Source organism: Duganella guangzhouensis (assembly GCF_009674535.1).
GTDB classification, from domain to species: domain Bacteria; phylum Pseudomonadota; class Gammaproteobacteria; order Burkholderiales; family Burkholderiaceae_D; genus Rugamonas; species Rugamonas guangzhouensis.
The window spans coordinates 1-56,966 of sequence record NZ_WKJK01000011.1; the positions used below are offsets into that span (position 1 = coordinate 1).

The window sequence follows — 56,966 nt, forward strand, 5'->3', positions numbered from 1 at the left end:
TTTGAAGCAGCTCCATCTGGAACTGAAAGAACTCGGCTATGAAGGGTCATACGACCGCGTGGCGGCGTTTGCCAGGCAGTGGAAGGCGGGTCAATTGGAATGGGTCAATTCTGCGAGCAAACGAACAATTTATACCCGAGGGTTGAATACTGCCGTTTGCGATTGTTAAACACCTCGATGTACTCAAAGCTGGTTGCCTTCATTTCGGCCTGCGTCGCGTAACGCACTCCGTGGTAGCGCTCGTTCTTAAAACTGTTAAACCAGCTCTCGGTTGGCGAGTATCCCAGCAGTTTCCCTTGCGACTCATCGAACACGTCATGCCGAATTCTGTCAGCTTGGCTTGATACGCCCTGCTGGCTTACTGGCTGCCCCTGTCGGAGTGGTGCAGCACGCCAGGCGCCGGTCAGGTAACTTTGACGATGGCTAGCCAAACAACTCCTGCTTGACGCTGCCCGGCCTTGCGTTTATATTAATGACTCATAAGTAAGTTACTTTCACTACACCCATGCAAGCCCCTCAAGACACCAAGCCACGCTGGGAGCGGCGCAAGGATGCGCGGCCGCAGGAGTTGCTGGCGGCGGCGTTGGAACAATTCGTGGAGCGCGGCTACGCCGCCACCCGTCTGGAGGACGTGGCCAAACGCGCCGGCGTCTCCAAAGGTACCCTGTATTTGTATTTTGCTAACAAGGAAGAACTGTTCAAGGCGGTGGTGCGCGCCAATATCGTCGCGACCATCGGTGAGGCGGAGCAGGATGTGGCCAATTACGACGGCGACAGCGCCGAGTTGCTCGGCACGCTGCTGATGCGCTGGTGGACCGAGATCTGGGCCACGCCGCTGGGCGGCATCACCAAGCTGATACTGGCCGAGGGCCACAATTTCCCCGAGCTGGCGCAGTTCTACAACGAGGAGGTGGTGGCGCGCGGCAGCCTGCTGGTCACCCAGGTGCTGAAGCGCGGCATCGAGCGCGGCGAGTTCCGCCAGGTTGATCCGGTGGTGATGACGCGGGTGCTGATCGCGCCGGTGTTGATGCTGATGATGTGGACCCACTCCTACATGCCGACCTGCGACATGCCGGAAATCACCCCGCAAGACTTCATGGAGACCTTTATCTCCACCAGCCTGCGTGGCCTGAAAGCCAGCGCCGCATGAGATGCCGCTCCTGTTTTTCCGTCCAGCTTGCCATTTTGGTAGGTTCATCCCCCTTAAACTGCAGACTGTCGCAATTTCCCGCGATCCGGCCGTTGTATCGTTAATATGTGCCTCGACGCCAGTTCAACGATAAAATGACGGATTATTTCAATCCCGACCTGAGTCATAAGATGAATATCGAACAAGCCCGCTTCAACATGATCGAACAGCAAATCCGCCCTTGGGACGTCCTGGACACCGAGGTGCTGGCGCTGCTGCACGTGGTTAAACGTGAAAACTTCGTGCCGGCCGCGCACAAGGCGCTGGCCTTTGCCGACATCGAAATCCCGCTGCCGGGCGGCGAGGTCATGCTGGCACCGAAGATCGAAGCCCGTTTGCTGCAAGAGCTGGCGCTGAAAAAACACGAGTCGGCGCTGGAAATCGGCACCGGTTCGGGCTATATGGCCGCGCTGCTGGCGCACCGGGCGCGTCATGTGACGACGGTGGAAGTGGCGCCGGAACTGAAGACGCTGGCCGAGAAGAACCTGGCCGACAACGGCATCACCAATGTGACGGTGGAGCTGGGCAATGGCGCGCAGGGCTGGACCAACGGCGCGCCGTTCGATGTGATCGTGGTGTCCGGCTCGCTGCCGGTGCTGCCGGAAGCGCTGCTGCAGCAACTGAAAGTGGGTGGCCGTCTGGCGGTCATCATCGGCCACGCGCCGGCGATGAAGGCGCAGCTGATCACCCGTACCGGCGAAGCGGGCTACGACACCCGCACCCTGTTCGAAACCAACGTCAAGGCGCTGGCGTCGGCAGTGGAGCCGTCGAAGTTCCAGTTCTGAGACGAGGTAGACCATGCAGCAGATTACCGCGCTGGAGCTGGCCGACTGGCTGGCAGATGACGCGCGTCCGAGCCCGATGTTGCTGGACGTGCGTGAAAACTGGGAATTTGAAACCTGCCGTATTGACGGCTCGGTACAGATTCCAATGAATACCATACCGGCGCGCATCGATGATCTCGATGAGGATGCAGCAATCGTCTGCATCTGCCATCACGGCGCGCGCAGTATGCAGGTGGCCGCCTTCCTGGAGCGTAACGGCTTCGGCAAGATGATCAACCTGACCGGCGGCATTCACGCCTGGGCGCTGCAAGTCGATAGCACGATGGCCAAGTATTAACGGCCCGCGCGCTGGTCGGCCGGCGCGGCGTTGAGGTTTGTGTTTTTGATTTGTTCAACTTTTTTGATGACTCCAACGGAGATTGCAATGCAGAGACCCCTTATCGCCGTGCTGATCGCCAGCGCTGTTTTGACGCTCAACGCACAGGCGGCCGACTTGCTTCAGGTGTACCAGCAGGCACTGGCTAACGACGCGACTTACGCCAGCGCCCGCTCTTCGCTTGCCGCCGGTCAGGAACGCATCACTCAGGGGCGCTCTGTGCTGCTGCCTAGCATTTCGGCCAGCGGCAGCGATACCCGCAATACCGGCGACATCACCGCCGCCAACGTGCTGGGCATCCGCACCAAGAGCGATACCGAGTACAACTACAACACTTACACGGTGTCGCTGTCGCAGCCGCTGTTCAACTGGGGCGCGTGGCAGACCTACCAACAGAGCAAGCTGGTGCAGGCCACCGCCGAAGCCACTTTCTCCCAGGCGCAGCAGGATCTGATCGTGCGCGTGGCGCAAGCCTATTTCGACGTGCTGACCGCACAGGACGCGCTGACCGCGACCCAGGCGCAGAAGGTGGCCACCACCGAACAGCTGGCCTCGGCCAAGCGCAATTTCGAGGTCGGCACCCAGACCATCACCGATACCCACGAGGCGCAGGCGGCCTACGATCTGGTGGTGGCGCAGGAATACGCGGCCATCAATGACCTTGACAACAAGCGCACCGCGCTGCAGGTTGTGATCGGCCAGGTGCCGGGCGATCTGGCGCCGCTGCGCCCTGGCGTGACCATCGCGCCGCCGTCGCCGGCGGCGGTGGAGCCATGGGTCAGCTCGGCTGAGACACAGAATTATTCGGTGGTTGCCGCCGGCCTCAACGTGGAGATCGCCAAGCGCGAAATCGCCCGCAGCCGCGCCGATCACCTGCCAACCGCTAATCTGGTGGCCACCACCGGCCGCACCCGCCAGACCGGCGATGGCGGCAGCCTGGTCAACAACAATGCGATCGGCGTCAGCTGGAATATCCCGATCTTCAGCGGCTTTGCCATCACCAGCAAGGTGCGTGAAAACATCGCCCTGGAAGACAAGGCACGCAACGATCTGGAGGCGACCAAGCGCGCCGCCTCGCAAAGCGCGCGTTCGGCCTTCCTGGGCATGAACAGCGGTCTGGCGCAGGTCAAGGCGCTGGAGGCGGCGGAAGTGTCGAGCAAATCGTCGCTGGAATCGAACAAGCTGGGCTATCAAGTCGGCGTGCGGATTAACATCGACGTGCTGAATGCGCAAAAGCTGCTGTACTCGACCCAGAAAGATCTGTCCAAGGCGCGTTACGATACGCTGATGAACGGCCTGCGCCTGAAAGCCGCGGCCGGCTCGCTGAAGGAAGAGGATCTGGCGCCAGTCAATGCGCTGCTGACGCACTAATCATCCTTGCAAACGCCGGCTAGTCCGGCGTTTTTTACATTGGCATTATTAGTGAAAATTGCATGGTCATAGCAGTTTTCATGGGTTTATTGGTCTTCTGTTGCGGAGCATACTGGCTCCATCGATACCACCAACAGAAGGAGCAAGACCATGAAACAAGTAGCTATCATCACCGGCGCATCGCGTGGCATCGGTGCCGCCATCGCCCAACGTCTGGCCAGCGACGGCTTTGCCGTGGTGGTCAACTATGCCGGCAATGTGGCCGAGGCCGATAAGGTGGTGGCCGCCATAGTCGCCAACGGCGGCACGGCCATCGCGGTGCAGGGCGACGTCGCCAAGGCGGCCGATGTACGCAATCTGTTTGACCAGGCCATCGCCCAACTGGGTCGGGTGGACGTGCTGGTAAATAACGCCGGCATCATGCCGCCCAATCTGCCGCAACTGGCCGCCACCGATGACGACACCTTCGACCGCCTGGTCGCGGTCAACCTCAAGGGCAGCTTCAACACCATGCGCGAAGCGACGGCGCGGCTGGAGCAGGGCGGCCGCATCATCAATTTCTCGTCCAGCCTGGTGGGCACGCTGCTGCCTGGCTACTCGGCCTACGCGGCCACCAAGGCCGGGGTGGAAGCCATGACCAGCATCCTGGCCAAGGAACTGCGCGGCAAGAACATTACCGTCAACGCGGTCGCGCCCGGCCCTACCGCCACGGCGCTGTTCCTGGATGGGAAAACGCCCGAAGTCATCGAGCGTCTGGCCAAGATGGCGCCGCTGGAGCGGCTGGGCCAGCCGGAGGATATTGCCGGCGCCGTGTCCTTCCTGGCCGGCCCGGATGGCAGCTGGATTAACGGTCAGACACTGCGCGCCAACGGCGGCATGGTTTAAAGACCGGCGCCAGCGCCGTCAAAGCTGCGTTCGATCAGTTCAATTTTGTAGCCATCGGGATCGGTGACGAAGGCGATTACGGTGCTGCCGCCTTTGACCGGGCCCGGCTCGCGGGTGACGCTGCCGCCGTTGGCTTTGACGGCGGCGGCGGCGCTGTAGATGTCGGTCGCGGAAATCGCGATGTGACCGTAGGCGTTGCCCATGTCGTAGCTGGTGGTGCCGTAGTTGTAGGTCAGTTCCAGCTCGGCGTGGTCCGGATTGGAGCCGTAGCCGAGGAAGGCCAGCGTGTACTTGTATTCCGGATTGTCACTGGTGCGTAGCAGTTTCATGCCGAGGACATTGGTGTAGAAATCGATCGAGCGTTGCAGGTCGCCAACTCGCAGCATGGTGTGCAGTATGCGCATGGTAAATCCTTGTTTAAGATGAAGCAAAGCAGGGATTTTATCAGTGGCTGGCGGATTGTGCCGGTGCCGCCGCTGCCGCTGGCGCCACGCGCCAGATCACGTTGCCGACGTCGTCGGCCACCAGCAGCGCGCCGGCCTGGTCCACCGCCACGCCCACCGGCCGGCCGCGTGCCTTGCCATCCTGGTCGAGGAAGCCGGCCAGGAAATCCTGCGGCGGTCCGGACGGCTTGCCGCCGCTGAACGGAATGAACACCACCTTGTAGCCGCTGTGCGGCTTGCGGTTCCACGACCCATGCTGGCCGATGAACACGCCGCCCTGGTACTGGCGCGGGAACAGCGCGGCGTTATAAAAACTCAGGCCGAGCGAGGCGGTGTGCGCGCCCAGCGCGTAATCCGGCGCGATGGCCTTGGCCACCAGTTCCGGTTTCTGCGGCGAGACGCGGCTGTCGACGTGCTGGCCGAAGTAGCTGTACGGCCAGCCGTAGAAGCCGCCTTCCTTCACCGAGGTCATGTAGTCGGGCACGAGGTCATTGCCCAGTTCGTCGCGCTCGTTGACGGTGGTCCACAGCGTCTTGGTCTGTGGTTCCCAGTCCATGCCGTTGGCATTGCGCAAGCCGGTGGCGTATAGCCTGGATTTATTGGTGGCGATCTCCAGCTGCCAGATCGCGGCGCGGCCCTGTTCCGCGTCCATGCCGTTCTCGGCCACGTTGCTGTTGGAGCCGACCGTGGCGTACAGGTATTTGCCGTCCGGGCTGGCGACCAGGTTCTTGGTCCAGTGGTGGTTGATGGTGCCGGCCGGCAGGTCCATCACCTTGGTGCCGGCGACGCTGATGCTGGTGTCGCCTTGTTGGTAGGGGAAGCGCAGCACCGCATCGGTGTCGGCCACGTACAGATACTTGCCCACCAGCGCCATGCCGAACGGCGAGTTCAAGCCCTTGATGAAAACGCTGCGGCTTTGCGCGCCGCCTTTGCCGTCCAGTCCGCGCAACAGGGTGATGCGGTTGGCCGATTCGGTGGCGGCGCCGGCTTTCTTCTGCACCTGTTTCATCACCATGCCCTTGATGCCCTTGCCGTCGTCCGGCTTGGCCGGAGCGTTGGTTTCGGCCACCAGCACGTCGCCATTGGGCAGCACATACAGCCAGCGCGGATGGTCGAGCCCGCGCGCGTAGGCGCTGACGGCAAAGCCGGCCGCCGCGCTGGGCTGTTGCTGCGCGCCCCATGATGAGGCGGGCGCGATATTGACGGTGGGGATCAGCTTGCGCTCCGGTTCCGGCAACTGCGGGGTGGGGCCGAAGCCGACCGGATAGCTTTGCGCTGCGGCCCACAGCGGGGCCAGGCTCAACAGGAGGAGGGCGGGTGCTGATCGCATCGATGGCCTCCCGTCAGTCGCGCTTGATGTGCGGTTGCGGCGCGGCTTGCGCATCCGGGCGCGGTTTTTGCACGCCTCGCTGGTTGTGCAGGTCGGTGTCGACCAAGCCGCTGTCGATGTCGCGCGCGGCCTGTTCGATGATGCTGTGCTGCTTGTTGCCTTGGTTGTCGGGCGCTTCGTCGCGCTCGTGCGGCATGCGTTTGACGCCGTCGTTCTTCACCTTGGCGTCGGTGTTGACGTGCTGGTCTTTCATGGCTGCCTCCGTCGTGGCTTAGTTGTGACAGCTATCTTAACCAGTTGGTTTTACATCAGTCGCCAGATTGAATTTTGACAATATTGCCGGGAACTCGTTTATCATTTAGACCACTTTTGAAGGGATTTGACGCATGAGCACTGCCGCCGCGCCGGAAAACTGCGCCAACTGTGAAACGCCGCTGGGCGGCCATTACTGTTCCAACTGCGGCCAGGAGGCGGTGCTGCACCATGCCAGCACACGCGAGTTTTTGCACGAGTTCGTCGGCCATTATGTGGCGCTGGAGGGCAAGCTGTGGGGCTCGCTGGCGCGGCTGATGTTCCGCCCCGGCCTGCTGACCAATGAGTACATCCGAGGCCGTCGCGTGCGCTTCGTGCAGCCGCTGCGTTTGTATCTGTCGTTCAGCCTGCTGTTCTTCGCGCTGCTGAAGTTCGGCGGCCACAGTCCGCAGGTCGACGACGAGGACAAGGACGACAAGATCGCGCTGGTGGAGCAGACCGCCAAACAGGCCAAGGAATTGGGCAAGCTGGTGCCGAAGCCCGCGCCGGCCGATACCGCCGGCGAGGCGGCGGCGGAAGCGGCCATCGCCGACATGGAGCGGGACCAGAACGCGGCGGCGCGCGAAAGCATCAAGGCCGCCAAGGCCGCCGCGCGCGAGGTGGCCCAGCAAGCGGCCCGGCCGGCATCGGCCAAGCCGGACAGTGTGGCCGAACCGGGCGCCAAGGACGACGACAAGCACAAGATGGCGCGCGACGATGTCGACCAATGGTTGGCGGATCGCGGCTGGGAATCGCTGCGCCACAAGTGGAATGCGCTGCAGGACTTGCCGGCCGAGCAGCAGAAGGAAGCGCTGCAGGCTGGCTTCTACCACTACGCGCCGTACGCGATCTTTTGCCTGATGCCGTTCTTCGCGCTGTACCTGAAGGTGCTGTACCTCGGCTCCGGGCGCCGTTTTGGTGAGCATGTGCTGTTCGCGCTGCACACCAACGCTTTTGCGTTCCTGATGTTCAGCCTGATGCTGGTAATCCCGGTCGGCCTGGTCCGGTTCGCGCTGTGGTGCTGGCTGCTGGGCTATCTGCCGTGGGCGATGCGGCGCGTGTACCACAGCGGCCGCGCCGGCACCATCGCGCGCTGGGCGGTGCTGATGTTCTTTTACAGTATCTCGATCGGCATCGCGCTGGGCGTGGCCGGGGCGATCGGCGCGGCCACGGCCGGCCATTGAGGCTTGCGTTATATACTGTTTAAATGTACAGTAACGACGCTGGGGAAGATAGCCGAACAGGGCGATATGGGTTACCCTGCTGCGTGTTCTTCCCCCTAGCCCGAAGCCGAGAATTATATGACCGCCACGCACGCTGTTTTTCACACTATCGCACTGGTCGTGCGCCCGAATACCGACGGCATCGCCGAATCGGTCACCAGCGTGGTCGAATTCCTGCAAGGCGGCGGTTACGAGGTGGTGTTCGATGACTCCACCGCCGCCCATCTAGGCCTGCAGTTCGATGATGTGCGCGTGATGGACGCCGCCGGCATCGGCGCCGGCTGCGACGCCGCCATCGTCATGGGCGGTGATGGCACCATGCTGGGTATCGCGCGCCAGCTGGCGCCGTTCAATGTGCCGCTGATCGGCATCAACCAGGGCCGCCTCGGCTTCATGACCGATATTCCACTGGATGGCATGCTGGATGTGCTGTCGCGCATTCTGAGCGGCAGCTACAAGGCCGAGCGCCGCACGCTGCTGGAAGGGCGGGTGCTGCGCGGCGACGATGTGATTCACGTCGGCATGGCCGTCAACGACGTGGTGGTGATGCGCGGCAGCGGCGCCGGCATGGCCGAGCTGCGGGTCGATGTCGACGGCCAGTTCATGTACAACCAGCGTTCCGATGGCCTGATTATCTCGACCCCGACCGGGTCGACGGCTTACTCCTTGTCCGCCGGCGGGCCGCTGCTGCATCCATCGCTGGGCGGCATCGTGATGGTGCCGATCGCGCCGCACGCGCTGTCCAACCGGCCGATCGTGCTGCCCGAATCCAGCGAGATCGTGGTGGAGATCGTGCGCGGGCGCGACATCAGTGTCAACTTCGATATGCAAACCTTCGCCAGCCTGCAGTCGCAGGACCGGATCGTGATCCAGCGCTCGCCGCACGCGATCACCTTCCTGCATCCGGACGGCTGGAGCTATTACCACACCCTGCGGGAAAAACTGCACTGGAATGAGTATCCGTCCGGTGAGGGCAAACTCGCTTAACCACACTTACAGGTCTCCATGCTGCGTACCCTGTCCATTCGTGATTTCGTTATCGTCGATACGATAGAACTGGAATTCTCCGCCGGCTTTACGGTGTTCACCGGCGAGACCGGGGCCGGTAAATCGATTTTGATCGATGCGCTGACGCTGGCGCTGGGCGGCCGTGGCGACGCCAGCGTGGTGCGCGAGGGCGCGGCCAAGGCCGACATCACGGCGGACTTCGCGCTCAGCGCGCAGGCGCGCGCGTGGCTGGAGGCGAACGAATTCGCGGTGGAAGAGGATGGCGCGCTGCTGCGTCGGGTGATAGACAACGCCGGTCGCAGCAAGGCGTACATCAACGGCATCGCGGCCACGGCGTCGCAGTTGCGCGAGCTGGGCGACCTGCTGGTCGACATCCACGGCCAGCACGCGCACCAATCGCTGATGAAGACCGAGGCGCAGCGCGATCTGCTGGATAGCCAGGCCGGTGCCGTTGGCGAAGCGCGCGCGGTGGCCACGGCATACAAGGCGTGGCGCGCGCTGGCCAGGCAGCTGGAGGAATTCGAGACCAACGCGGCCAATGTGCTGTATGAGCGCGAGCGGCTGGAGTGGCAGGTCACCGAGCTGGAAAAGCTGGCGGTCAAGCCGGGCGAGTGGGCGGAGGTCAGCAATGAGCAGAGCCGTTTGTCGCACGCGGCCAGTCTGATGGAGGGCGCGCAGGAGGCGCTGGCCGTCATCTCGGAGGCGGAGGAACATCCGATCCTGTCGCAGCTGTCGTCGCTGAATCAGAAGCTGGGCAAGCTGGCCGATATCGACAGCGGCCTGCAGCCGATTGTGGATCTGATTGAGCCGGCGCGCATCCAGCTGCAGGAAGCGGTGTATGCGATCAACGATTATCTGGACCGCGTGGATCTGGACCCGGCGCGCCTGCGCACGGTGGAGGCGCGCATGGATGCGATTCATTCGGCGGCGCGCAAGTTCCGCGTGCCGGAGGAGCAGCTGCACGAGGAGCACAGCAAGCTGGCGACGCGGCTGTCGCAACTGGCCGATGCCAGCGATCTGGATGGCTTGCGCAAGCAGGAGGAAAAGCTGAAGGCGGCCTATCTGGTGGATGCACACCAGCTGTCGGCCACGCGCGCGCGCGCCGCGCAGCAGTTGGGGGCGGCGGTCACCAAGGCGATGCAGGAATTGAACATGACTGGCGGTCGCTTCGAGGTCGCGCTGCATGCGTGCGAGCCGGCGGCGTATGGTGTCGAGCAGGTGGAGTTCCTGGTGGCCGGTCATGCCGGCGTGGCGGCGCGTTCGCTGGCCAAGGTGGCGTCGGGCGGTGAGCTGGCGCGGATCTCGCTGGCGATTTCGGTGATCACGTCGAATGCGACCACGGTGCCGACGCTGATCTTCGATGAAGTGGATAGCGGCATCGGCGGCGGCGTGGCGGAAGTGGTGGGGCGCTTGCTGCGTCGTCTGGGCCAGGAGCGTCAGGTGCTGTGCGTGACGCACTTGCCGCAGGTGGCCAGTCAGGCCGGCCAACACTTCCAGGTGGCCAAGGGCACGCTGGACAACGGCAAGACCGCCTCGCGCATCGAGGTGCTGGATGCCAAATCGCGGGTGGAGGAAATCGCCCGCATGCTGGGCGGCCTGGAAATCACCGCCACCACCCGCAAGCACGCGCGCGAGCTGCTGGCCTCTTGATATAGCTCAGTTCAGCGCGAACAAAACGCGCTAGTATTGATCAATGCCCTTTACAAGGGAGGCGATCATGGAAACAGAGCAACGAATTGATAGGATGGAAGAAGTCGTTGCCGACACCAGGCAACGGCTGGTACGCATCGAGGTACAGCTGGCTGGCGTTGAAGCACGCATGTCGACCAAGGAAGATATCGCCATATTGCGCACGGAATTGGCACATATGGAGCTGAGGATGCTGAAGTGGTTTATCGGTACCGCCATTACGCTAACCGCTGCGGCAAGCACCATCGTTTTCGCGATAGCAAAGCTTATCCATTAAGATAGGGGCTTACGGTGCAACCTTAAGCCATTCATGACCTTCCAAACCGAACCTCCCCACAAACACGGCAGTGTCAGCCGCAGCGCCATCGTGCTGGTGAACCTGGGCACGCCCGATGAGCCGACCCGCTCCGCCGTACGCCGCTATCTGAAGCAATTCCTGTCCGACCCGCGCGTGGTCGAAATCCCGAAAGCGGTGTGGTGGTTCATCCTCAACCTGATTATCCTGCCGTTCCGCTCCGGCCAGTCGGCCAAGAAATATGCGTCGATCTGGACCCGCGACGGCTCGCCACTGCGCACCCACACCGCCGCGCAAGCGCTGTACCTGCGCGGCGCGCTGGGCGAACGCGGCCATCAGGATCTGACCGTCGCCATGGCCATGCGCTACGGCTCGCCATCGCTGCCGGAAGTGCTGAGCAAGCTGAAGGCCGATGGCGCCGAGCGCATCCTGTTGCTGCCGGCATATCCGCAATACTCCGGCACCACCACCGGCTCGATCTACGACGCCGTGTTCCAGCATTACGGCAGCGTGCGCAACATCCCCGAGCTGCGCTTCGTCCGCAACTATCACGACCACGACGGCTATATCCGCGCGCTGCAGCAGTCGGTGCTGGCGCACTGGGAGCAGAATGGCCGCCCGGAAAAGCTGGTGATGTCCTTCCACGGCGTGCCCAAGCGCACGCTGCTGCTGGGCGATCCGTATCACTGCGAATGCCTCAAAACCGCGCGCCTGCTGGCCGCAGCGCTCAAGCTGACGCCGGAACAGTACGTGGTCACCTTCCAGTCGCGCTTCGGCAAGGCCGAGTGGCTGCAGCCTTACACCGCGCCCACCGTGGCGCAGCTGGCCAAGGATGGCGTGCGCAAGCTGGATGTGATCTGTCCCGGCTTCATCAGCGACTGCCTGGAAACGCTGGAAGAAATCGCGATGGAAGTGCGGCACGACTTCGAAGCCAACGGCGGCAAGGAGTTCAGCTATATCCCTTGCCTGAACGAATCGCCGGCCTGGATCGCCGCGCTGGCGGAGATTGCCGAGCAGCACATCATCGGCTGGCCGACGCAGATGTCGCCGTCGCAGCGCGAGCAGCGCAAAAAAGACGCCGAAGCCGGCCGCGCCACCGCGCTTCAGCTCGGCGCAACCGACTGAAAAGCAACATTACCCGCCTCACCACACCGTCACCCGATAATCAGCACTTGCGGGTGACGAGTGCCAGCCTGTTAAAATAGCCGCCTGATGCAAATCTGATGTTATCAAGATGGCAGGCAAAAAAACCCTTGAAAACATAGGTTATTGCCCCATTTGCTGCCACAGCGGTAATAAAAGTAATGTCAAACAAATACGATCGTAGGAGTCTCTAGATGCAAGATCAGGAAAACCAAGCCGTACCACCTAATCCAGAGGCGGCAGAAGCCGCTGCGTCGGCCCCACCATCGACTCCGGAACAAGCTGCCGGCCTGCCATCGCTGGAAGAGCAGCTGGCCGCCACCGAAGCCAAGCTGGCCGAAATGCACGACGCCTTCATGCGCGCCAAAGCCGACGGTGAAAACATCCGTCGCCGCGCCCAGGAAGACGTGGCCAAGGCGCACAAGTTTGCGGTTGAAAACTTTGCCGAAGCCATGGTGCCGGTCAAGGACAGCCTGGAAATGGCGCTGAAAGTCGAGGCGCCAACCATCGAATCGCTGAAAGAAGGCGTCGAGATGACGCTGAAGCAGCTGTCGTCGGCCTTCGAACGCAACCGCCTGATCGCCATCGAACCGGCCCAGGGCGAGAAGCTGGACCCGAACAAGCACCAGGCCGTGGCCGTGGTGCCGGCTGACCAGGAAGCCAATACCGTTGTTGCCGTGCTGCAAAAAGGTTATATGATCGCGGATCGCCTGCTGCGTCCGGCCATCGTCACCGCGGCGCAAGCAAAGTAATTTTAAGCACTTGAAAACATAGCGCTTTTCCACATATAAGAACCATCTGAACTCTAGCAAATAAGGAATAAAATCATGGGTCGAATTATCGGTATCGATTTGGGAACCACCAACTCCTGCGTTTCCGTAATGGAAAACGGCCAGCCTAAGGTCATCGAAAACGCCGAAGGTGCGCGCACGACGCCATCCATCATTGCTTACCAAGAAGATGGTGAAATTCTGGTCGGCGCGCCGGCAAAACGCCAGGCCGTGACCAACCCGAAAAACACGCTGTTCGCTGTCAAGCGTCTGATCGGTCGCAAGTTTGACGAGAAAGAAGTGCAGAAAGACATCGGTCTGATGCCTTACTCGATCACCAAGGCCGACAACGGCGACGCCTGGATTGGCGTGCGCGACAAGAAACTGGCTCCTCCGCAAATCTCGGCGGAAGTGCTGCGCAAGATGAAGAAAACCGCTGAAGACTACCTGGGTGAAGAAGTCACCGAGGCCGTCATCACCGTGCCGGCTTACTTCAATGACTCGCAGCGTCAGGCCACCAAAGACGCCGGCCGTATCGCTGGTCTGGAAGTCAAGCGCATCATCAACGAACCTACCGCGGCCGCGCTGGCTTTCGGCCTGGACAAGTCGGAAAAGGGCGACCGCAAGATCGCCGTGTATGACTTGGGCGGCGGTACCTTCGACGTGTCGATCATTGAAATCGCCGACGTGGATGGCGAGAAGCAGTTCGAAGTGCTGTCGACCAACGGCGACACCTTCCTGGGCGGCGAAGACTTCGACCAGCGCATCATCGATTACATCATCGAAGAGTTCAAAAAGGTCAACGGCCTGGATCTGAAAAAAGATCCGATCGCACTGCAGCGTATCAAGGCATCGGCCGAGCGCGCGAAGATCGAACTGTCGTCGTCGCAGCAGACCGAAATCAACGAGCCGTACATTGCCATGGCGAACGGCGCGCCGGTCCACCTGACCCTGAAAATGACCCGCGCCAAGCTGGAATCGCTGGTGGAAGAGCTGATCATCGCCACCATCGAGCCATGCAAGACCGCGATCAAGGACGCTGGCGTCAAGGTTTCGGACATCGACGACATCATTCTGGTCGGCGGTATGACCCGTATGCCGAAGGTGCAGGAAAAAGTGAAAGAGTTCTTCGGCAAGGATCCACGTAAAGACGTGAACCCGGACGAAGCGGTTGCGGTGGGCGCGGCGATTCAAGGTTCGGTGCTGTCGGGCGAGCGCAAAGACTTGCTGCTGCTGGACGTCACCCCCCTGTCGCTGGGTATCGAAACCCTGGGCGGCGTGATGACCAAGATGATCCAGAAGAACACCACGATTCCGACCAAGTTCTCGCAAGTGTTCTCGACCGCCGATGACAACCAGCCTGCGGTGACCATCAAGGTCTACCAGGGCGAGCGTGAAATCGCGGCCGGCAACAAGAGCCTGGGCGAATTCAATCTGGAAGGCATCCCGCCAGCAGCACGCGGCACGCCACAGATCGAAGTGACCTTCGACATCGACGCCAACGGCATTCTGCACGTCGGCGCCAAGGACAAGGCCACCGGCAAAGAGAACAAGATCACGATCAAGGCCAACTCCGGTCTGACCGAGCAAGAAATCCAGAAGATGGTCAAGGATGCCGAGCTCAACGCGGAAGAGGACAAGAAAGTGAAGGAACTGGCTGAGTCGCGCAATCAAGCTGACGCGCTGGTGCACTCGACCCGCAAGTCGCTGACCGAATACGGCGACAAGCTGGAAGCTGGCGAGAAAGAGAAGATCGAAGCCGCGATCACCGACCTGGAAGGTTCGATCAAGGCGGGCGACAAGGCCGAGATCGACGCCAAGGTGGCAGCGCTGTCGACCGCTTCGCAGAAGCTGGGCGAGAAGATGTACGCTGACATGCAGGCGCAGCAGGCTGCCGGTGGTGCCGAAGGCGCCGCGCCGGGCGCGGAGCAGGCCAAGCCGCAGGACGACGTGGTTGACGCCGACTTCAAAGAAGTCAAAGACAGCAAGTAATCCGATCTCTCCGAGATCTACGCCGAGTCGTGTGGCCACGCCGCCGGCTCGGCTTTTTCGCATAAATCAGTACAGAATATAAGCAAGGTCCGAACATATGGCAAAGCGTGATTTCTACGAGATACTGGGTGTCTCCAAAAGCGCATCGGAAGACGAGATCAAGAAGGCTTATCGCAAGCTGGCGATGAAGTACCATCCGGACCGCAATCCGGACAGCAAGGACGCTGAAGAAAAATTCAAGGAAGTCAAAGAAGCCTACGAGATGCTGACCAACCCGGAAAAGCGCGAGGCGTATGACCGCTACGGTCACGCTGGCGTCGATCCGAACATGGGCGGCGGTGGCGGCTTTGGTGGCGCCGGCGGTTTTGGCGATGCGTTCGGCGACATCTTCGGTGACATCTTTGGCGGTGGCCGCGGTCGCGGCCAGGGGCCGCAGGTGTACCGTGGCGCCGACCTGCGCTACAACCTGGAAATCACGCTGGAACAGGCGGCGCACGGCTTCGACACCACCATCCGCGTGCCGTCGTGGGACAAGTGCGACACCTGCCACGGTACCGGCGCCAAGCCGGGCACTTCGCCGGTGACCTGCTCGACCTGCGCCGGCCACGGCCAGGTGCGCATGCAGCAGGGCTTCTTCAGCATCCAGCAGACCTGCCCGAAATGCCATGGCACCGGCAAGATCATCCCTGAGCCATGCGCCGCGTGCTCGGGCCAGGGCCGCATCAAGCGCAACAAAACGCTGGAAGTGAAGATCCCGGTCGGTATCGACAACGGCATGCGTATCCGCTCGTCCGGCAACGGCGAGCCGGGCACCAATGGCGGGCCGTCGGGCGACTTGTACGTGGAAATCCACATCAAGCCGCACCCGGTGTTCCAGCGCGAGGGCGACGACCTGCATTGCGAAATGCCGATCTCGTTCGCCAAGGCGGCGCTGGGTGGCGAAATCGAAGTGCCGACACTCTCTGGTAAAGTAGCGTTTACGATCCCCGAAGGCACCCAGTCGAGCAAGACCTTCCGCCTCAAGGGCAAGGGCATCAAAGGCGTGCGCTCCGGCTTCGCCGGCGACCTGTTCTGCCACGTCGCGGTCGAGACCCCGGTCAAGCTGACCGAGCGTCAGAAGGAACTGTTGCGTGAGTTCGAGAAGTCGACCACCGAAGGCGGTGCCAAGCACAGCCCGCAGACCAAAACCTGGCGCGACAAGGTGAAGGATTTTTTTGAGTAACGAGTTTGCGTCACTGCGGCGTCACGCCGCATAGGTAATATCAAGACCGCCGCGCTGCCTTTTCCGGGTAGACCGGCGGTCTCTTTATGTACGAGAGGAGCATCATGGAAAGCCTGAAAAACAGCACGTCCCCCCTGCGTCACCTGCTGGAGAACAACCGCCAATGGGCGGCCTCGGAAATCGCGCGCGATCCCGACTTCTTCAACCGCCTGGCCACCCAGGCGGCGCCGGAATACCTGTGGATCGGTTGCTCGGACAGCCGGGTGCCGGCGAATGAACTGCTGGGCCTGGCGCCTGGCGACGTGTTCGTTCATCGCAACATCGCCAACGTGGTGGTGCACTCCGACCTGAACTGTCTGTCGGTGCTGCAGTTTGCGATCGAGGTACTGAAGGTCAAGCACGTGATCATCGTCGGCCACTATGGTTGCAAGGGCGTGCACGCCGCCATGACCGGCGCCCGCGTCGGCCTGGTCGACAACTGGCTGCGCCACGTCTACGACGTGGGCCAGAAGCACGAGCGCTACATGGGCACGGTGGTCAACGAACAGAAACGCTCGGAGCGTCTGGTCGAGCTGAACGTGGTGGAGCAAGTGAACAACGTGGTGCAAACCACCATCGTGCGCGACGCCTGGGACCGTGGCCAGGACCTGACCGTGCACGGCTGGGTGTACGGCATCAACGACGGCAAGCTGCAAGACATGGGCATCGCCGTCAGCGCCCTCGACCAACTGGCCCCCGCCGTCGCCGCGCGCCTGGCGAAGTACGACGCCGCTTAAACGCTATTTCAGCATAACGATATCGGATAAGCTTCGTTTTCTAAATAAGGACGGCGGCATAGACTGTATGGCACGACTTTCTCAAGGTGTGTGCCATGGCTGCCGTTCTGCAGGATACTTTTCAGGTTGCGTTATTTGATGCGCCGCTCGGCGCGGAGATTATCGGGCTGGACCTGAACCGCCCGCTGCCGCCGCGCGAGTTCCAACGCATTCACAAGGCGCATCTGGATCACCATCTGCTGGTGTTCCGCGATCAGCGCATCACGCCGCAGCAGCAAATCGACTTCAGCCGCCGTTTCGGCCCGCTGCAGATCCATGTGCTGCGCAACTTCCAGCTGGCCGATCATCCCGAGGTGCTGGTGATTTCCAACATCATCGAGAACGGCAAGCCGATCGGCCTCGGCGACGCCGGCCATTTCTGGCATTCCGATCTATCGTACAAGGACAAGCCCAGCCTGGGCTCGCTGCTGCACGCGCAGGAGTTGCCGGCCGAAGGTGGCGATACCTTGTTCGCCAATATGCATCTGGCCTATGACACGCTGCCGGCCGCGTTGCGGCACGCGGTGCATGGCGCGCGCGCCGAGCACAGCTATCTGGCGCAATACGAGGAACTGCGTCGCCGCAGTCCGTTCCGTCCGGCGCTGACGCAGGCGCAGATCGATGAGGTCAAGCCGGTGCTGCATCCGGTGGTGCGCACCCATCCGGAGACCGGCCGCAAGGCGCTGTTCGTCAGCGAGCATTTCACTACCCGCATCGTCGGCCTGCCCGAGGATGAAAGCCGCGCGCTGCTGGACGAATTGTTCGCGCACAGCGTCCAGCCGGAGCATGTGTACCGCCATCGCTGGGCACCGCATGACCTGGTGTTCTGGGATAACCGTTCGCTGATGCATCTGGCCGGCGGCACGCCCGAACATCTGCGTCGCAAGTTGTACCGCACCACCATCGAAGGCGATGTGCCTTTCTGATTACCACCAAAGGATGCCCCATGTTCAAATTTACCGCCGCCGCTCTGGCGCTCAGCCTGGCCATTGCCGGCCCCGCACAGGCCGAGGGCCGCATCCGCATTGCCGAGCAATTCGGCGTGGTGTACCTGTTGCTGAACATCGCCCAGGACCAGCAGCTGATTGAAAAACAGGGCAAGAAGCTGGGCGTCGACATCGCGGTCGAGCGCGTGCAATTGTCCGGCGGCGCGGCGGTCAATGACGCGCTGCTGTCGGGCGCGGTGGATATCGCCGGCGCCGGCGTCGGTCCGCTGCTGACGATCTGGGACCGCACCGCCGGCCGCCAGAACGTCAAGGGCGTGGCCTCGCTGGGCAGCTTCCCGTATTACCTGGTCAGCACCAATCCCAAGGTGAAGAGCATTGCCGACATCACGGAAAAGGATCGCATTGCGCTGCCGGCGGTGACGGTGTCGGTGCAGTCGCGTATTCTGCAATACGCGGTGGCCAAGCAGTGGGGTGACAAGGAGTTCGCGCGGCTGGATAAATATACGCAGACCTTGCCGCATCCGGATGCGACGGCGGCGGTGATTGCCGGTGGCACCGAGATCAACGGCCACTTCGGCAATCCGCCATTCCAGGAGCAGGAGCTGGCCGGCAATCCGAATGCGCACATCGTGCTGAATTCCTACGATGTGCTGGGCGGCCCGAGTTCGGCCACGGTGCTGTATGCCACCGAGAAGTATCGCAACGAGAATCCCAAGACTTACCGCGCGTTTGTCGCCGCGTTGGCGGAGGCGGCGCAGTACGTCAGCAAGAATCCGGAAGCGGCGGCCGACACTTATCTGCGCGTCAGCAAGAACAAGGTGGACCGCGAGCTGCTGCTGAAGATTATCAAGAACCCGCAGGTACAGTTCAGCGTGGCGCCGCAGAATACCTTCGGCCTGGCGCAGTTCCTGTACCGCGTGGGCGCGATCAAGAAGCAGCCGGCCAGCTGGCGCGATTATTTCTTCGATGATCCTGTGATCGCATCGGGCAGCTGATGACTCTGCAAATTGTCCGACCTGGCAACGGCGTGGCGCCGTTGCTGCGCGCTGAGAATGTGAGCCTGGAATATGGCAGCACGCGCGCCACCCATGACGTCAGTTTCGATGTGTATCGCGGCGATCGCTTCGTGCTGCTTGGGCCTTCCGGCTGCGGCAAATCGTCGCTGCTGAAGGCGGTGGCGGGCTTCGTCCAGCCGCAGGCCGGTAGCATCCGCATCAACGGCGAGTCGGTGCGCGGACCGGGGCCGGACCGGATGGTGGTGTTCCAGGAATTCGATCAGCTGCCGCCGTGGAAGTCGGTGCTGGAGAATGTGATGTTTCCCTTGCTGATGACTAAACAGGTCAGCCGTCACGCGGCGGTTGAGCGGGCGATGCATTGGATCGTCAAGGTGGGACTGGGCGGCTTTGAGCATGCGCATCCGCACACGCTATCCGGTGGCATGAAGCAGCGGGTGGCGATTGCGCGCGCGTTGGCGATGCAGCCGCAGGTGTTGCTGATGGATGAACCGTTCGCGGCGCTGGATGCACTCACGCGCCGCAAGATGCAGGAAGAGCTGGGGCGCTTGTGGGAAGAGCTGCGCTTCACGCTGTTGTTTGTCACCCATTCGATTGAAGAGGCGCTGGTGGTGGGAAATCGGATTTTGCTGTTGTCGCCGCATCCGGGGCAGGTGAGGGCGGAGTTGAACAGCCATCAGTTCGATCTGGTGAGCGCCGGTAGCGCCGAGTTTCAGGCGGCCACGCAGCGCATCCACGGCTTGCTGTTTGGCGAACCCGTCGCACCGACGCAAGCCGGTGCCCATGCAGAGCGTGTTGAGCGGCGCATCATGGATACCCGCGTGCGCGGGAATGACACGCCATGAGTCTCGTGCTTGATCCGCCGATCCGGCAGGAATACGAATATAGCGTGACGCCGCCGGCGCCACAGCCTACCGCCGCCGCCCTGCCGCTGGTGCGGCGCGCCTGGTCGCAAGCATGGCTGCGCAAGACGCTGATCTTGCTGCTGCTGGCCGGTCTATGGGAAGCGCTGGCGCGCTGGCAAGCCAACGACTTGCTGCTGCCGACCTTTGTGCAGACCGCGCAAGCGTTTATCGAGGGCGTCGCCAGCGGCGAGTTGCTGGCGCGCATAGGCGCGTCGCTGACGATGCTGTTGCACGGTTACCTGGCCGGCATCATCGCCGCCTTTGTGCTGACCGCGCTGGCCGCGTCCACCCGCCTCGGCCGCGATCTGCTGGAAACCCTGACCGCCATGTTCAACCCGCTGCCGGCGATCGCGCTGCTGCCGCTGGCATTGCTGTGGTTCGGACTCGGCAAGGCCAGTCTGTTGTTCGTGATTGTGCACGCGGTGCTATGGCCGCTGGCGCTGGGCACCTACGCCGGTTTCCAGGCGGTGCCGGAGACGCTGCGCATGGCCGGCCGCAACTACGGCTTGAGCGGACTGCGTTTTGTCTGGCATCTGCTGATCCCGGCGGCGCTGCCGGCCATCCTGTCCGGACTGAAGATCGGCTGGGCGTTTGCCTGGCGCACGCTGATCGCGGCCGAGCTGGTGTTCGGCACCACCAATGGCCAGGGCGGCCTGGGCTGGTACATTTTTCAGAACCGCAACGAGCTGTACACCGACAAGGTATTCGCCGGCCTGGCCGCCGTTATCCTGATCGGTCTGCTGGTGGAAAACCTCGTGTTCCGTCCGCTGGAAAACGTTACTGTCAAACGTTGGGGTATGCAACGGCAGGTGGCGTAGGGGAATTTTTTCCCGTTGCGCAAGGCGTGGCAAAAACGCTGCGGGCTGGCAGGACTTGTCGGTTGTGCCGTAGAATCTGCAAATGCACATAAAAATTACTGGTTTGATTCTTGCTTGCAGCAGGTTCATGACCCACTCCCATGCGTAAGCCGGCCATGCCCAATTTGCGGATTGTCGTCGTCAACACCGTCATCCACGACGAGGATGACGAGTCGCTGCATGCACAGGCCGAGCGGGCGCGGGTGTTGCGCATCGGCTTGCTGGAGGCCGGCTATGACATCATCGCCTCGCTGCCGCCGGATATGTATCTGCCCGAGCGCATCGCCCAGCTGCAGCCGGACATGATCATCGTCGACGCCGAATCGGACGCGCGCGATGTGCTGGAACATGTGGTGATCGCCACCCGCGACGAGCGTCGCCCGATCGTCATGTTCACCGAAGACCAGGACCCGGACAGCATGCAGGCGGCGGTCAACGCCGGCGTGTCGGCTTATGTGGTGGCCGGCCTGCAGAGCGAGCGCATCAAGCCGGTGCTGCAGGTGGCGCTGGCGCAGTTCAAGCGCGAGCAGAAGCTGCTGGACGAGCTGTCCGACACCAAGAGCAAGCTGGCCGAGCGCAAGGTGATCGAACGCGCCAAGGGCTTGCTGATGCAGCGCCAGGGCTTTTCCGAGGATCAGGCCTACCAGAAGCTGCGCAGCATGGCGATGAGCAAGAACCTGAAGCTGTCCGAGGTGGCACAGCGTATTCTGGACGTCGAAGACCTGCTGGGCTGACCAGAACCGCACGCCAAAATGATGCACCGCGCAATCGCGGTGCATTTTTTTGCCCAATTTGCCTGCAGCCATCCCTCTTTCCCTCTGTAAACCATCTGGCACGGACATTGCATAGCTGTAGGCAAGCGCAATGTAGCGCGGCTGCGCTCCGCCAACGGCGGTGGAGCCCACCAGACAACGACGTCTACCGATCATGAATTCGTTTCGTGAGGGTAGGCGTTTTTTTTGGCTCATAGTTATCGACGACTACAAGAAGGGATACACCATGAAATACAAGAAGCTGGATACTAAGAGTGCATTGCCTCCCAAGACGGAAGAGGTTAACGTCACACGCAGAAAATTAATTCATGGTGCAGGTCTTGTAGTGGGAGGAGGTATGTTGGGTTTGGCAACGGGTGGGGTATGGGCAGCGGGTTCGGATAAGCCGGAGAAGGAAGAAATCAAGATCGGCTTCATCCCGCTGACCGATTGCGCCTCGGTGGTGATGGCCTCGGTGCTGGGCTTCGACAAGAAGTATGGCGTCAAATTCGTATTGAGCAAGGAAGCCTCGTGGGCTGGCGTGCGCGACAAGCTGTCCAATGGCGACCTGGACGCCGCGCACGTGCTGTACGGCCTGCTGTACGGCGTGCAGATGGGCATCGGCGGCCAGAAGAAGGACATGGCTGTGCTGATGAGCCTGAATAACAACGGCCAGGCCATCACGCTGTCGAAAAAAGTGGCCGACAAGGGCGGCGTCGATGGCGCCTCGCTGGCCAAGCTGATGCAGACCGACAAGCGCGAGTACACCTTCGCGCAAACCTTCCCGACCGGCACCCACGCCATGTGGCTGTACTACTGGCTGGCCGCCAACGGCATCAATCCGCTGAAGGATGCCAAGGTCATCACCGTGCCGCCGCCGCAGATGGTGGCCAATATGCGCGTCGGTAACATGGACGGCTTCTGCGTTGGTGAGCCGTGGGGCCACCGCGCCATCATGGACGGCGTCGGCATCACCGCCACCACCACCCAGGATATCTGGAAGGATCACCCGGAGAAGGTGCTGGGCTGCACGCTGGAATTCGCCAAGAAGTATCCGAATACCTGCCGCGCCATGATGGCCGCCATCCTGGAAGCCGGCAAATGGATCGATGCCTCGCTGGCCAACAAGAACAAGATGGCCGAGGTCATCGCCGACAAATCCTACGTCAACACCAGCAAGGATGCGATCGACCAGCGCATTATGGGCCGCTACCAGAACGGCCTGGGCAAGACCTGGGACGATCCGAATCACATGAAGTTCTACAACGATGGCGCGGTCAACTTCCCTTACCTGTCGGATGGCATGTGGTTCATGACCCAGCATCGCCGCTGGGGCTTGCTGAAGGACGATCCGGATTATCTGGCGGTGGCGACGTCGGTCAACCAGATCGAGCTGTACAAGGATGCGGCCACCATGACCAAGACGCCGGTGCCGAAGAGCCCGCTGCGTACGTCGAAATTGATGGATGGTTCCGTGTGGGACGGCAAGAACCCGAAAGCGTTCGCCGCCTCGTTCAAGATCAAAGCCTGATAACAGGAGAATCTCATGAACGCTATGCTCAAACCCGACAGCGCCGAGCCGGTGTCGGCAGGCACCGACTCGTCTGCCGCATCCGCCACCGCCACCGCCACCCGCCGTCCGCGCCGCCCGCTGGCCGCCAACGGCACCGCGCGTGCTCGCAAGCAGGTCTCGGCCCACGTCGTCAAATACGTCGCGCCGCTGATGGGCGCGGCCTTGCTGGTGCTGATCTGGCAGCTGATCACGATCAACAACAGCAACTTCCCAACCCCGGCCGCGACCTTCGCGGAAGCCGCCAAGCTGCTGGCCGATCCGTTCTACCGCAACAGCCCGAATGACCAAGGCATAGGCTGGAATCTGCTGGCGTCGCTGCAGCGGGTTGGCGTGGGCTTTGGCCTGGCCGCGCTGGTTGGCATTCCGCTCGGCTTCCTGATCGGCCGCGTGCAATTCATCAGCGCCATGTTCAGCCCCATCATCAGCCTGCTGAAGCCGGTGTCGCCGCTGGCCTGGCTGCCGATAGGCCTGCTGGTGTTCAAGTCGGCCAATCCGGCCGCGATCTGGTCGATCTTCATTTGCTCGATCTGGCCGATGATTATCAACACCGCGATCGGCGTGCAGCGCGTGCCGCAGGATTACATGAACGTGGCGCGGGTGCTGAATCTGTCGGAATGGAAGATTCTGACCAAGATCCTCCTGCCATCGGCGCTGCCGTTCGTGCTGACCGGTGTGCGGCTGTCGATCGGCACCGCGTGGCTGGTGATCGTCGCGGCCGAGATGCTGACCGGCGGCGTGGGCATCGGCTTCTGGGTGTGGGACGAATGGAATAACCTCAATGTACCGCACATCATTATCGCCATCGGCGCGATCGGTCTGGTGGGGCTGCTGCTGGAGCAGGCGCTGATGGCGCTGGCCCGTGCCTTCACCTACGAACAAGTATCCAACTAAGGAGCGGCGATCATGGACGAATCCAAATTCATCGACATCGAAGGCGTGGAGATGGTGTTCCACACCAAGAAGGGTGTATTCCACGCGCTGCGCGAGATCGACCTCAAAGTGGCCAAGGGCGAATTCATTACGCTGATCGGCCACTCGGGCTGCGGCAAGTCGACCTTGCTGAACCTGATCGCCGGCCTGCTGGAGCCGACCGACGGCGTGCTGCTGTGCGCCAACCGCGAGATCGCCGGGCCGTCGCCGGAGCGCTCGGTGGTGTTCCAGAACCACTCGCTGCTGCCATGGCTGACCTGCTACGAAAACATCTACCTCGGCGTCGAGAGCGTGTTTGGCAAGACTGAAAGCGCGGCCCGGCTGCGCGAGCGCACGCTGCACACGCTGGCGCTGGTGGGCCTGATGCATGCGGAGAACAAGCGGCCGCATGAAATCTCGGGCGGCATGAAGCAGCGCGTTGGCATCGCCCGCGCGCTGGCGATGGAACCGAAAGTGCTGCTGATGGACGAACCATTCGGCGCGCTGGACGCGCTGACCCGCGCCCATTTGCAGGACGAGCTGCTGAAGATCGTCGCCGCCACCAAATCGACGGTGGTGATGGTGACGCACGATGTGGACGAAGCGGTGCTGCTGTCTGACCGCATCGTCATGATGACCAACGGCCCGGCCGCCACCATCGGCGAAATCGTCGAGGTGCAGCTGGAGCGACCGCGCGACCGCGTGGCGCTGGCGTCGGATGCCAAGTACATGGAATACCGCACCGCGGTGCTGGAATTCCTGTACCGCAAACAGGCGCATCCCGCCAAGGCCGCATAACCAAAGGAGAGCCTACGATGCACATGCACGCGCCTATCCCACCCGCCGCCGGCCAGGCCAGCGGCAAGCCGTTGCCGGGAGAAGTCTTCGGAGCCCTGATCAATTTGTCCGGGCGCCGGCGCTTCACTTCGCAGCGACTGGTGTTATACGCCGTGCTGGCATCGCAGCAGCAAGACGGCGCGGCGGCGGTGGCGCAGGAAGCGTTGGCGCTGTTTCGCGGCGCGCACAAATCGCTGCTGACCGAGGCCGATGGCTTGCCGGGCGTGTTCTGCCCGGAGCTGGAACAGGCTTACCACGGCAAGCTGCAGGGGGACCGCAGCATCACCGCTTTTGCGGATCTGGCCGAGCGCACCTTGCGGGCGATTGCGCAGGCGTCGCGCGACAGTGCCGAGCTGCTGGCGGAACTGGTGCGCATCACCACGCCGACGCTGGCGATTCTGAACCAGATCACCTCCATTTATGAAGAGCAGGCCAAGCTGCATGCGCGGCTGATGAAGAAGCAGCTGCGCGGCGTGATCACGGATATTGAAACCATCAACCGCCAGGCGCGCATGGTGGCCTTCAATGCCCGCATCGTCGCCGCGCGGGCGGGGCAGGCCGGCAAGGAGTTTTCAGTGGTGGCCGGCGTGCTGTCGAATATCTCCGGCGAGATCGACGAAATGGTCAGCGCGGCGCTGGCGGCGGCGGGTTAGCCTTCATCCACTCGGCCAGGCTGGCGATGAAGTCCTGCAGGTGGTCTTTATCCGGCGCTTTCAGACCGTGGCTGGCGTTGGGGAATTCGACGAAGCGGAAGTTGCGCTGCGGGCGTTGGGTGAAGAAATCGCGCAGGGCGCGGCCGGCTTCAATCGCTTCGCTTTCATCCTTCTCGCCCATGGCGTTGATGATCGGGATATTAAGCTGGGCGTAAGTGGTCAGCGGATCGTAGAACAGGTGTGAGCTCCAGTAGCGGTACTTGTGGCCGAAGAAGTCCTTGTCCACATCATCGGGATGGGCCTTGATGTCGGCATAGGTTTGCAGGAAGTAGTCGCGCGAGAACGGCTTGGCGTAGGGCTCCACGCCGCGATCGGCAAAGATCAGTAACACCTGGCTTTGCGGCAGCCCGCCGGCGCCGATGGTCGCCAGCCAGCCGGCTTTCGGGCTGCGCAGCGCCACCAGCGGTGCCACCGCACCGCCCTCGGAAAAGCCCAGCACCGCCACGCTGCGCGGCCCACGCGCGCGCAGGTCCGGCTGGCTATCGAGGAAGGCCAGATTGTCGCTGACGCGGTTTTCCATCAGATCCGCCGCATCGTATTCAGTGGTGCAGGATTCGCCATCAGCACCTTTTTGCACGCCCGGCTTATCCAGATAATAAACGCTGAGCGGCGCCGGATAGCGCTCGAAATAGAACTGCATGCGGACGCTGTAATCCCTGCATCCCGAGCCATGCAGCAGCAGGATGGGCGTGCCCACCGCCTCGGTATCGTGCAAATGATAGTAGCGGCGCTGCTGGCCGTTGATGCCGACCGTGCCCTCATCGAGCAGTCGTGCGGCAAACACAGGGAACGTGAGAATGCTGGCGGCTATTGCCAATAAAAGGTGACGAAACATCAAATGGCTGCGATTTTATTGTAAGAATGAGTCTTCATGATCACGGAGGTATTGGCGTAGCAGTTGTGGGAATTTCTCTATAAGTGGGCAAAGCAGATCGTCAAATTTATTGAGCTCAGTTTCGGCATATGATGCCATGAACTCTTCGATGGTGAAGGAAGCCGGCACAGGGCGTCGCTTTGCCTCTTCCTCCGCGATGCGCATAATTTGTTCAAGCAGCTTCGCTGCTTCGGGGCTCCCCAATTCGTACAGGGCAGCGGGGACAAGAGATGCCATGCTGGCTGACGGATTCCAGAAGAACTGATTGACACCACCGTTCATCACCTCCATTCCGAAGATAAAAGACAGATAACACACTTGAAGGCCGCGTGGTAGTTCCTGCAAGGCTGCCTGTACGTCCTCCCTGGCTGCAAGATGGTGATCGACGTAGGTGCAGATGGCATATTCCAGATCATCACTGGGGAGTGATCGGAGTGCTTCGCGCGTAAGCGCGACTAGTTCAGTCCTCGGCTGTTGTTGAACCGCGTCCAGCCTGCGTAGCGTCTCCTGTGCCTCAGGCGGCAGCGAGGCGTACAGGCGCTCTCTATATTCCTTGAGCTCATCCTCGCTCATCGATTGAATTCTGGCGTTTGCTGCATTTAACTCTTCCAGCGTGAACGGTTTGGGCTCCATGGCTCGCTGCATCAAGTGGCACATGAGAGCAAGGATAGCAGCTTACCGATTCCTCAAGATGCACAATTTATCACCGCTTTAGCGCACCGATAGCGTGCGCGGTGCACCGCAACATCGCACTGCACCAACGCGTTATCCGTCTCAAAATAGTGTTCTCCCTCTGAGCATGCGGGTTGCAAGGCCTGGCACGGCTCTTGCAATACTGTGAACAAGAGGTCAACGGCGATCTCCCTGCAGTACACGAATTCACAGCTGGTCCAAGGACGGACTGGCAGGACAACGGCGTCCGCCCAACCCGGTCTTTGAGGCCCGGTTGCGCGGACGCCTTTTTGTTTTCTGAACGGGATAAAAAATGGCCAGCAAAGCTACCAGCATCAAGCTCTTCTCGATTTCAACGCCTCAGATGCGGGCGTTCCACTTGACCTGGATGGCGTTCTTCGTCTGCTTCTTCGCCTGGTTCGCCTGCGCGCCGCTGATGCCGGTGATTAAAGGCGAATTCGGTCTGACCCCGGGCCAGATCGCCAACATCAATATCGCCGCCGTCGCGGTCACCATCATCGTGCGCCTGATCGTCGGCCCGCTGTGCGACCACTTCGGCCCGCGCAAAGCCTATACCGGCTTGCTGCTGCTGGGCTCCATCCCGGTGATCGGCGTCGCTTTCGCGCAGAGCTACGAGAGCTTCCTGTTCTTCCGCCTCGCCATCGGCGCGGCCGGCGCCAGCTTCGTTATCACTCAGTACCACACCTCGGTGATGTTCGCGCCGAACGTGGTGGGCACCGCCAACGCCGCTGCCGCTGGCTGGGGCAATGCCGGTGGTGGTGTGGCGCAGGCGCTGATGCCACTGCTGATGACCGCCATGGTCATGCTGGGCGTCAGCGAGGGCTTCGGCTGGCGCGCCGCGCTGCTGGTGCCGGGCGTGCTGATGATCGTGATGGCCTTTGTCTACTACCGCTACACCCAGGACTGCCCGCAGGGGAACTTCAGCGATCTGCGTGCGGCCGGCATCGCGATTGAGGGGGGCAAGAAAGGTGGCTGGGACTCGTTCAAGCTGGCCGCCGCCAACTACCGCGTATGGCTGCTGTTCGTTACCTACGGCGCCTGCTTCGGTATCGAGATCTTCATCCACAACATCGCTGCCACCTACTACGTCGATCACTTCAAACTGACGCTGGCGCAGGCTGGCATGGCGGCTGGTTCCTTCGGTCTGCTGGCGCTGTTCGCCCGTGCGCTGGGCGGCTGGGTATCGGATAAATTCGCTGCCACCGGCAATCTGAATAACCGCGTCACGCTGCTGTTCGTGCTGATGCTGGGCGAGGGCGCCGGCCTGTTGATGTTTGCCCACGCCGGCAGCGCGGTGCTGGCGGTCGGCGCGATGCTGATCTTCGGCCTGTTCACCCACATGGCTTGCGGCGCGACCTACGCCGTGGTGCCTTTCGTCGACAAGCGCGCCCTGGGCGGCGTGGCCGGCATCATCGGCGCCGGCGGCAATGTGGGCGCGGTCGCCGCAGGTTTCCTGATGAAGGGTCTGGGCGATGTACAGCAAACGCTGAGCATACTCGGTGTACTGGTCGCCATCTCCGCGCTGTGCGCGCTGGCCGCCCGCTTCAGCGCCGATACCGTCAAACAATCCGCAATCGCCACCGCTTAATAGGACTCGCATCATGAAAATTATCGTTATCGGCCACGGCATGGTTGGCCACAAATTCCTGGAAAGCCTGGCCGCCAGCGGTACGCCTAACCTGCAGGTGACGGTGCTGTGCGAAGAGCCGCGTCCGGCCTACGATCGCGTCCACCTGTCCGAATTCTTCTCGGGTAAAAGCGCCGACGACCTGTCGCTGGTGAAGCCAGGCTTCTTCGAACAAAACGACAGCATGGTGCTGCGCCTGAACACCCGCGCCACCGCCATTGACACCAAGGCCAAGACCGTGGCCACCGCCGGAGGCGAAGTGCTCTCCTACGACAAACTGGTGATCGCCACCGGCTCGTTCCCGTTCGTGCCGCCGCTGCCGGGCAAGGAGCGCAAGGACTGCTTCGTCTACCGCACCATCGAAGATCTGGAAGCGATGCTGGAATGCGGCAACCGCGCCAAGACCGGCGTGGTGATCGGCGGCGGCCTGCTGGGCCTCGAATGCGCCAAAGCGCTGCGCGACATGAAGCTGGACACCCACGTGGTCGAGTTCTCGCCACGCCTGATGGCGGTGCAGGTGGACGATCACGGCGGCCGCGTGCTGCGTCGTAAAATCGAACAACTGGGCGTGACCGTCCATACCGGCAAAAACACCACCGCCATCGTCGACGGCACCGAAGCCACGCACCGCATGGAGTTCGCGGACGGCGGCCATCTGGAAGCCGACATGATCGTGTTCTCGGCCGGTATCCGCCCACGCGACATGCTGGCCAAGGAAGCCGGCCTGGCCATCGGCCCGCGCGGCGGCATTGAGATCAACAACAACTGCGTCACCTCCGATCCGGACGTCTACGCCATCGGCGAATGTGCGCTGTGGGGTGGCCTGATTTTCGGTCTGGTCGCACCAGGCTACGAAATGGCGCGCGTCGCCGCCAAGCACCTGCTGGGCGAAGCCGCCGAATTCGCCGGCGCCGACATGAGCACCAAGCTGAAACTGATGGGCGTGGACGTGGCCTCGATCGGTGACCCGCATGGCAAGGAAGAGGGTAGCCACTCCTACCAGTTCATCGACGAGCGCAAACAGATCTACAAAAAGATCGTGGTATCCAGCTGCGGCAAATACCTGCTGGGCGGCGTGATGGTAGGCGATGCCAGCGAATACGGCACGCTGCTGCAAATGATGCTGAACAAAATCGAGCTGCCGGAATCGCCGGAGTTCCTGATCCTGCCGCAATCGGACGGCGCGGCCAAGCCGGCGCTGGGTGTGGATGCACTGCCTGACAGCGCCCAGATCTGCTCCTGCAATAACATCTCCAAAGGCCAGCTGTGCGCCGCCGTGCAGAACGGCGCCACCACCGTCGGTGAACTGAAATCGTGCACCACCGCCGGCACCGCGTGCGGTGGCTGCGTTCCGCTGGTCACCCAGGTGATGAAGGCCGAGATGAAGAAGCAGGGCATGGAAGTTAACAACCATGTGTGCGAACACTTCGGCTACTCGCGTCAGGAGCTGTTCCACCTGATTAAAGTCGGCCAGATCAAGACCTTCAGCGATCTGCTGCACAAGCATGGCAAGGGTCTGGGCTGCGACGTCTGCAAACCGCTGGCCGCCAGCATCCTGGCCACCATCAACAACGAATTCGTGCTGAAGAAGGAACACGCCAGCCTGCAGGACACCAACGACTACTTCCTCGGTAACATTCAGAAGGATGGTACCTACTCGGTGGTGCCGCGCATGCCGGCCGGTGAAGTAACGCCTGATGGCCTGATCGCGGTCGGCATGGTGGCCAAGAAGTACGGCCTGTATACCAAGATCACCGGCGGCGCGCGCGTTGACATGTTTGGCGCCCGTGTTGAACAGCTGCCGCTGATCTGGGAAGAGCTGATCGCCGCCGGCTTCGAATCCGGCCACGCCTACGGCAAATCGCTGCGTACCGTGAAATCCTGCGTCGGTTCGACCTGGTGCCGTTATGGCGTCGATGATTCGATCGGCCTGGCGGTGGAACTGGAGAATCGCTACAAAGGTCTGCGCACGCCGCACAAGATCAAGTTCGGCGTTTCCGGCTGTACCCGCGAGTGCGCCGAAGCGCAGGGCAAGGACGTCGGCGTGATCGCCACCGAAAAAGGCTGGAACCTGTACGTGTGCGGCAACGGCGGCATGAAGCCACGTCACGCGGAACTGATCGCGACCGAACTGGATAAAGCCACGCTGATCCAGTACATCGACCGCTTCCTGATGTTCTACAGCCGCACCGGCGACCGTCTGCAACGCACCAGCACCTGGCGTGAAAACATGGAAGGCGGCCTGGATTACCTGAAGAGCGTCATCATCAACGACAAGCTGGGCATCGCCGCCGAGCTGGAAGCCGATATGGCGCACGTGGTCAGCACCTACGCTTGCGAGTGGAAGGAAGCGGTCGAGAATCCGGAAACCCGCAAACGCTTCCGTCACTTTGTCAACAGCGAGAAGGGCGACCAGAACGTGCTGTTCATGGAAGAACGCGGCCAGATCCGCCCGGCCACCATCGAAGAACGCAAACGCGTTATCCCTATCGCAGTCAAGGCAGCTTAAGGAGAAGACTATGCACCGTGATATTCAAACCGATAACTGGATCGCCGTCTGCAACCTGGACGACATCGTGCCGAACACCGGCGTGTGCGCGCTGCTGAACGATGCGCAGATCGCCGTGTTCCACGTTGACGATGGCGCCGCGCGCGTGTTCGCCATCGAGAACTACGATCCGAATTCGGAAGCTTCCGTGCTGTCGCGCGGCCTGGTGGGTTCGCTGGGCGAGCGCATTGTGGTCGCCTCGCCGATCTACAAGCAGCACTTCGATCTGCAGACCGGCGAATGCCTGGAAGCGCCGCAGCATTCGGTGGCCACCTATCCCGCCCGCATCGACGGTGGCAAAGTCTGGGTCGGCCTATGAAGCCCGCGCTGGTCGTGATCGGTAACGGCATGGCCGGCATGCGCACGGTCGAGGAGCTGTACAAGCTCGCGCCGGACATGTACGACATCACCGTGTTCGGCGCCGAGCCGCATGGTAACTACAACCGCATCCTGCTGTCGCCAGTGCTGGCGGGCGAGAAGAGCATGGAAGACATCATGCTCAACACGCGCGAATGGTATGTGCAGCACAAGATCACGCTGCACGCTGGCGACCCGGTGGTGCATATCGACCGCCGCAACCGCATCGTGCGCGCCAAGTCCGGCCTGGAAGTGAAGTACGACCGGCTGCTGATCGCCACCGGCTCCAAACCCTTCATCATTCCGGTGCCGGGCCACCAGCTGAACGGCGTGCTGGCTTTCCGCGACATTCAGGACGTGGAGCAGATGCTGGCCATGGCGCGCAATCACCGCAACGCGGTGGTCATCGGCGGCGGCCTGCTGGGTCTTGAAGCGGCCAACGGCCTGCAACGCCAGGGCATGAGCGTCACGGTGGTGCACGTGACCGACGCGCTGATGAACCAGCAGTTGGACAAGCCCGCCGCGCTGCTGCTGCAAAAGGCGCTGGAAGCCAAGGGGCTGAAGTTCATGATGGGCGCACAGACCGAAGAAATCATCGGTCCGGACCGCGTGACCGGCGTACGCTTCAAGGATGGCACCGTGATTCCGGCCGACCTGGTGGTGATGACCGCCGGTGTGCGGCCGAATATCGAACTGGCGAAAGCCGCCGGCCTGCATTGCGAACGTGCTATCGTGGTCGACGACACGCTGCAAACCTACGACCCGCGCGTCTACGCCGTGGGCGAATGCGTGCAGCACCGCAGCGCTACCTTTGGTCTGGTGGCGCCGATCTGGGATCAGGCCCGCGTCTGCGGCGCCCACCTGGCCGGCGCCGGCGTGCGTCGATACGTACAGCAAACCTCGCCGACCCGTCTGAAAGTGACCGGCGTCGATCTGTATTCGGTGGGAGACTTCATCGGCGGCGAAGGCAGTGAAGATCTGGTGCTGCGCGATGCGCGGCGCGGCGTCTACAAGCGATTGGTGATCAAGGACGGCCGCGTGACTGGCGCGGTGCTGTACGGCGACGTCAAGGACGGCCCGTGGTATTTCGGTTTGATCCAGAATCGTGCCGACATTACGCCAATCCGGCAAACCCTGTTATTTGGCGAGGCCCTGTCCAACCGGGCCGCCTGAAGGAATATCTTGAACCTGTCCACCGACCATCTGGCCATCCGTACCACTTGCGCATACTGCGGCGTAGGCTGCGGCGTGCAGGCCACGCCCAAGGACGATGGCGGTTTCGCCATCGCTGGAGACAAGCTGCATCCGGCGAATCTGGGCCGGTTGTGCGTCAAGGGTTCCGCCCTGGGCGAAACCGTTGGTCTCGAAGGCCGCCTGCTGTATCCGCAGGTGCGCGAGGCTGATGGCCTGCGCCGCGTGTCGTGGGATGAGGCGCTCGGCCAGGTCGCGGACAAGTGGAAGTCCATCATCGCCGAACATGGCCCGGACGCGGTGGCGCTGTACGTCTCCGGCCAACTGCTGACCGAGGACTACTACGTCGCCAATAAACTGATGAAGGGCTACGTCGGTAGCGCCAACATCGACACCAACTCGCGCCTGTGCATGTCGTCCGCCGTGGCGGGCTACAAGCGCGCCTTTGGCGAAGACCTGGTGCCGGTCTGCTACGATGATCTGGAACTGGCAGACATGATTGTGCTGGTCGGCTCCAACACCGCGTGGTGCCATCCGATTCTGTTCCAGCGCATCTTGAAAGCCAAGGAGGCGCGCCCGGAGATGAAGCTGGTGGTGATCGATCCGCGCCGCACCGCCACCTGCGAGCTGGCCGACCTGCACCTGCCGGTCAAAGCCGGTACCGACGTCTGGCTGTTCAACGGCTTGCTGAGCTATCTGTCGCGCATCGGCGCGGTCGATCCGCAATTCATCGAACAGCACACCAATGGTTTCGAGGCCGCGCTGGACGTGGCCCGTGCCGATTGCGCCGATCCGGCCGTGGTGGCCAAAATCTGCCGCATCGAACTGCCGCTGCTGCTGGAGTTCTACGAACTGTTTGCCGCCACCCGCAAGACCATCACCGCTTACTCGATGGGCGTGAACCAGTCTTCGGCCGGCACTGACAAAGCCAACGCCATCATCAACTGCCACCTGATCGGCGGTCGTCTCGGCAAGCCGGGCATGGGGCCGTTCTCGATCACCGGCCAGCCGAATGCGATGGGCGGCCGCGAAGTGGGCGGCCTGGCGAATATGCTGGCCGCGCACATGGATCTGGAACGCGCCGAGCACAGAGACGTGGTGCAAACGTTTTGGGACTCGCCAGTCATGGCCGACAAGGGCGGCCTGAAAGCGGTCGATCTGTTCCAGGCCATCGAAGCGGGCAAGGTCAAGTCGGTGTGGGTGATTGCCACCAATCCGGTGGTCAGCCTGCCGGATGCCGACCAGGCGCGGCGCGCGCTGGAAAAATGCGAGCTGGTGATTTCGTCCGACATCATGCAAGACACCGACACCACCGCCTACGCTGACGTGTTGCTGCCGGCGCTGGGCTGGGGCGAGAAGGACGGCACCGTCACCAACTCCGAGCGCCGCATCTCGCGCCAGCGCGCCTTCCTGGCGGCGCCGGGCGAGGCGCTGCCGGACTGGCAGATCCTGTCGCTGTTCGCGCAGCACATGGGCTATAGCGGTTTCGATTTCGACGGCCAGTACGACGTGTTCGACGAACATGCGCGCCTGAGCGGCTTCCGCAACGCCATCGGCGACGTGCCGCGCGCGTTCGACATGTCCGGCCTGGCCGGCCTCGATCAGCGCCAGTACAACGATCTGGAGCCGACTCAGTGGCCGGTACGCCGCACCGCTTCCGGCGAGCTGCAAGTGGAAGTGCGTCTGTTTAAAGACAATGTGTATGCGCACGCAGACGGCAAGGCGCGCTTCATCGCCACCGCGCCGCGCGCGCCGATGCACGCCGTCAGCGAAGACTATCCGCTGTCGCTCAACACCGGCCGCGTGCGCGATCAGTGGCACACCATGACCCGTACCGGCAAGTCGGCCACGCTGGCCGATCACATCGCCGAATCCTTCGTCGACATGCATCCACAAGACGCGCTGCTGAGCGGCGTACGCGAGGGCGAGCTGGCGCGCGTCACCTCGGAATGGGGCGCGATGGTGGCACGGGTGCAGCATGGCGGCGGCATCCCGCGCGGCAGCGTATTCATTCCGATTCACTGGAACGGCCAGACCGCGTCCGATGCTCGCGTTGGCGCGCTGGTGAATCCGGTGGTGGACCCGGTGTCGGGCGAGCCTGAATTCAAGCACACGCCGGTGCGCGTGGAGCAGTTCCGCGTCAACTGGCATGGTTTCATCCTGAGTCGAGATGCGCTGAACCTGGATAGCGTCGCTCACTGGACCCGCATTCAGGGCCGCGAGTTCGCTCGCTACGAACTGGCTGGCCGCAACACCGTCAAGGATTACAGCGCTTGGTCGCGTGAGCTGCTGGGCGTGAACGATCCGGATGCCGACTGGCTGGAGTACGAAGACAAGACCGCCGGCGTGTATCGCGCCGTGCACGTGGTGAATGACCGCATCGAACAATGTATCTTCATGTCGCCGCGCCAGGACATGCCGTCGCGCGCATGGTTGGCCAGTCTGTTCGTCAAAGAGCAGTTGAGTGAGATTGATCGTGTTGGCCTGCTGGTCGGCATGCCGGTGGAGAAGGGCGCGGACACCGGTCCTACCGTGTGCTCGTGCTTCGGTGTCGGCCGCAACACCATCTGCAACGCCATCATCGAGAAGGATCTGAAGACGGTGCCGGAAGTGACGGCCTGCCTCAAGGCCGGCGGCAACTGTGGTTCCTGCGTGCCGGAGATTAAAAAGATTCTGGTACAAACCCGCGTGGAGGCGGCCGAGGCGCAGTAAGCAAGGTTGCGATTATGGTAAGCTAGACTGGTCGATCGCAATTTAGAGCGCCTCATGTCTATCCGCGAAAACTTCTCCGATGCAGATATGGACCAGTGGCTCAACGATAACCGAGTCACTGAAATTGAATGCCTGGTGCCTGACCTGACCGGTGTCGCGCGCGGCAAAATTCTGCCGCGTGCCAAATTCACTCAGGAGCGCGGCATGCGCATTCCGGAAGCGGTGCTGGGCATGACCGTCACCGGCAATTACCCGACCGAGGACGCGGCCTATGACCGCGCCATCTCCAACACCGACCGCGACATGATCCTGCGCGCGGACCCCGGCAGCATCACCACCGTCCCCTGGGCCATCGACCCCACCGCGCAGGTGATTCACGACTGCTACTTCGCTGACGGCACGCTGGTCGATTTCGCGCCACGCTCGGTGCTGCGGCGTGTGCTCAAACTGTACGCGGACCGTGGCTGGACCCCGGTGGTGGGGCCGGAGCTGGAGTTCTACCTCACCGAAAAGAACATCGATCCCGACCTGCCATTGAAAGCGCCTGTGGGCCGCAGCGGCCGCGCCGAGACCACGCGCCAGGTCTACAGCATCGACGCCGTCAACGAATTCGATCCGCTGTTCGAAGACATTTACGACTACTGCGCGCTGATGAATCTGGACGTCGATACACTGATCCACGAAACCGGCGCCGGCCAGATGGGCCTCAACTTCCAGCACGGCGATGCGCTGGCGCTGGCCGATAATGTGTTCTACTTCAAGCGCACCTTGCGCGAAGCGGCGCTCAAGCACGATATGTACGCCACCTTCATGGCCAAGCCAATGGCGGGCGAGCCCGGATCGGCGATGCACGTGCACCAGAGCGTGAGCGATGCCGCCACTGGCCGCAATATCTTCAGCCAGGAAGACGGTTCGCCGTCGCCGGTGTTCCGCCATTACATCGGCGGCTTGCAGCGCTACACGCCGGCCGCGATGGCGATCCTGGCGCCGTATGTGAATTCCTACCGCCGCATCGTGCGCCACACGGCGGCGCCGATCAACGTCCAGTGGGGCATGGACAATCGCACCGTGGGATTCCGCATTCCGATCTCCGGCGTTGAACAGCGGCGCGTGGAAAACCGCATTATCGGCGCCGACGCCAATCCCTACCTGGCGATGGCGGTCACGCTGGCCTGCGGCTATCTCGGCATGGTGGACCAGTTGGAGCCGACGCCAATGTACAACGGCAGCGCCTACGACCATTTCTACGAACTGCCGCAAGGCTTGCCGCAGGCGCTGACGCTGCTGCGCCAGGAAGACCGTCTGCGCGAGGTACTGGGCGAGCGCTTCATCGACGTCTACACCGCCATCAAGGAGTTGGAGCACCAGGAGTTCATGACGGTGATCAGCCCCTGGGAACGGGAACACTTATTGCTCCACGTTTGAGCACTGCCTTTATAATCACCGGTTTGGCAAATATTATTTTACCTTTCTAATAACATGACCATAGAGCGAGTTGCTGAACCTTTCCTCCTGATCCGCAATCTGGTTAAGGAATTTGATGGTGTCCGTGCCGTCAATGACGTATCGGTTGCAATCAACAAGGGCGAAATCTTCGCACTGCTGGGCAGCTCGGGCTGCGGCAAGTCGACCCTGCTGCGCATGCTGGCCGGTTTTGAAACGCCGACCTCGGGCTCCATTACCCTGGCCGGCAAAGACATAGTGAACGTGCCGCCGTACCAGCGCCCGATCAACATGATGTTCCAGTCGTACGCGCTGTTCCCGCACCTGAGCGTGTGGGACAACATCGCCTTTGGCCTGCGCCGCGACGGCCTGCCGAAAGACGAAATCGCCGCGCGCGTCGAAAAGATGCTGGCGCTGGTGCAGCTGACCGACTACGCCAAACGCAAACCGCACCAGCTGTCCGGCGGCCAGCAGCAGCGCGTGGCGCTGGCGCGTTCGCTGGCCAAGCGTCCGCAGTTGCTGCTGCTGGACGAGCCGCTCGGCGCGCTGGATAAAAAGCTGCGCGAGCGCACCCAGATGGAACTGGTCTCCATCATCGAAGAAGTGGGCGTAACCTGCGTGATGGTCACCCACGATCAGGATGAGGCCATGAGCATGGCCACCCGCATCGCCGTGATGAGCGCCGGCCGCATTCTGCAGGTGGGCGCGCCGGACGAAATCTACGAAACGCCGAATTGCCGCTTCGTCGCGGACTTCATCGGCAGCGTCAACCTGTTCAACGGCGCGGTGGCGGTGGATGAGCCGGACCACGTCATCATCGATACGCCCGAGGGCAAGCACTACGTCACGCACGGCATTACCGGCACCATGGGCATGCAAGTGTCGGTGGCGGTGCGTCCGGAGAAGATTGCGGTGCAGGCCGAGGCGCCGACGCAGGAACAGCGCGCCAAGGCGGCCGAACATGGCTACAACTGCGTGCAGGGTGTCATCACCGGCATCTCCTACTTCGGCAACGAGACCAGCTACCACATCACGCTGGACAGCGGCATGGTGCTGAAAGCTTCGCGCACCAACGTGGCGCGTCATGACGATGCGGCGCTCAAGCGCGATCAGCGCGTGCACGCATGGTGGGATGGCGCCGACGTCGTCGTGCTGACCAGCTAAGGCGCGGTGGTCATGAACTCCCTGAAAAATCTGTTCAAGAACCCCGGCCGCGCGGTAGTCATCGGCGTGCCGTTCCTGTGGCTGGCGTTTGCCTTTCTGATCCCGTTCCTGATCGTGCTGCGCATCAGCTTCGTTGACCTGGACAGCGGTGATGGCGGCCCGTTCGGCACCCTGGTGACGCTGGTTGACGGCGTGCTGACGCTGAAGATCAAAGTCGCCAACTACCTGTACATCGCGCAGGACGAGCTGTATGCGATCACCTATCTGAACTCGCTCAAGTTCGCCGGCATCACTGCGGCGCTGTGTCTGATCATCGGCTACCCGTTCGCCTACTTCATGGCGCGCGCCAAGCCGGCGGCGCGGCCGGTGCTGCTGATGATGGTGATGATGCCGTTTTGGACCTCCTTCCTGCTGCGGATCTACGCGTGGAAGGGCATCCTGGCCAACAACGGTATCCTCAACAGCTTCCTGATCGACGTCGGCGTCATCACCGAGCCGCTGCATCTGATGAACACCCAGTTCTCGCTGTTGATCGGCATGGTCTACGCCTACCTGCCGTTCATGATCCTGCCGCTGTACGCCAACCTGGTGAAAATGGACGTGCGCTTCATCGAAGCGGCGGCCGACCTGGGCGCCACGCCGTGGCAGACCTTCTGGCGCGTGACGGTGCCGCTGTCGAAGTCCGGCATCATCGCCGGCACCATGCTGGTGTTCATTCCGGCGGTGGGCGAGTACGTCATCCCCGAGCTGCTGGGCGGCCCGGAGACACTGATGATCGGCCGCCAGCTGTGGGACGAATTCTTCACCAATAACGATTGGCCGCTGGCGTCCGCCGTGACGGTGGTGGTGATCCTGTTCATTCTTGTGCCGATGGCGATCTTCAATAAATACAAGGCAGACCAGGAGGCGCGCAAATGACCCAGTTCCTGCATCGTTGGTTCGGGCGTGGCTGGCTGTCGCTGGGCTACCTGTTCCTGTACATCCCCATCGTGGTGCTGGTGGTGTTCTCGTTTAACAGCTCGCGCCAGGACATGGTGTGGAGCGGCTTCTCGCTGCAGTGGTACGCGGCGCTGATGAACGACTCGGAGATCATCAGCGGCTTCGGCCTGTCGCTGCGCATCGCACTGCTGACGGCGTGCGGCTCGGTCATCCTCGGCACCTTCGCCGCGTTTGTGCTGGACCGCTACCAGCGCTTCAGCGGCCGCACGCTGTTCACCGGCATGGTCAGCGCGCCGCTGGTGATGCCGGAGGTGATTATCGGCTTGTCGCTGCTGCTGATGCTGGTGTCGGTGCAGAAGATGTTCGGCTTCCCGGAGCGCGGCCTGGTGACGATCTGGCTCGGCCATACGCTGCTGGGCATGGCCTATGCGACGGTGGTGGTGCAATCGCGTCTGCAGGAGATGAACAAGTCGCTGGAAGAGGCGGCGATGGATCTGGGCTGCCGTCCATTCCAGGTGTTCTTCCTGGTGACGCTGCCGAACATCAAACAGGCATTGGGTTCGGCGTGGCTGCTGACGTTTACGCTGTCGCTGGATGACGTGGTGCTGTCGGCCTTCCTGTCCGGCCCTGGCTCGTCGACCATGCCGATCGTGATCTTCTCGCGTGCCCGTCTGGGCCTCGACCCGCGCGTGAACGCGGTGGCGGCGTTGACCATCCTGGTAGTGTCGATTGGCGTGATCGCTTCCAGCATCTACATCGCCCGCGCCGAACGCCTGCGCTCCAAACAGCTGGCCGCTGCCGCCAAGGGCTAAACTGACTGCCTGACAACGCGAAAAATCGTCCCTGGCTTGGCGTCTTCAATCTCGATACGCCAGCCATGGGCGGCGGCGATCTCCTTGCAGATCGACATACCAAGTCCGGCTCCAACGGGCTGTCCGTCAGCCCGGCCGGGACCGCGCCAGAAGCGTTCAAACACGCGCGGAATATCTTCCGCAGCGATGCCGCAGCCGTAGTCCCGAACGCTGACGGCATTGCCATCCTCGATTTTCAGCTCGACCATGCTGTGTTCCGGTGAATGCTGGACCGCGTTCTCGATCAGATTTTTGAACAGCGTGAACATCGCGCCCTGATCACCAACCCATAGTGGGCTTTCGGTCAGCTCGAACGAATGGGAAAAATGGATGTGTACCTGGCGCCGTTCCGCCATGCGTAATAAGAACGCCGCCGCGTCAGCCAGCATGTGCCTGACATTGATCGGTTCTATGCGGTAGTTACGCAGTTCGCTGGCCTCGGCCAGATGCAGCAGTTGCTGTACCTGCCGCGTCATGACATCGATATCGGCCAGTAGTGTTGCGCGGTCCGCGATGCCCTCGACTTCAATTTGCCCGCGCATCAAAGCCAGAGGGGTTTTAAGCTCATGCGCCGCAGCCCCCAAAAACTCCTGCTGCTCGCGAAATCCCTGTTCCAACCGCGCCAACGCCAGATTGAATGAATCGATCAATGGCGAGAGTTCGCTGGGAACCGTTTTGGTGGACAGCCTGGCGGACAGATTGCGTGGATCGATGCGCGCCGCCTCGGCCGACAAAACCCGCAACGGCCGCAGTAAGCGAAACAGCGCGACCAGCATCAGTCCACCAACAACAGGCATCGAAATCAATATGATGCCGAAGATGTAGTTGGGCACAGGATGGGTCAGCGAAAGCCCCACGAACTGCAACGCGCGGTCACTGGCGGCCACCTGCAGATAATAGGCGCCATGCGATTGCAGGATAGGCACGGTGACTACTTCGATAGAGCGCTCACCGATTTGAAGCTGTAACGCAGCGTCGAACCGCAGCGGCACATGGGATGCTGGCAGGAGCCGCTGCACTGGGCTTTGCGGCGTTTTCGATGGCATCATGACCGGTGCACCGAAGCGATCGACGACACGAAATTCCACGTCGCCGGGCAATTGATCGTAAAGCCAGCGCACGTCTTTCGGCAATTTGATTTCTTGCGGTTTTCCTTGCGCGTCGAACTGCATACGCGCCGCGACCGAGGCGGCATTGTGCTTCATGCCGTTATAGGTAACGAGGTCAAACTGCCAATAAAAGACCATCGCCAGAATAAACACGAACAAGCCCGCCGTCAGCACCATCCCCGCAAGGAAGGTCAACATCAGGCGCATGCGCAGGCTGCGCAGGATGTCACTGATCCATAAGCGCATAGCCGAGTCCCCGCGAATTGACGATGCATAATCGGGAATCAATCGCTTCCAGTTTTTTCCGCAAGCGGTGCAGGGCGACATCCAACGCGTTCGGCGTGACCGCTTCCGCCAAGCCCCATGCCGCCAATTCCAGCGCAGTGCGCCGCACGGTTTTACCGCCGGAGCGGGTCAGGTGCAGCATGATTTGCATCTCCGCCATCGGCAAGGTCACGCGCTCGGTGGCGCACACCATGAAGCCTTCTTCGGGCAGCAAGGTGATGTCGCCATACGAAAGCACGGCCGGTGCCGAGATGGGCTGACGGCGCGACAGTGCGCGTACCCGGGCGACAAATTCGTCCATCTCGAAGGGTTTGGCGAGATAGTCGTCCGCGCCGGATTCCAGTCCATCGACACGGTCGTGCAGCGCATCGCGTGCGGTCAACATCATGCAGGGGATTGATGATTGCGCGGCACGCAGACGGCGCACAATTTCGAGACCGTCGCCGTCGGGCAGTCCACGGTCCACCACCAACACGTGATATTGACCGTCTCGCACCTCAGGCCACGCGGCTTGCAGGCTGGGGAAAATGTCAGCCGCCATCCCGCCACGCTCCAGCGCTTTTTGAATGAGTTGCGCGAGCTGTGGGTGATCTTCGATTAGTGCAATTCTGCTCACGATCTCAGGGGAATGGGTTACGAGAGTGGCTATCTTATGCCGGAATCACTTACGGAATACTTTCTGCCGCCAGAAAGTATTCCGTAAGAGTTCATGAATCAACATGTGGCTTGAGAACCCTTCCATCAACTTCAAGGACACACGTGAACAATACCGCAGCTTTCAGAACGCTGATCATGGCTGGCAGCCTGGCCATCGCAAGCGCTTCCCATGCGCAGGATAACGACCCGCACACCGTGGGCTGGAATGTCGTTGCTGGCGGCGGTCTGGCTGTTATGCCAACCTATGAGGGCAGTGATAAAAGCCGGACCATCCCAACGCCGTTTGTGCGGGCGGTCTACGATGACATGCTGTCGATCGGAGTGGATGGCGTGAACGCCTACTGGCGGCTGGACGGTTTCCGCGTCGGCGCGGGATTGACCTTTAACGGTGGTCGCAAGGACCATGAATCCAATGGCATCATCCAGTCAGGGGATGACCGCTTGCGCGGCATGGGCGATATTAGCGCGGCTCCCGGTTTCAAGATCTTTGTCGCCGACGATATTTATGGCGTCAATGTCAGCAGCGCCGTGACGAAATTCTCGGGCACCGATAACAAGGGAGTGGTTGCCAATATCGGCGCTGGCGTGCCGTTCAAGTTATCTCAGGATTTAACGGTAACGGCCCACGTGGACGCAACCTGGGCAAACCGCGATTACATGCAGACCTTCTTCGGCGTGACCGCCACCCAGTCGGCCAATTCCGGCTTCAGCCAATTCACGCCGAAATCCGGTCTGAAAGATGCGGAATTCGGTGTGAGGGCGGAATATCGCCTCGATCCGCACTGGTTCATCTCGGCCAACGTGGGAGTGAAAAGACTTGAAGGCGATGCGGCAAAGAGTCCGCTCATCGCCTCTAAATCTCAGGCGGTATTTATGTCGGTGCTGGGATATCGCTTCTAACTGGCAGCTAAGTGCCGCGTTCGATGGTGGGCGTTGGATGATCAATGGTGGATCGCTACTAGCGTTGGCGATTCTTGGCGTCATCGCCGCCAAAATCTACATCGCCCGCGCAAGATGTCTGCGATCCAAACATCTGGTCGTTGCTGCAAAGAGTTGATCGCTTTAACCGAGGTGGTAGCGTCAGACGAGATGTTTGGCTAGGCAGGCTTGCGGGCCACGCCAGACGCTCAGTTGAGTCAATCAGGAACATCTGAGCAATATACCTTGCGCTATCCTTCTTTGGATACAGCAAGCCGTGACATGTCAACGATGAAGATCGAGGCCATTGATGGGAAGTAGTATCTTGCGACCATTTACTTTTCCGAGCACTTGGTAGTATGTGGAATACCATCGATCAAGCGGAAAGAAAGACAAAGGCGCACCGGCCTGTGGATGTTTGCCTTCCGCCGCATCTTGAGCCGCCATCGCCGCAAGTAGCTGTTTCGGAAAAGCAGGCATCGCCTCTTCCTGCATGTGCGGATCACCGTTAGTGAATGAAATTAACGCTGGCCCCACAAGCTTTGGCCATTGTTTCCGCGCCCATTTTGGCCACCACCAAGGCTCGAGTTCGTCAATTAATGCTTCGCGAAGTTCATCTACCGCCCGGCGGTAGGTCTTTTCATCGTCTTTCGCGTGAAATGCGAGGCCGACAACTGCCGAGGTCGCATTTGCAATCAGCAAAGGCCCGACGATTCGTTCGATATCCGCTATTGTCTGTGGCGGACTGTCAGCGTCGGCCAGCTTCTTCTGGAACTCAAGCACTGCCTCATTACGTAAGTCGTCCAACTTAATCAGATTACGATACAGCTTCTGACTGTAAACGATCGAATTTAGTTTCGGTATGTGCCGACGTCGTTCCATCAAGAAACTGAGGGACGAAAAATCTATATACGTTTCCGCATAAGCCTGAAACGTGGCATGTACGAGCATGAACACAGGAGCAACTGCTCCTCTCGCTGGATTTGCCAAGTCGTAACGAAAGCTTTTCCGAAAACCCAAATAGTCATCAATCTGGTCGCGTAGCGTAAGTAATGCAAGGTTGCCGGCTGCTATTCGCTCCCTACGGAGTTTACGGGCATCGTTGTACCGCGCCACCACAAAGGCGAAAGTTGCACCGACAAAGGGGCCAATGATCAGTTTGGCCAAGTTCCAGTAATGGGTAGCGTCATCTGAAACTGGGGTACTTTGCAGCGCGTCCATTGGCTTCCTTTGTGAAATGCAACGCTGTGTTATCTATTCCCTGCTGTTCTTGTATCAAGAGAATTATTCAATTAGTCGATTTAGGGCTTGAGCCGGGGTTCGGGCCGATTATGTTTAGCACACGCGTCGAATATCGGCTTTATGTGCCCGTTTGTGGACGGTTTCTGCCATTCACTAAGCATAACATCTTGCCAGGATGGAATCATGCATCGATCGCTTTAGGGCAGGCGCCACCGCGTTGGCACGCGTCGGTGGTGTTGAAGTGTTCGCCGGAAGGCGTAATAGGGACCGGCTGCGGCTGCGGCTGCGGCTGGGGCGAAGCGCAGGGTTAAGCAATCTCGCTGCCCACATTTTTCATAGTGAGATAATGGCCCATTCGCCAGGGGGGGCCAAAATGGTTGATAAGTTTATGGAGTTTGTTCAGGAGCAGTCTTCGGCAGCGCAGGACGCTTCTAATTCCGAGCTATCTGTTGAGGCTGAGGTGACGCGCTGGTTGGATCACTTGAACACCTTGGGCAAGTTTGTCGATGATTCGCTCAAACCGTATGCCGAGTCCGGAATCAAGACGACCAAGCGGATGGTGAGGATCACTGAGGAGCCGACCGGAGAGTACGAGGTGCCGCAATTCGAGATCAGCGTTGGCAGTGCTCTCGTCCGACTGAAGCCAATCGGCACCTTTTTGATCGGTGCGTTTGGCCGGGTCGATATGGAAGGGCCGCGTGGAGTGTGTCGTTTCATTCTTGTGCCGAGCAAAGCGCAAACTCCTCTGTTCGCGTTCAACGCGCCAGACGCCGAGCAGATGGCGAAGGATAAGCCATGGGCTGATCTGGTGTGGAAAATCATGCCAGCTCCGCCGTCTCGTAGTTACATTGACCTCAGTTCAGAGGTATTTCGGGATTTCTTCATCAAGGTGGTTCGCGGTGTCTAGAGTCAGCTTTTCCGAGCTGGAGCAGTCATTGCCTGAGGTTGCGCGACACCATACCCTGGTGTCCACAGCGATCTACGATTTGTTCGCCCTGACACCTTCCGCGCAGTTGGCGCTACATCCAAGTTTGGCAGGTTACACAGGGCTGCCGGTGGAAGAGGTTCGTGCGATTGTGCTTGCTGAACACGATCATAATAGCGCCCTGTCTGTGTTGGCGTGCGTGGAAGCGGCACTGCGTACGGACTATTTAAAGCGCTGCTATACCAAACAAAAAGACGATATCGCTCGATCATTTCGGGACATCTACAAAAAAAGGGCTGAGCGCGCCAGATTGGACGACGATATTCTTGCCTGCTGGCGTGACTCTTCTAGCATCCCGAAGGTGTTGATTGGCGAGTTGATCGGCGCATTCAACTATCGACACTGGTTGGCGCACGGCCGATATTGGACTCAAAAATTTGGCAGATTATATGACTACCCGACGGTGTACACCATCGCTGACGCGTTCCTGGAAGCGATGAAGCAGCACGAGTAGGAAAGCTGCCGGGAAAGGACTATCGTCTACGATGGCGGCGCGTACTTTTTGCGCAGCGTCGCGTATTGGGCGATCAAGCCGGGCAGTAGCGGGTGGTTGGCTTGTTCTTCGCGTATGCGCCGCAGCAGTCCGGTGCATTCAGTGGCCAATTCGGCATCCCAGCCGCTGTCGTTCAGCAGGCGCAGAATGGCGGTGACGGCGACCGTCCGCAAGCCGTGATGGTCCGGATAGCGTCGCAGGGTTTTGCGCAGGACGTCGACGGCGTCGCCCTGGGCGCCGCCACGACTCAGTTCAGCCGCTTCGCGTACGGCGGCATCGACGGCGGCGTCGGGATTTTCTTCGTAGCGTTTGACGAAGTCGACCCGGTTGGCTTCGCGGCAGACCGCTTCCACCTGTGCCGCGCCGATGCCGCTGGACGGATCGGCGATCAGTTCATCCAACAGCACCACGGCTTGTTCGTCGAGTCCATTTTTCAGGCAGCTGTGGGCCAGGCCCAGTTTGATGTTGCTGGACATGCCGGTGCTCTCGGACAGCTTGGTCATGGCCTTGTCCAGCGCGGCGGCGGCACCGGCGGTATCGCCGTTCAGTTCCTTGACCATGGCGTTGGCATAGGCGTGGCAAACGTCGGTGGTGGGCGTGCTGCGCAACGAGCGCTCCAGATCGCGCGCGGTTGCGGCGGCGCCGGCGGCATCGCCTTTTTTAACCAGTGTGCGTACCAGGTTGACGTGGTCTGAAGCGTCGCGGAATTCGGAGTGGCGGGACTTGACCAGTACCTGTTTGTACGCGCGCTCGGCGGCGTCGACGTCGCCGGTGGCGAGCGCCACGTCGCCCAGGCTGCGCAGCCGCACCACCATGTGCGGCGAGATGGCGACGGCGTCTTCCAGCACCGTTTTGGCTTCCGCATCGCGTCCCGATCCGCGCAGGATGGCGGCCAGCAGGTCGTAGGCCGCCATCTGTTCGGGATTGTCCGCCACCAGTTGTTTGAGCAGCGCTTCCGCGTCGGCCAGCCGGCCCTGCTGCTGGATGCTGCGTGCCTGGCCCAATTGCGCCCAGCCTAGCGGTTTTTGTTTGAGGATGGCGGCGTATGCTTGCTCGGCTTCGCTGTGGCGTTCAAGGCTGGTCAGCACTTCGGCGCGCAGGCGGGCAAACTCCAGCGCGTAGCGCGGTTGACTTTGTACTAATTCCTGGCAAGTGGTGATGGCGTCGCTCGCGCGGCCCTGGCTGACCATCTGGTACACCGGCAGCAGCGCGGCGCGGCGCTGCAACGCGCGCGTGATGCGCTGGGAGATGACTTCGACGGTGAACGGTTTGAGCACGTAGTCGCTGGGCTGCAGCTCGGCGGCGCCGATCACTTTGTTGTACACGCCCTCGGAGGTCAGCATCATGAAGATGGCCCACTGCGGAATGATGCGGTGATGGCGCAGGTCTTCCAGCAACTGCTGGCCATCCTGGCCGGTCTGGTCGCCGCTGCCGCCGAGATCATACTCGCACAGGATGACGTCATACGAGCGCATGCTGAGCTGGCGGATCGCGGTGGCGGCATTGACCGCGTGATCGACCTTGCTGATGTTGATCTGCGTGAGCATGTTATGCACGCTGGAGCGCATGCTTTGATTGGGGTCGACAATCAATACCGACAGGTGACTGTAGTCTGACATGGGGATCTTCTTTGGTCAGGAGAATGCGCTGTCAATTATGAGCCCGCCCCCCGAGAACTGCAAATCCCGATTGGACTGGTCGTTTTGCTAATCCTTGTCTTTATCCCACGCCGCGCTGGCGATGAAGATGGCGGCGCCGCACCACAGCACGGCCGGCAGCGCGTTGACGCCTGCGGTCTGCATCAAGACGCCGGTCACCAGCGGGCCGCCGGCGCTGGTGATGCCCCAGCTGGCGTTGACCACCGCGCTGGCGGCGACCAGCGATTGACCTTCGAAGCGTTCGCCGCACGCCACCAGCGACAGCATGTAGATGGCGCCGGCCACCGCGCCCAGCACCAGCAGCAGCGTCCACCACAACCACGGCGTGGCGGCCGCGAAAGGCAGCAGCGGCAGCAGCACGCACACCGCGATGCCGCAGCCGACGTGCACGCGGCGGCGTCCCACATGATCGGCCAGCCAGCCGAAGGCGAATTGCAGCGCGGTGTCGCCCACCAGCACCACGGTGGCCGACAGCACCGCCAGTTCGGTTGCGATGCCGTGCCGCATGGCGTACAGCGGCAGCAGACTTAAGGCGACGGTGTCGAACATGGCGAAGAAGGCGGCACCGATGGCGATCATCCACATGCGCGGCAGGATGCGCTGCCACGGCACATGTGGCTCATCTTCGTGACCGTGCGTGCCGCCGGCGATCAGCAGCATGCCGGGCAGCGCGAGCAGGAATAGCGCGCCGCAGGCGGCAAACGGCAGAGTGACTTTGCCGGCCAATGCGGCCACCAGCGCGGGACCAATCAGTTGGAACAGGGTGAAGGCGGTGGTGTAGATGGCCACCACGCGGCCGCGCGAATTTTGCGGCGCCAGGTTGTTGACCCATGCTTCACCGATGGTGAACAGCACGCCCATCGACGCGCCGAACACGAGTCGCAGCGCGCCCCAGGCCAGCAGACTGTCGGTGCATTCCATCAGCGCGGTGGACACGGCGGCCGCCAGGATCGCGCCTATCATGCAGCCGCGCGGACCGTGGCCGGCCACCCAGCGCGAGACGAAGGGCGCGGCGGCCAGGATGCCGACCGCGCTGATGGCGGTGATCACGCCGATCACGCCCGAGCCTACGCCGCGCTGGTCCAGCGTCAGCGCGGTGAGCGGGATGGTGGCGCCCAGTCCGAGGCCGACCACGCCGATGCTGGCGACCAGTGCGATGAAATCGCGCCATGGCATGTTCTTCATGCGCGTACTCCGGCGGCGATGATGGCGCCCAGCAGACGGCCGTAGTCGGTGATCTGTTCGGGCGTGCAGTAGGCGTAGCCGACCAGCAGGCCGCGTCGTCGCGGCGCCTCCATGTAGTAGGTGGACAGCGCCTTGACCGAGATCTGCGCCTCGGCCGCGCGCTGTGCCAACGCCACGTCGTCCACGTGGTCCGGTAGTTCGATCACCAGATGCAGGCCGGATTCCTCACGCGAGATGGAGACGCCGGCCGGCAGCTGCTGCGCCAGCATGCGGCGTAGCAGTTCGCGCCGCGCGCCGTAGGTCTGACGGATTTTGCGGACGTGGGTGGTGAAGTGGCCGAGTGTGATGAAGTCGGCCAGCGTGGCCTGCACGGTCAGCTGGCCGGGCCGCTGCAAGTCATACAGCGCGCTGCGGAAGGCGGCAATCAGCGCCGGCGGCACCACCAGGTAGCCGACCTTGATGCCGGGGTAGAGCACTTTGGAGAAGGTTCCCATGTAGAGCACGCGGTCGTCGTCATCGAGACCCTGCAGCGCGGCCAGGGGCCGGCCGGTGTAGCGGAATTCGCTGTCATAGTCGTCTTCCAGTATCCACGCATCCTTGCGCACGGCGGCGCCAAGCAGTTCGCGGCGACGGGCCAGGCTCATGACGGCGCCGGTCGGGTACTGGTGCGATGGCGTGACGTAGATCAGGCGTGGCTTGGTGGCCAGGTCGGCTTCGTCCAGCGCAATGCCGTCGGCGTCGACGGTGATGGGGCGCAGTTTCAGTTCGCGCGCCTGGAACACGCGACGCGCGCCCCAGTAGCACGGGTCTTCGACCCACGCGGTGTCGCCGGCGTCGGCCAGCAGTTGCGCGCACAGGTCGAGCGATTGCTGGGTGCCGGCGGTGATCATCACCTGTTCCACTTCCACTTTCACCGAGCGCGAGATGCGCAGGTATTCGGTGATGGCGCGCCGCAGCGGCAGATGGCCGCCGGACTGGCCATAGTCCAGCAAATCGTGACGCGCTTCGCGCCACACGCGGTTCTGCAGCCGCTGCCACAGTTTGAACGGGAAGGACGAAAAATCCGGCTCGCCCGGCGCAAACGGCTGGATCTCGAACTGCGGCCCGGCCGCATAGGCGGTCAGCTCCTGGCCACGTCGCGACAGGCGGGCGTGGCGTGGTGCGCTGCGTGTCTGTGGCGCGGCGCCAACACCACGCATCGAGGCGCGGTGCGCCTGCAGATCAGCCACGTAGGTACCGCTGCCGCGCGCACTGACCACATAACCCTCCGCCGCCAACTGTTCGAAAGCGGCGATGACGGTATTGCGTGCCATGCCCAGATCCCGCGCCAGATCACGGCTGGAAGGCAGTTTGCTGCCCGCGCCCAGGCGTTGCTGGTGGATCGCGGCCTTGGCGGCTTCGTACAGTCTGCGCTGCTGGGAGAGGCGGGAATGGAAGCCGGTCTGCGCCAGCGCGTGCGCCAGCAGGTCGGAAGTGGGGGACATCGGGAAAGTGGTTCTAACAATAATCGATAAGTGGCACTCACCATGATACCAAAATCGGCATATCATTTAATTAAATCAAGTAGATGAAAGCTTCTATGCGTAGCCCCATCGTATTGGTCCCCGCGTGCGTCAACCAGATCGGCGCACATCCGTATCACACCGCGCAGCTCAAGTACGTGGCCGCCGTGGCGGACGGCGCGCGCTGCACGCCGCTGATCGTCCCCGCCTTGGGCGCGACCACCGACATTGAAACGCTGCTGGCGCTGGCCGACGGCGTGATGCTGACCGGTTCTCCCTCCAACGTTCACGCCAGCCTGTATGGCGAAGCGCTGCTCGATCCATCGCTGCCGCTGGACGCGGCGCGCGACGCCACCACGCTGCCGCTGATACGCGCCGCCATCCAGCGCGGCATTCCGCTGCTGGCGATCTGCCGCGGTTTCCAGGAAGTGAATGTGGCGCTGGGCGGCACACTGCATCAGGCGGTGCATGCGGTGGACGGCATGAACGATCACCGCGAGCGCAAGGACGATGCGCTGGACCAGCAATACGCGCCCTCGCATCGCGTGCTGCTGGACCCTGGGGGACGTTTGGCCGATGTGCTGGATGACGCCACCGAAATCATGGTCAATTCGCTGCACGGCCAGGGCATCAAGCAATTGGCGCCCGGCTTGGTGGCGGAGGCGCATGCCGATGACGGTCTGGTGGAAGCCTACCGTGTCGCGGACGCCAGCGGATTCACGCTGGCGTTACAGTGGCATCCGGAGTGGCGCTTCGCCGAGAACCCGGATTCGGTCAAGATATTCAGCGCTTTCGGCGCCGCCTGCCGCGCTTACATGATCACCCGATAACAACAACGAGAGCAAAAAATGGCAATTCGCGAGAGCTTTACCTATACCGATATGGATCTGTGGCTGAACGAGAAGCGCGTCACGGAAATTGAATGCCTGGTGCCCGACCTGACCGGCGTGGCACGCGGGAAGATCCTCCCGCGCGGCAAATTCACGCAGGAGCGCGGCATGCGCATTCCGGAAGCGGTGCTGGGCATGACCGTGACCGGCAACTACCCAACCGAGGACGCGGGCTACGACCGCGCCATCTCCAGCACCGACCGCGACATGGTACTGAAGGCCGATCCCACCACCATCACCATGGTGCCATGGGCCACCGATCCCACCGCGCAGGTGATCCACGACTGCTACTTCGCAGACGGCCGGCTGGTCGATTTCGCGCCGCGTTCTGTGCTGCGCCGCGTGCTCAAGCTGTACGCAGACCGTGGCTGGAAGCCAGTGGTGGCGCCGGAACTGGAGTTCTACCTGACCGCCAAGAACAGCGATCCGGACCTACCATTGAAACCGCCAATCGGCCGCAGCGGCCGCGCCGAAACCAGCCGCCAGGTCTACAGCATCGACGCGGTGAACGAGTTCGACCCGCTGTTCGAGGACATCTACGATTATTGCGACATGATGAACCTGGACGTCGACACGCTGATTCACGAAATCGGCGCCGGCCAGATGGAGATCAACTTCCTGCATGGCGAGCCGCTGGGCCTTGCCGACAAAGTGTTCTTCTTCAAGCGCACCTTGCGCGAAGCGGCGCTCAAGCACGATATGTACGCCACCTTCATGGCCAAGCCGATGGCGGGCGAGCCAGGATCGGCGATGCATGTGCACCAGAGCGTGGTGGACATCAAGACCGGCAAGAACATCTTCAGCTCGGACGATGGTTCGGCCTCGCCGCTGTTCAAGAACTACATCGGCGGCCTGCAGCGCTACATGCCTTCGGCCATGGCCATCGTGGCGCCGTATGTGAACTCGTACCGCCGCATCGTGCGCCACACGGCGGCGCCAATCAATATCCAGTGGGGCATGGACAATCGCACCGTGGGCTTCCGCGTGCCGGAATCCGGCGTGCAGGATCGTCGCGTTGAAAACCGCATCATCGGCGCGGACGCCAATCCCTATCTGGCGCTGGCGGTCACGCTGGCCTGCGGTTATCTCGGCATGGTCGATCAGGAAGATCCGACGCCGATGACCACCGACAGCGCCTACGATCACAAGATCGAACTGCCGCAAGGCCTGCCGCAGGCATTGCAGCTGTTGCGCGGCGAAGACCGTTTGCGCACCGTGCTGGGCGACCGCTTCATCGACGTCTACGCCGCCATCAAGGATCTGGAGCATCAGGAATTCATGACCGTCATCAGCCCGTGGGAGCGCGAGCACCTGCTGCTGCACGTTTAAGCGAGAGGCCATATGAGCAACTACGATACCAATGCGATTCAGAAGCTGGACAACGCGCACTACATGCATCCGTTCACCGACCACAAGGCGCTGGGCGAGAAGGGCGCGCGCGTGATGGTGCGCGGCGATGGGATTTATCTGTGGGACTCGGAAGGCAAGAAGATCATCGACGGCATGTCCGGCCTGTGGTGTGTGAACGTCGGCTACGGCCGCACCAGCATTTCGGAGGCGGTGTACCAGCAGATGGAGACGCTGCCGTTCTATAACAGCTTCTTCAACACCACCAATGTGCCGGCGGTGCAGCTGGCGGCGAAGCTGGTGCAGATCTCGCCGCCGCAGTTCAATCATGTGTACTTCACCGGTTCCGGCTCCGAGGGCAACGACACCAATGTGCGCATGGTGCGCCGCTATTGGGATGTGCTGGGGCAGCCGGAGCGCCAGGTCATCATCAGCCGCCACAACGCTTACCATGGCAGCACCATGGCCGGCGCGTCGCTGGGCGGCATGAAGGATATGCATGCGCAGGGTGGCTTGCCGATTCCGGGCGTGGTGCATATCGAGCAGCCGAACTATCTGGAGTCCGGGCGCGGCCTGACGGAGGAAGCGTTCGGCATCGAGGCCGCGTCGTGGCTGGAGCAGAAAATACTGGAGGTGGGGCCGGACAAGGTGGCGGCCTTCATCGGTGAGCCGATACAGGGCGCGGGCGGCGTGATTATTCCACCTTCCACCTACTGGCCGGAGATACAGCGCATCTGCGACAAGTACGGCATTCTGCTGATTGCCGATGAGGTGATCTGCGGCTTTGGCCGCGTGGGACGCTGGTTTGCGTCGGAACTGTTCGACATTCGGCCGGACCTGATTACCTTCGCCAAGGGCGTCACTTCCGGCTACGTGCCGCTGGGCGGCGTGCTGGTGGGCGACCGCGTGGCCAAGGTACTGATCGAGCAGGGCGGCGAGTTCAATCACGGCTTCACGTATTCCGGCCACCCGGTGGCGTGTGCGGCGGCGCTGGAAAACATTCGCATCATCGAGGATGAAAAGCTGGTCGAACGCGTGGCCAATGAAACCGGGCCGTATTTGAAAAAGCGCTTTGCTGAATTGGCCGAGCATCCACTGGTGGGCTATGCCAACAGCTGCGGCTTTGTCGCCGGGCTGAATCTGGTGCGCAGCAAGGGTGCCACCGTGCACGATAACGTGGCGTTCGATCCATCGCTGGCCGTCGGCATGGTGTGCCGTGGCCATATGTTCAACAATGGCATGATCATGCGCGCCGTGGGCGACCGCATGATTATCGCGCCGCCGCTGGTCCTCACCACGGCGCAGATCGACGAGATGCTGGCGCTGATACGCCACTGCCTCGACCTGACCTACGCCGATGTGAAGGAACGTGGCTGGCTGTAAGGAGACTTCTATGACGACATGGCATGACAAGGCCGCCGCCGTGCAGGCGGACGGCCGCGCTTTCATCAACGGTGAACGGGTGTGGGCGAAATCGGAACAGCAGTTTGAAAATCTGTCACCCATCGATGGCCGCAAGCTGGGCATGGTGGCGCGCTGCGACGGCGCGGACGTGGACATCGCGGTGGCTGCCGCGCGCGCCGCCTTCGAGGACCGCCGCTGGGCCGGTAAATCGCCGGCGCAGCGCAAGCGCGTGCTGGTGCGCTTCGCGGAGCTGATGCAGAAGTACGGCGCCGAGCTGGCGTTGCTGGAAACGCTGGACATGGGCAAGCCGATCAAATACAGCCAGACGGTGGACGTGGGCGGCGCCGCCAATTGCATCCGCTGGTATGGCGAGGCGATCGACAAGGTCTACGACGAAATCGCGCCCACGCCGGACAGCAACCTGGCGCTGATCACGCGTGAGCCGGTCGGCGTGGTGGCGGCGGTGGTGCCGTGGAATTATCCGATGCTGATGGCATCGTGGAAGATCGCACCGGCGCTGGCGGCGGGGAACAGCGTGGTGCTCAAACCGTCCGAGAAATCGCCGCTGACGGCGCTGCGGATGGCGGAGATCGCGCTGGAAGCGGGCCTGCCGCCGGGTGTGTTCAATGTGCTGCCGGGTTACGGTGCCGAAGCCGGTTCCGCGCTGGCGCTGCACATGGATGTCGACTGCATCGGCTTTACCGGCTCCACGCGGGTGGGCAAGCAGATCATGCAGATGGCTGGTCAATCGAACCTCAAACGCGCGTGGACTGAGTTGGGCGGCAAGTCGGCCAATATCGTCTGTGCGGATTGTCCGAATCTGGATGCGGCGGTGGAAGCGGCCATCGGTTCGATCTTTTTCAACCAGGGCGAGAGCTGCAATGCGCCTTCGCGCCTGTTCGTTGAGGAGTCCATCAAGGAGCGCTTCCTGGAAAAGGCATTGGCCCTGGTGCCGTCCTATCAGCCGGCCGATCCGCTCGACGAAAACACCGTGATGGGCGCGATTGTCGATGCCACGCAGCTCAATACTGTGATGGGCTATATCGAGGCCGGACGCACCGGCGGCGCGCGGCTGCTGGCCGGCGGCAAACAGGCACGCACCGAGACTGGCGGTTACTACGTCGAGCCGACGCTGTTCGATCAGGTGGACAGCAGCATGACCATCGCGCGCGAGGAGATCTTCGGCCCGGTACTGTCGGTGCTCAGCTTTACCGACGTACAGGACGCCGTGCGGCAGGCCAACGCCACGCCCTATGGCCTGCACGCCGCCGTGTGGACTTCGGACCTCAGCAAGGCGATTCAAACTTCGCGCGCGCTGCGGGCCGGCACGGTCCACGTCAATCAATACGATGGCGACGACATCACCGTGCCGTTCGGCGGTTACAAACAATCCGGCAATGGCCGCGACAAGTCGCTGCACGCTTTCGATAAATACACCGAATTGAAGACCACATGGATACAGATAGGCTAGACGCGTTGCGCGCGCAAGGCGTGCGTTACGTCTTCGCGCAGTTCACCGATATTCACGGCGCGGCCAAGGGCAAGCTGGTGCCGCTGGCGCAGCTGGCGGATGTGGTATCGCCGGGCGCCGGCTTTTCCGGGCCGTCGATCTGGGGCACCGGCCTGCCGCGCAATGGCCCGCGTTCCGAATACTACGGTCGCGCAGATCTGACCACGCTGCACGCCATGCCTTGGCTGCCGGGCTATGCGCGCGTGGTGTTGGACGGGTACGTGGCAGGCGAGCCTTTCGATGCCTGTCCGCGCCAGGTGCTGCGCAAGCAGGTGGCGCGGCTAGCGGCCAAAGGCTGGTTGCTCAACGCTGGACTGGAACCGGAATTCTTCCTGCTGCAGCAGGGCGCCGGCGGCTACGACGCTGAAGCCACCGACACGCTGGAGAAGCCATCCTACGACACCAAGAGTCTGCTGCGCCGTCGCAGCTTCCTCGACAAGCTGACCACATCGCTGAACGAATGTGGTCTGGGCGTTTACCAGATCGACCATGAGGATGCGACCGGCCAGTTTGAAGTGAACTATCACTACGCCGATGCGCTGCGCGCGGCGGACAACTTCATGCTGTTCAAAATGGCCGCGCATCACATCGCGGAAGAGGAGGGCATGCTGTTCTCCATGATGCCCAAGCCGTTTGCCGAACGGCCGGGTAGTGGTCTGCATTTTCATCTGTCGCTGGCGGATGATGATGGCCACGCGCCGCTGGCGCTTGGCCCGGCCGATAGCGCGGAGCAGGGCGGCCGCGCGCTCGGCCTGTCGCCGCTGGGCTACCACTTCCTCGGCGGCCTGCTGCATCACGCACCGGCGCTGACGGCGCTGTGCGCGCCAACCGTCAACTCGTACAAGCGGTTGATGTGCGGCGAGTCGCTGTCCGGCACCAGCTGGGCACCGGCCTTCATCGGCTATGGCGACAACAACCGCACGGTGGCGGCGCGCGTGGTGCACGGCCGCGTCGAGTGGCGCATTCCGGACAGCGCCGCCAATCCTTATCTGGCGCTGGCCGGGGTGATCGCGGCGGGACTGGATGGCATCGAACGTCAGCTCGATCCGGGCGAGCCGGTGAACCAGGACGTGTACGAGATGAGCGCCGCGCAGCGCAACGATCTGGGCTTGCGGCTGCTGCCGCAAAACCTGGGCGAAGCGGTGGCCGCGCTGAGGGTAGACAGCGTGCTGACGGCGTCGCTGGGCGCCACCATCGTCCACGAATTCTGCGCGCTGAAGCAGGCCGAATGGTTGGAGTATAGTCAGCATGTCAGCGCCTGGGAAACCGCGCGCTACCTGCAGCGTTTCTGAACCGGAGAGTCACGATGAGCCAGGCCATGAAAGACTTTCTGCGCGAGCGCAATATCCACGAGGTGGAGTGCGTAATCGCTGACATGACTGGCATCGCGCGCGGAAAAATCCTGCCCAAGGATCTGTTCCTCAACGAGGGGCAGATGCGGCTGCCCAAGAGTGTGCTGCTGAACACCGTCAACGGCGAGCAGCCCAACAACATACCGTATGTAGGCGCGACCGATCCGGACATGATCTGCGTGCCGGATCTGGCCACGTTGCGCCAGGTGCCATGGGCGGCGGAGAACGTGGCGCTGGTGATCCACGATTGCCAGAATTTCGACGGCACGCCGGTCGGGCTGTCGCCGCGCGCGGTGCTGCGCAAGGTGCTGCAGCTGTACGAACAGCGCGGCTGGCAACCGGTGGTGGCGCCAGAGATGGAGTTTTATCTGGTCGCCCGCAGCAGCAATCCGCACGAGCCGCTGGCGCCGCCGTTGGGACGCAGCGGCAAGCCGGAGTCTGGACGGCAGTCGTATTCGATCGACGCGGTCAATGATTTCGATCCGTTCTTCCTGGAGCTGTCCACCTTCTGCAAGCAGCACGATCTGGGCGTGGAGACCTTGATCCACGAAGCCGGTGCGGGCCAGATGGAAATCAATTTCACGCACGGCGAGGCACTGGAGCTGGCCGACCGCGTGTTCCTGTTCAAGCGCGCCGTGCGCGAGACGGCGCTGCGGCACGGGATCTTCGCCACCTTCATGGCCAAGCCGATGGAGAC

General features: G+C 61.8%; 52 protein-coding genes and 1 pseudogene (1 of these 53 running past the window's edge). 41 read left to right on the forward strand and 12 right to left on the reverse strand.

Features of this window, described 5'->3' with window-relative positions:
* Positions 1-104: 104 nt before the first annotated feature.
* Positions 105-403: pseudogene (locus tag GJ699_RS20290) on the reverse strand (IS3 family transposase); the annotation flags it as partial.
* Between the two features lie 102 nt (positions 404-505).
* On the opposite strand from GJ699_RS20290, the gene GJ699_RS20295 reads away from it, so the two are divergent.
* The 5 genes from GJ699_RS20295 to GJ699_RS20315 all read left to right on the forward strand — a co-directional run bounded on the left by GJ699_RS20295 (position 506) and on the right by GJ699_RS20315 (position 4,606).
* Complete coding sequence (locus GJ699_RS20295) at positions 506-1,150, forward strand: TetR/AcrR family transcriptional regulator (RefSeq protein WP_154379646.1); 645 nt, start codon at positions 506-508, stop codon at positions 1,148-1,150.
* A gap of 170 nt (positions 1,151-1,320) precedes the next feature.
* A complete protein-coding gene (locus GJ699_RS20300; protein ID WP_154379648.1) occupies positions 1,321-1,974 on the forward strand; it encodes a protein-L-isoaspartate O-methyltransferase family protein in 654 nt (217 codons plus the stop codon).
* 13 nt (positions 1,975-1,987) lie between these two features.
* Entirely contained in the window at positions 1,988-2,311 is a 324-nt protein-coding gene (locus tag GJ699_RS20305) for a rhodanese-like domain-containing protein (protein ID WP_154379650.1), read from the forward strand.
* Between the two features lie 87 nt (positions 2,312-2,398).
* Positions 2,399-3,721, forward strand: a complete 1,323-nt coding sequence (locus GJ699_RS20310; protein ID WP_154379651.1) for a TolC family outer membrane protein — start codon at positions 2,399-2,401, stop codon at positions 3,719-3,721.
* Positions 3,722-3,871: 150 nt separating this feature from the next.
* Positions 3,872-4,606: an SDR family oxidoreductase gene (locus tag GJ699_RS20315; protein ID WP_154379653.1), complete on the forward strand. Its 735-nt coding sequence runs from the start codon at positions 3,872-3,874 to the stop codon at positions 4,604-4,606.
* On the opposite strand, the gene gloA is transcribed toward GJ699_RS20315, so the two are convergent.
* Genes gloA through GJ699_RS20330 form a run of 3 tightly spaced genes read right to left on the reverse strand, consistent with a single transcriptional unit; the run spans position 4,603 to position 6,632 of the window.
* Positions 4,603-5,010, reverse strand: coding sequence for a lactoylglutathione lyase (gloA, locus tag GJ699_RS20320; protein WP_154379655.1), 408 nt, complete (start codon positions 5,008-5,010; stop codon positions 4,603-4,605). The two genes, GJ699_RS20315 and gloA, sit on opposite strands and share 4 nt — an antisense overlap.
* A gap of 40 nt (positions 5,011-5,050) precedes the next feature.
* Positions 5,051-6,379, reverse strand: coding sequence for a PQQ-dependent sugar dehydrogenase (locus tag GJ699_RS20325; RefSeq protein WP_154379657.1), 1,329 nt, complete (start codon positions 6,377-6,379; stop codon positions 5,051-5,053).
* A gap of 13 nt (positions 6,380-6,392) precedes the next feature.
* The gene (locus GJ699_RS20330) at positions 6,393-6,632 is read right to left on the reverse strand and encodes a hypothetical protein (RefSeq protein WP_154379659.1); all 240 of its coding nucleotides are present in this window, start codon (positions 6,630-6,632) and stop codon (positions 6,393-6,395) included.
* Positions 6,633-6,765: 133 nt separating this feature from the next.
* Here GJ699_RS20330 and GJ699_RS20335 point away from each other — a divergent pair, with 133 nt between their 5' ends.
* The 18 genes from GJ699_RS20335 to GJ699_RS20420 all read left to right on the forward strand — a co-directional run bounded on the left by GJ699_RS20335 (position 6,766) and on the right by GJ699_RS20420 (position 25,273).
* Positions 6,766-7,854, forward strand: coding sequence for a DUF3667 domain-containing protein (locus GJ699_RS20335; protein ID WP_154379661.1), 1,089 nt, complete (start codon positions 6,766-6,768; stop codon positions 7,852-7,854).
* A 117-nt stretch (positions 7,855-7,971) separates the two neighbouring features.
* Entirely contained in the window at positions 7,972-8,880 is a 909-nt protein-coding gene (locus GJ699_RS20340) for an NAD kinase (RefSeq protein ID WP_154379663.1), read from the forward strand.
* Between the two features lie 18 nt (positions 8,881-8,898).
* Positions 8,899-10,551 (forward strand): DNA repair protein RecN, encoded by a 1,653-nt coding sequence (recN, locus tag GJ699_RS20345; RefSeq protein WP_154379665.1) that lies wholly within the window; start codon positions 8,899-8,901, stop codon positions 10,549-10,551.
* Between the two features lie 67 nt (positions 10,552-10,618).
* Positions 10,619-10,867 carry a hypothetical protein gene (locus tag GJ699_RS20350; protein ID WP_229262200.1) on the forward strand — a complete coding sequence of 83 codons (249 nt, stop codon included), beginning with the start codon at positions 10,619-10,621 and terminating at the stop codon, positions 10,865-10,867.
* A gap of 33 nt (positions 10,868-10,900) precedes the next feature.
* Complete coding sequence (gene hemH / locus GJ699_RS20355; RefSeq protein WP_154379667.1) at positions 10,901-12,010, forward strand: ferrochelatase; 1,110 nt, start codon at positions 10,901-10,903, stop codon at positions 12,008-12,010.
* Positions 12,011-12,222: 212 nt separating this feature from the next.
* Entirely contained in the window at positions 12,223-12,780 is a 558-nt protein-coding gene (gene grpE / locus GJ699_RS20360; protein ID WP_154379669.1) for a nucleotide exchange factor GrpE, read from the forward strand.
* 75 nt (positions 12,781-12,855) lie between these two features.
* The gene (gene dnaK, locus GJ699_RS20365; protein WP_154379671.1) at positions 12,856-14,790 is read left to right on the forward strand and encodes a molecular chaperone DnaK; all 1,935 of its coding nucleotides are present in this window, start codon (positions 12,856-12,858) and stop codon (positions 14,788-14,790) included.
* Between the two features lie 97 nt (positions 14,791-14,887).
* Positions 14,888-16,012 (forward strand): molecular chaperone DnaJ, encoded by a 1,125-nt coding sequence (dnaJ, locus tag GJ699_RS20370; protein ID WP_154379673.1) that lies wholly within the window; start codon positions 14,888-14,890, stop codon positions 16,010-16,012.
* A gap of 104 nt (positions 16,013-16,116) precedes the next feature.
* Positions 16,117-16,788: a carbonate dehydratase gene (gene can / locus GJ699_RS20375; protein WP_154379675.1), complete on the forward strand. Its 672-nt coding sequence runs from the start codon at positions 16,117-16,119 to the stop codon at positions 16,786-16,788.
* A gap of 95 nt (positions 16,789-16,883) precedes the next feature.
* A complete protein-coding gene (locus GJ699_RS20380) occupies positions 16,884-17,753 on the forward strand; it encodes a TauD/TfdA dioxygenase family protein (protein ID WP_154379677.1) in 870 nt (289 codons plus the stop codon).
* A 20-nt stretch (positions 17,754-17,773) separates the two neighbouring features.
* Positions 17,774-18,769 (forward strand): ABC transporter substrate-binding protein, encoded by a 996-nt coding sequence (locus GJ699_RS20385; RefSeq protein ID WP_154379679.1) that lies wholly within the window; start codon positions 17,774-17,776, stop codon positions 18,767-18,769.
* Complete coding sequence (locus tag GJ699_RS20390; protein ID WP_154379681.1) at positions 18,769-19,632, forward strand: ABC transporter ATP-binding protein; 864 nt, start codon at positions 18,769-18,771, stop codon at positions 19,630-19,632. Before GJ699_RS20385 ends, GJ699_RS20390 begins: the two co-directional genes overlap by 1 nt.
* A complete protein-coding gene (locus GJ699_RS20395; RefSeq protein WP_154379683.1) occupies positions 19,629-20,510 on the forward strand; it encodes an ABC transporter permease in 882 nt (293 codons plus the stop codon). Before GJ699_RS20390 ends, GJ699_RS20395 begins: the two co-directional genes overlap by 4 nt.
* Positions 20,511-20,665: 155 nt before the next feature.
* Positions 20,666-21,283 (forward strand): ANTAR domain-containing response regulator, encoded by a 618-nt coding sequence (locus tag GJ699_RS20400; RefSeq protein WP_154380083.1) that lies wholly within the window; start codon positions 20,666-20,668, stop codon positions 21,281-21,283.
* Positions 21,284-21,659: 376 nt separating this feature from the next.
* A complete protein-coding gene (locus GJ699_RS20405) occupies positions 21,660-22,832 on the forward strand; it encodes a CmpA/NrtA family ABC transporter substrate-binding protein (protein WP_154379685.1) in 1,173 nt (390 codons plus the stop codon).
* Positions 22,833-22,847: 15 nt separating this feature from the next.
* Complete coding sequence (gene ntrB / locus GJ699_RS20410; RefSeq protein ID WP_154379687.1) at positions 22,848-23,765, forward strand: nitrate ABC transporter permease; 918 nt, start codon at positions 22,848-22,850, stop codon at positions 23,763-23,765.
* A gap of 12 nt (positions 23,766-23,777) precedes the next feature.
* On the forward strand, positions 23,778-24,581 hold the full coding sequence (locus GJ699_RS20415) for an ABC transporter ATP-binding protein (protein ID WP_154379689.1): 804 nt from the start codon (positions 23,778-23,780) through the stop codon (positions 24,579-24,581).
* Between the two features lie 23 nt (positions 24,582-24,604).
* Entirely contained in the window at positions 24,605-25,273 is a 669-nt protein-coding gene (locus tag GJ699_RS20420) for a methyl-accepting chemotaxis protein (protein WP_371867606.1), read from the forward strand.
* Here GJ699_RS20420 and GJ699_RS20425 read toward each other — a convergent pair.
* Complete coding sequence (locus tag GJ699_RS20425) at positions 25,245-26,168, reverse strand: alpha/beta fold hydrolase (RefSeq protein WP_154379693.1); 924 nt, start codon at positions 26,166-26,168, stop codon at positions 25,245-25,247. The genes GJ699_RS20420 and GJ699_RS20425 overlap by 29 nt on opposite strands.
* A gap of 15 nt (positions 26,169-26,183) precedes the next feature.
* On the reverse strand, positions 26,184-26,840 hold the full coding sequence (locus GJ699_RS20430) for a DMP19 family protein (protein WP_195763603.1): 657 nt from the start codon (positions 26,838-26,840) through the stop codon (positions 26,184-26,186).
* A gap of 352 nt (positions 26,841-27,192) precedes the next feature.
* Between GJ699_RS20430 and GJ699_RS20435 the strand changes: the two genes are divergently transcribed.
* The 9 genes from GJ699_RS20435 to GJ699_RS20475 are packed head-to-tail and all read left to right on the forward strand — an operon-like array spanning position 27,193 to position 39,693.
* Positions 27,193-28,488: an MFS transporter gene (locus GJ699_RS20435; RefSeq protein WP_154379697.1), complete on the forward strand. Its 1,296-nt coding sequence runs from the start codon at positions 27,193-27,195 to the stop codon at positions 28,486-28,488.
* Between the two features lie 13 nt (positions 28,489-28,501).
* Positions 28,502-31,036: a nitrite reductase large subunit NirB gene (gene nirB / locus GJ699_RS20440; protein WP_154379699.1), complete on the forward strand. Its 2,535-nt coding sequence runs from the start codon at positions 28,502-28,504 to the stop codon at positions 31,034-31,036.
* A gap of 10 nt (positions 31,037-31,046) precedes the next feature.
* The gene (nirD, locus tag GJ699_RS20445) at positions 31,047-31,394 is read left to right on the forward strand and encodes a nitrite reductase small subunit NirD (RefSeq protein WP_154379701.1); all 348 of its coding nucleotides are present in this window, start codon (positions 31,047-31,049) and stop codon (positions 31,392-31,394) included.
* Positions 31,391-32,605, forward strand: coding sequence for an NAD(P)/FAD-dependent oxidoreductase (locus GJ699_RS20450; protein WP_154379703.1), 1,215 nt, complete (start codon positions 31,391-31,393; stop codon positions 32,603-32,605). The genes nirD and GJ699_RS20450 overlap by 4 nt, the downstream gene beginning before the upstream one ends.
* A gap of 9 nt (positions 32,606-32,614) precedes the next feature.
* Positions 32,615-35,335 (forward strand): nitrate reductase, encoded by a 2,721-nt coding sequence (locus GJ699_RS20455; RefSeq protein ID WP_154379705.1) that lies wholly within the window; start codon positions 32,615-32,617, stop codon positions 35,333-35,335.
* Positions 35,336-35,389: 54 nt separating this feature from the next.
* Complete coding sequence (locus GJ699_RS20460; RefSeq protein ID WP_154379707.1) at positions 35,390-36,760, forward strand: glutamine synthetase family protein; 1,371 nt, start codon at positions 35,390-35,392, stop codon at positions 36,758-36,760.
* Positions 36,761-36,814: 54 nt separating this feature from the next.
* Positions 36,815-37,942, forward strand: a complete 1,128-nt coding sequence (locus tag GJ699_RS20465) for an ABC transporter ATP-binding protein (protein WP_154379709.1) — start codon at positions 36,815-36,817, stop codon at positions 37,940-37,942.
* Positions 37,943-37,954: 12 nt separating this feature from the next.
* Positions 37,955-38,860, forward strand: coding sequence for an ABC transporter permease subunit (locus GJ699_RS20470; RefSeq protein WP_154379711.1), 906 nt, complete (start codon positions 37,955-37,957; stop codon positions 38,858-38,860).
* A complete protein-coding gene (locus GJ699_RS20475; protein ID WP_154379713.1) occupies positions 38,857-39,693 on the forward strand; it encodes an ABC transporter permease in 837 nt (278 codons plus the stop codon). The genes GJ699_RS20470 and GJ699_RS20475 overlap by 4 nt, the downstream gene beginning before the upstream one ends.
* On the opposite strand, the gene GJ699_RS20480 is transcribed toward GJ699_RS20475, so the two are convergent.
* On the reverse strand, positions 39,690-41,087 hold the full coding sequence (locus tag GJ699_RS20480; protein ID WP_195763604.1) for a sensor histidine kinase: 1,398 nt from the start codon (positions 41,085-41,087) through the stop codon (positions 39,690-39,692). The two genes, GJ699_RS20475 and GJ699_RS20480, sit on opposite strands and share 4 nt — an antisense overlap.
* The gene (locus GJ699_RS20485; protein ID WP_371867607.1) at positions 41,068-41,742 is read right to left on the reverse strand and encodes a response regulator transcription factor; all 675 of its coding nucleotides are present in this window, start codon (positions 41,740-41,742) and stop codon (positions 41,068-41,070) included. Before GJ699_RS20485 ends, GJ699_RS20480 begins: the two co-directional genes overlap by 20 nt.
* 143 nt (positions 41,743-41,885) lie before the next feature.
* Here GJ699_RS20485 and GJ699_RS20490 point away from each other — a divergent pair, with 143 nt between their 5' ends.
* Positions 41,886-42,683, forward strand: coding sequence for a MipA/OmpV family protein (locus tag GJ699_RS20490; RefSeq protein WP_154379717.1), 798 nt, complete (start codon positions 41,886-41,888; stop codon positions 42,681-42,683).
* Between the two features lie 303 nt (positions 42,684-42,986).
* Here the strand turns inward: GJ699_RS20490 and GJ699_RS20495 are convergent, their stop codons facing one another.
* Positions 42,987-43,922, reverse strand: coding sequence for a hypothetical protein (locus GJ699_RS20495; RefSeq protein WP_154379719.1), 936 nt, complete (start codon positions 43,920-43,922; stop codon positions 42,987-42,989).
* A gap of 394 nt (positions 43,923-44,316) precedes the next feature.
* Between GJ699_RS20495 and GJ699_RS20500 the strand changes: the two genes are divergently transcribed.
* Positions 44,317-44,850, forward strand: a complete 534-nt coding sequence (locus tag GJ699_RS20500; RefSeq protein ID WP_154379721.1) for a hypothetical protein — start codon at positions 44,317-44,319, stop codon at positions 44,848-44,850.
* 58 nt (positions 44,851-44,908) lie between these two features.
* Positions 44,909-45,382, forward strand: a complete 474-nt coding sequence (locus tag GJ699_RS20505) for a hypothetical protein (RefSeq protein ID WP_195763605.1) — start codon at positions 44,909-44,911, stop codon at positions 45,380-45,382.
* A gap of 26 nt (positions 45,383-45,408) precedes the next feature.
* On the opposite strand, the gene GJ699_RS20510 is transcribed toward GJ699_RS20505, so the two are convergent.
* From GJ699_RS20510 to pdxR, 3 genes are all read right to left on the reverse strand, one after another.
* Complete coding sequence (locus GJ699_RS20510; protein ID WP_154379725.1) at positions 45,409-47,040, reverse strand: response regulator; 1,632 nt, start codon at positions 47,038-47,040, stop codon at positions 45,409-45,411.
* Between the two features lie 87 nt (positions 47,041-47,127).
* The gene (locus GJ699_RS20515) at positions 47,128-48,264 is read right to left on the reverse strand and encodes an MFS transporter (protein ID WP_154379727.1); all 1,137 of its coding nucleotides are present in this window, start codon (positions 48,262-48,264) and stop codon (positions 47,128-47,130) included.
* Positions 48,261-49,748: a MocR-like pyridoxine biosynthesis transcription factor PdxR gene (gene pdxR, locus GJ699_RS20520; RefSeq protein ID WP_154379729.1), complete on the reverse strand. Its 1,488-nt coding sequence runs from the start codon at positions 49,746-49,748 to the stop codon at positions 48,261-48,263. Before pdxR ends, GJ699_RS20515 begins: the two co-directional genes overlap by 4 nt.
* A 95-nt stretch (positions 49,749-49,843) precedes the next feature.
* Between pdxR and GJ699_RS20525 the strand changes: the two genes are divergently transcribed.
* The 6 genes in view from GJ699_RS20525 to GJ699_RS20550 are tightly spaced (at most 18 nt apart) and all read left to right on the forward strand, a layout consistent with a single transcriptional unit that may run on beyond the window.
* On the forward strand, positions 49,844-50,596 hold the full coding sequence (locus GJ699_RS20525) for a gamma-glutamyl-gamma-aminobutyrate hydrolase family protein (protein ID WP_154379731.1): 753 nt from the start codon (positions 49,844-49,846) through the stop codon (positions 50,594-50,596).
* 18 nt (positions 50,597-50,614) lie between these two features.
* Positions 50,615-51,985, forward strand: coding sequence for a glutamine synthetase family protein (locus GJ699_RS20530; RefSeq protein WP_154379733.1), 1,371 nt, complete (start codon positions 50,615-50,617; stop codon positions 51,983-51,985).
* Positions 51,986-51,997: 12 nt separating this feature from the next.
* Entirely contained in the window at positions 51,998-53,386 is a 1,389-nt protein-coding gene (locus GJ699_RS20535) for an aspartate aminotransferase family protein (protein ID WP_154379747.1), read from the forward strand.
* Between the two features lie 10 nt (positions 53,387-53,396).
* Entirely contained in the window at positions 53,397-54,878 is a 1,482-nt protein-coding gene (locus GJ699_RS20540; protein ID WP_154379749.1) for an aldehyde dehydrogenase, read from the forward strand.
* Positions 54,860-56,209, forward strand: a complete 1,350-nt coding sequence (gene glnT / locus GJ699_RS20545; protein WP_154379751.1) for a type III glutamate--ammonia ligase — start codon at positions 54,860-54,862, stop codon at positions 56,207-56,209. The genes GJ699_RS20540 and glnT overlap by 19 nt, the downstream gene beginning before the upstream one ends.
* A 14-nt stretch (positions 56,210-56,223) precedes the next feature.
* Positions 56,224-56,966 carry the 5' portion of a glutamine synthetase family protein gene (locus GJ699_RS20550; protein ID WP_154379753.1) on the forward strand. 592 nt of this gene lie beyond the right edge of the window, so only the first 743 of its 1,335 coding nucleotides appear in the window; the start codon lies at positions 56,224-56,226; its stop codon lies beyond the right edge, outside the window.

Bases quoted from the DNA above. Each gene is read 5' to 3' on its own strand.
- GJ699_RS20295 (WP_154379646.1), top strand. From the start codon at position 506: ATGCAAGCCCCTCAAGACACCAAGCCACGCTGGGAGCGGCGCAAGGAT.
- GJ699_RS20300 (WP_154379648.1), top strand. From the start codon at position 1,321: ATGAATATCGAACAAGCCCGCTTCAACATGATCGAACAGCAAATCCGC.
- GJ699_RS20305 (WP_154379650.1), top strand. From the start codon at position 1,988: ATGCAGCAGATTACCGCGCTGGAGCTGGCCGACTGGCTGGCAGATGAC.
- GJ699_RS20310 (WP_154379651.1), top strand. From the start codon at position 2,399: ATGCAGAGACCCCTTATCGCCGTGCTGATCGCCAGCGCTGTTTTGACG.
- GJ699_RS20315 (WP_154379653.1), top strand. From the start codon at position 3,872: ATGAAACAAGTAGCTATCATCACCGGCGCATCGCGTGGCATCGGTGCC.
- gloA (WP_154379655.1), bottom strand. From the start codon at position 5,010: ATGCGCATACTGCACACCATGCTGCGAGTTGGCGACCTGCAACGCTCG.
- GJ699_RS20325 (WP_154379657.1), bottom strand. From the start codon at position 6,379: ATGCGATCAGCACCCGCCCTCCTCCTGTTGAGCCTGGCCCCGCTGTGG.
- GJ699_RS20330 (WP_154379659.1), bottom strand. From the start codon at position 6,632: ATGAAAGACCAGCACGTCAACACCGACGCCAAGGTGAAGAACGACGGC.
- GJ699_RS20335 (WP_154379661.1), top strand. From the start codon at position 6,766: ATGAGCACTGCCGCCGCGCCGGAAAACTGCGCCAACTGTGAAACGCCG.
- GJ699_RS20340 (WP_154379663.1), top strand. From the start codon at position 7,972: ATGACCGCCACGCACGCTGTTTTTCACACTATCGCACTGGTCGTGCGC.
- recN (WP_154379665.1), top strand. From the start codon at position 8,899: ATGCTGCGTACCCTGTCCATTCGTGATTTCGTTATCGTCGATACGATA.
- GJ699_RS20350 (WP_229262200.1), top strand. From the start codon at position 10,619: ATGGAAACAGAGCAACGAATTGATAGGATGGAAGAAGTCGTTGCCGAC.
- hemH (WP_154379667.1), top strand. From the start codon at position 10,901: ATGACCTTCCAAACCGAACCTCCCCACAAACACGGCAGTGTCAGCCGC.
- grpE (WP_154379669.1), top strand. From the start codon at position 12,223: ATGCAAGATCAGGAAAACCAAGCCGTACCACCTAATCCAGAGGCGGCA.
- dnaK (WP_154379671.1), top strand. From the start codon at position 12,856: ATGGGTCGAATTATCGGTATCGATTTGGGAACCACCAACTCCTGCGTT.
- dnaJ (WP_154379673.1), top strand. From the start codon at position 14,888: ATGGCAAAGCGTGATTTCTACGAGATACTGGGTGTCTCCAAAAGCGCA.
- can (WP_154379675.1), top strand. From the start codon at position 16,117: ATGGAAAGCCTGAAAAACAGCACGTCCCCCCTGCGTCACCTGCTGGAG.
- GJ699_RS20380 (WP_154379677.1), top strand. From the start codon at position 16,884: ATGGCTGCCGTTCTGCAGGATACTTTTCAGGTTGCGTTATTTGATGCG.
- GJ699_RS20385 (WP_154379679.1), top strand. From the start codon at position 17,774: ATGTTCAAATTTACCGCCGCCGCTCTGGCGCTCAGCCTGGCCATTGCC.
- GJ699_RS20390 (WP_154379681.1), top strand. From the start codon at position 18,769: ATGACTCTGCAAATTGTCCGACCTGGCAACGGCGTGGCGCCGTTGCTG.
- GJ699_RS20395 (WP_154379683.1), top strand. From the start codon at position 19,629: ATGAGTCTCGTGCTTGATCCGCCGATCCGGCAGGAATACGAATATAGC.
- GJ699_RS20400 (WP_154380083.1), top strand. From the start codon at position 20,666: ATGCCCAATTTGCGGATTGTCGTCGTCAACACCGTCATCCACGACGAG.
- GJ699_RS20405 (WP_154379685.1), top strand. From the start codon at position 21,660: ATGTTGGGTTTGGCAACGGGTGGGGTATGGGCAGCGGGTTCGGATAAG.
- ntrB (WP_154379687.1), top strand. From the start codon at position 22,848: ATGAACGCTATGCTCAAACCCGACAGCGCCGAGCCGGTGTCGGCAGGC.
- GJ699_RS20415 (WP_154379689.1), top strand. From the start codon at position 23,778: ATGGACGAATCCAAATTCATCGACATCGAAGGCGTGGAGATGGTGTTC.
- GJ699_RS20420 (WP_371867606.1), top strand. From the start codon at position 24,605: ATGCACGCGCCTATCCCACCCGCCGCCGGCCAGGCCAGCGGCAAGCCG.
- GJ699_RS20425 (WP_154379693.1), bottom strand. From the start codon at position 26,168: ATGTTTCGTCACCTTTTATTGGCAATAGCCGCCAGCATTCTCACGTTC.
- GJ699_RS20430 (WP_195763603.1), bottom strand. From the start codon at position 26,840: ATGGAGCCCAAACCGTTCACGCTGGAAGAGTTAAATGCAGCAAACGCC.
- GJ699_RS20435 (WP_154379697.1), top strand. From the start codon at position 27,193: ATGGCCAGCAAAGCTACCAGCATCAAGCTCTTCTCGATTTCAACGCCT.
- nirB (WP_154379699.1), top strand. From the start codon at position 28,502: ATGAAAATTATCGTTATCGGCCACGGCATGGTTGGCCACAAATTCCTG.
- nirD (WP_154379701.1), top strand. From the start codon at position 31,047: ATGCACCGTGATATTCAAACCGATAACTGGATCGCCGTCTGCAACCTG.
- GJ699_RS20450 (WP_154379703.1), top strand. From the start codon at position 31,391: ATGAAGCCCGCGCTGGTCGTGATCGGTAACGGCATGGCCGGCATGCGC.
- GJ699_RS20460 (WP_154379707.1), top strand. From the start codon at position 35,390: ATGTCTATCCGCGAAAACTTCTCCGATGCAGATATGGACCAGTGGCTC.
- GJ699_RS20465 (WP_154379709.1), top strand. From the start codon at position 36,815: ATGACCATAGAGCGAGTTGCTGAACCTTTCCTCCTGATCCGCAATCTG.
- GJ699_RS20470 (WP_154379711.1), top strand. From the start codon at position 37,955: ATGAACTCCCTGAAAAATCTGTTCAAGAACCCCGGCCGCGCGGTAGTC.
- GJ699_RS20475 (WP_154379713.1), top strand. From the start codon at position 38,857: ATGACCCAGTTCCTGCATCGTTGGTTCGGGCGTGGCTGGCTGTCGCTG.
- GJ699_RS20480 (WP_195763604.1), bottom strand. From the start codon at position 41,087: ATGCGCTTATGGATCAGTGACATCCTGCGCAGCCTGCGCATGCGCCTG.
- GJ699_RS20495 (WP_154379719.1), bottom strand. From the start codon at position 43,922: ATGGACGCGCTGCAAAGTACCCCAGTTTCAGATGACGCTACCCATTAC.
- GJ699_RS20500 (WP_154379721.1), top strand. From the start codon at position 44,317: ATGGTTGATAAGTTTATGGAGTTTGTTCAGGAGCAGTCTTCGGCAGCG.
- GJ699_RS20510 (WP_154379725.1), bottom strand. From the start codon at position 47,040: ATGTCAGACTACAGTCACCTGTCGGTATTGATTGTCGACCCCAATCAA.
- GJ699_RS20515 (WP_154379727.1), bottom strand. From the start codon at position 48,264: ATGAAGAACATGCCATGGCGCGATTTCATCGCACTGGTCGCCAGCATC.
- pdxR (WP_154379729.1), bottom strand. From the start codon at position 49,748: ATGTCCCCCACTTCCGACCTGCTGGCGCACGCGCTGGCGCAGACCGGC.
- GJ699_RS20525 (WP_154379731.1), top strand. From the start codon at position 49,844: ATGCGTAGCCCCATCGTATTGGTCCCCGCGTGCGTCAACCAGATCGGC.
- GJ699_RS20530 (WP_154379733.1), top strand. From the start codon at position 50,615: ATGGCAATTCGCGAGAGCTTTACCTATACCGATATGGATCTGTGGCTG.
- GJ699_RS20535 (WP_154379747.1), top strand. From the start codon at position 51,998: ATGAGCAACTACGATACCAATGCGATTCAGAAGCTGGACAACGCGCAC.
- GJ699_RS20540 (WP_154379749.1), top strand. From the start codon at position 53,397: ATGACGACATGGCATGACAAGGCCGCCGCCGTGCAGGCGGACGGCCGC.
- glnT (WP_154379751.1), top strand. From the start codon at position 54,860: ATGGATACAGATAGGCTAGACGCGTTGCGCGCGCAAGGCGTGCGTTAC.